This window comes from Vibrio sp. NFR, assembly GCF_027587095.1.
Taxonomy (GTDB): domain Bacteria; phylum Pseudomonadota; class Gammaproteobacteria; order Enterobacterales; family Vibrionaceae; genus Vibrio; species Vibrio harveyi.
The window spans coordinates 1-57,671 of record NZ_JAPPTN010000002.1 but is presented as its reverse complement, the minus strand read 5'-3'; the positions used below and the strand labels follow the sequence as shown (position 1 = coordinate 57,671).

Sequence of the window (57,671 nt, the reverse complement as noted above, 5' to 3'; positions counted from 1 at the left end):
GAAGATGCTTGTCAAGGCAGAAAATTGATTACTAAAACCGTACCGAAAGCGATTCGAATGGACAGTGAATCGGTCTATTTGTACTGGCATAAGCGCTATCATAACGACCCGATGTGTAATTGGGTTAAGTCATTATTTAAAGAAATATATGGCTCAACTGAGAGTGAATGGTAAAGAAATTCATTATTCACATTTGACATAATCGTAATAACTTCGGCAAATGCTCGGTTGCTTGTCTTCGTTAAATAAAGGCTATTTAATGCGAACCATTATCATTATAAGTTCCATTAAAGTTTATAGGTTTTTACCATGTCGAAGACGACTCCGTTTGCGCCAAAACCATTAGCAGTGGTGATCGGTGCGCTATGTACTTCTTTTTCTGTCTTTGCTGATACAACGCCAATCGAAGCTGATGAGCAGCTTGTTGTAACAGCAACTCGTACCCAGATGGAGCTGAAAGACGCACCAGCTTCTATGTCGGTGATCACCGCTGAAGATATCGAAAACGATCCGGGCATCACGCTGGCAGACATCGTGTCTAATGCAACCAGCGTGGAGTCAGACTTCGACAGCACACGTGCCGGTCGTCAGCAAATTTCTATCCGTGGTATGGATTCTAAGTACACATTGATCATGGTAAATGGTCGTCGCATGAGTTCAGCAAGTGCGATTGTACGTGGTAACGACTTTGATCTTTCTGCGATCCCAATGGATTCAATTGAGCGAGTAGAGATCATCCGTGGTCCTATGTCGGCGCTTTATGGTTCAGACGGCATGGGCGGTACGATTAACATTATCACCAAGTCGCCAGACAACGATTGGAGCTCACAGCTTAGCCTAGATAACACATCGCCGAATGATGGCAATGGCGGTCAAGAATACACCGTAGGTTTGACTACATCTGGCGCTCTGATTGACGACACACTATTTGCTCGTTTTTCGGTTTCTCAAACTAGCCGCAATGCATGGCAGCCGTACACAGGAATTAAGAGCGTGAAAGGTCAAGATTACGACCGTTCAGAAATTACTGCTCTTGAAGGTCGTGACAGTTTGGCGATGTTCGGTACACTTTCTTGGCATTTGGCTGATAACCAATTCATCGATTTAGATCTTGGTTACAGCGATGATGAACGTGATACGGCGGCTGAAAGCGCAACGACTGTGCTTTACTCTGAATCTCACGTTAAACGTAACAGCCAAGCGTTATCGCACACTGGGTTTTGGTCTTGGGGTGATACGCAAGTTCGTTACTCACGTGAAAACGTAGAGAACATTGAAGCGGCAAACGATGGTGCTGATTCAATTGAAGAGCTGACACAAATCTTTGAGGCGTCAGCAACGACTTATCTAGGTGAAAGCCACACAGTAACCTTTGGTGTGGATTACCAAACTAGCCAACTTACGAACCCTGAGCATATTAAGGGCAACAAAGCAGAGGCATACCAAGGTGCCGTATTCGTTCAAGACCAATGGGAAATGACCGATACGTTGACGGCAACGATTGGTGGTCGTTTGGATAAGCACGAACACTACGGTGAAGAGTTCAGTCCGCGTGTGTACCTAGTACATCAAACAACGGATGATTTGGTATTGAAAGGTGGTGTGGGTAAAGCGTTTAAAGCACCAACCATGACGCAAAACCATCCAGACTTCTCGATGAACAGCTGTAAGGGCAACTGTAATATCGTAGGTAACGAAGATCTGGAAGCAGAAACCAGCGTTAACTATGAGTTCTCGGCATTGTACAGCGGTCGTAACTGGAACCTAGAAGGTGCGGTATTCCGTAACGAAATCGAAAACCTGATCGAACAAACGGATATCTTCTGTGAAGTGGGTACATGGTCGAGTGCGGTGATGAGCTGTATCGATGACAATGGTGACCCTATCGATCGTGAGTTGTCTAACCCGTACAAATCTTACCAAAACGTATCAAAAGCGGTAATTCAAGGTGTGGAGCTGACCGGTAGCATTCAGTTTACCGAGCAATGGGCGATGTCAGGTAACTACACTTATCTGGATACTGAAGATAAGTCGACAGGTGAAGAGTTGAACGAGCGTTACAAGCACTCTGCGTTTGCACGATTAAACTGGTACCCAACTCAAGATTTGAATCTGTTTGCTAGCGCGCGCTACCGAGGTGATCGTAAGATTGATTCAGAGTTAACTCAAGATGCTTACACCACAATGGATCTAGGCACGGTTTATCATGTGAGCGATGCGCTGCGTATTCGTGCGGGTATCACTAACCTGACTGACGAACGTGTATCTAAAGAACTAGAGAACATCGGCTATGTAGAAGCGCCACGTACTTACTACGTTGGTATGACGGCAGACTTCTAAGCTCTGGTGAGACACTGATTCGAACACATGGCGTTGCAGTATACTCTGCAACGCCTTTTTTGCTTTTAGGGATGAATGGGGAAAGGCAATGCTACAAACTTCTTGGTTATTTTGGGCGCTTATGTCAGCTGTGTTCGCAGCGATGACCGCAGTATTGACCAAACTGGGTGTCGCCAATATTAACTCAGACTTGGCGACCTTTATTCGTACCTGCGTCATCCTTGTTTTAGTCGGTTTGATTGCTTACGCGACTAAGCAATTCAGTGCCATAGGTGAGATCTCGACCAAAGGTATGGTGTTTTTGGTGCTGTCGGGTTTAGCAACCGGCGCATCATGGCTGTGTTACTTTCGCGCTATGTCATTGGGGCAAGCTTCTCAAGTTGCACCTATCGACAAGTTGAGTGTGGTGTTAGTTGCGATCTTCAGTGTGGTTTTGCTGGGAGAGAAGCTCAGTATGGTTAACTGGATGGGGATTGGCTTGATCACCGCTGGCGTGATTTTGGTAAGCCTGCAAAGTTCTTAGTTGAAACCTCCAGCATGGTTTGAAAATAACAGCGCCTACTTTGTTTAAGTGGGCGTTTTATTTTGATTTTCCAAGTATAAAACTGTCCAACTCATCACCCAGCAGAGACACAGCGCGGACGGCATTGTATATACCCAAGTAACCTCGAGATGCTAGGTTCAGCGAGAATGACTTGGTTTGTAGACGCGGCGACGATTTAAAGATCTAGTCACTCTAAATCAAGAATCGGCAACAAAGTATACAAGCCAAGACAGCTCGCCCTTCGGGAGCGTGTCATTGCCCCGCTTTCTGCGTCAAACAACTTGGAAAGAGCTGGCTATTACGCTGTGTTGTTTTCCTTGAACTCGAATCAATGACAACGCTCTGAATCCTGCATCTTGAAGTCACTTGGGTATATAATTAATTAGGATTGTTGCGTATTTGCTCAAGCTAATGTTGAAAAGCGTGTGATTTACCATCAATGAAAGTGATGGAGTAAAAGTTATCTGTTTTCTTCTCTGTAGCATCTTAGTAAAATCTGCGGGCAACTTGGGAGTATTACATGAGTTATAAACACACCTATTTAGCTTGGCAGGCACACAACGTTAGTGCTGAAGAGAAGCTGGTTCTTCTAAAACTGTCGGACATCGCAAGCGCAGATGGACAAGCATCGTTTGTCTTGCGTGATATTACACAAGAGTGTCTGTGCGAAGATTTCAAGTTAAGTAGCATCTTGTTTGCTTTATCGCAAAAAGGTTTGCTCGCGATGGGGCGAACCACACGCGAAGGCAGTGTAGAGAGACATTCATGTCAGCTCACATTAGACTCCGATTCTCAATCTGCGCCTCAACCATCGGTACAACAAGCCGCGCCAATGACAGAGAAACCGTCGATCACGACGTTAGAAGGAGCTGGCTTGCCGCAATGGGCAAATAAAACATGTGATTTCTATAAGGTTCCGGCAAGCTATAGAGACGATGTTTGGCGTGAATTTATTCGCCAAAATGGTCGGGGTAATGTCAACATTTCAAGGTTGGAGCGCAATTTTGAAAACTGGCTTGAAGAAAGTAAACGAACTGGGCGTTTAGAAAAACTAACCAGTAACCACCAAGCCGAAGAACCAGCAGCGCCAAATAGTTATCGAAACGTTGAAAGTAGCAGTCGTCCAAATAATGGTTATCTCAACTCCTACGATCTCGATGAAAACACAATTCCAAGCTGGGCAGAAAGAGAGCTGCACCACTCTGCTTTAGATATGGATTTACGTGTGTTCTGGAAAGAGTTCGTGTTGTACCAAAAAACGCAGGCAAACTTCATTGGTCCTGTTACCCAATTCGTCAACAAGTTAAGATATTCGATTAACTTGAAGAAGCAGTGGATGGAAAAAGATCGCCAAAAACAAGCGAGATATCAACAGCACAGCAGTGCTCGAGATAAGCATGTCAGCCCTTCTGAAGAATTTAGACAATTTTTGAGAGAGCAAGGCAAGAAACCATCCTTCTAATTGACCCAAAGAGATAGAAGCTATGAGCTATTCTAAAAAACCAAAAAAAGTGGACTTTTCGTCATTCGAAAGTCGACTTCGTGAACTTGGTATTGAAGCTAACGTGGATCACTTGAACAAAGATAAAGTATCTACCAGTCAATCTCTTACTGTGAAAAATGAACCTAGCGTAAGCTGGGAGCAACCCATTGTCACTGAACCACAGCCGACGTTTTCTGAGCAAGCGCTTGTCGTTACTCAAGAAGCGAGCGATCGATGCAATGAGGTGTTTGGTACGCTCTTTAGTATCTATGAATCAACATGGGTGCAAAGCTACGGTAAACGTCCAACAGGTCGCTTTTTGGATTTCGCGGATTCGCTTACAGATAAAGAGTTAGTGCGAATTATCCAGCACTGTCGCGAGCGTCTGCAATCGGGGGACCGATGGCCGCCAATTATGGGTGAATTGGTGGTATTGAAAGATTTACCAACGGAATCTGAGTTGGAGGATGCGTTAAACCGAGTCGTGGCACGCACGCCAAATGACGATATTGAATTGTGGTTAATGCAAAGCAAGTTCTACGAGCTACGTCGACTGCCTGAGCATCTGATTTTAAAGAAATTCCGTGAATACTACCGTCAGGCGATGAAATTGCTTGAGAAAGGAAAGCTCACGACAGCACCTATTGCTTTACCGACTCACTCGGTGAAAAGCATGACGGACTTAAAGCGTGAAGAATACGAACATGAGCACGGTAATAAGCTGCATCCTCGTATTCAAGCTATCTTAGACGCAAAGAAAAATAACGATTAATTTGTTCCTGCTTTAAAAAACAAAAAGACAAGCTAAGCAAAATTAACTTGTCTTTTTGTTTATCTATCCTTGCTATTGCTCTGAAGGCTGCTCAGTTGCAAAGCCTCGCAAGATATTGGTCAATGTAATTGTCGCGAATACCACAATCACTAACGACAAGTGCCACGCTTGGCTCAAACCGAGCTGCACGAGCGCCATACTGACCAAGGATGACACCACCATTTGACCACCGCCCGACATGGCAGCCGCCGCTCCTGCTTGCTTCTTGTATGGCTGCATAACCATGGCTTGAGCACAAGGTAGAGCGATCGCATTGCCTAAGATCATCAGCAGTTGACCAAGCATCAAATATAGCGGTTCGACTGGGCAAAAGAACAGCCACACTGCGGAGCTTAGGTGCAGGATAGGCGTCGCCAGTAGCATCTTCTTCGTGCCGATGATTGGGCGCACACGGTTACAAATACTGGTGCCGCAAATCATGCCAAATGCAGGAATCAGTGCCCACATCGCGTATTGATCAGATGTCATGCCAATTTGGTTTTGCATGATAAAAGGCATTACCGAAACAGTGGTGATCATCAAGCTGAAGTTAAGCCAACCGATACTGGCAAAACTCATGAAGTAACGAGAAGTCAACAGATCACGATATTGCAGCAGCATTTTTTTCGGTGATGGCAGTGGGGAGGTTTGTGTGATGGTCTCTTTAAAGCGCACCAATATAACAATCCAAGCTAGTGAGACGTAACCGAGCAGTGAAATAAACACCATGGTCCAGCCGAAGTGGGCGTTAATGAAGCCACCAATAACGGGGGCAACTAATGGTGTGATAGACGCAGCCATTGCGATGTAGGAAAGGGCGACAGGCAGCTCTGGTCCACTAAAGCGGTCACGGGTGGATGCACGAGCTAATACGGCGCAACAACCTGTTCCCAGACCTTGCAGAAAACGCCCCATCACCATACCAGTGAAGGTATTGCTGAAGAAGATGATCATCAGCAGGCCGAGCATAGCAATCAACAAGCCGGTCAGTAGGACTTTTTTACGACCTAGTGCATCAGATACTGGGCCGTAGATAAACTGAGAGGGACCGAATCCAAGTAAGTAAACACTTACCAATAGCTGAGCTTGGTCGAGGGAGATATCAAAGTCTTTCGCAATCCAAGGCAATGATGGAAACACCAAGCCCATGCTGAGTTGACCAACGCTGATGATCAAACAAGCTAGCAAGATGGTTTTAAATTCGAATGCTCGACTCATGACTTTTCACCATCACCGCGGCGACGTAGGCTTCCTTCTTCATCGAACTGATTCAGCTTGGCTTTCACCCGTTTTACCGTCGATAGGCTCACATCACATTGCTCTGCGACACTTTGGAGCGTGTTTCCTTCCAACAATAGCGTCGCGATGTGTTGATGTTTTGCTTTATCTGCCGGACGGCCTCGGAATTTCTGCTTCCACATCTGTGGATTGTCTTTGAGCGCCTTGCGACCTTGTTCCGCGGCAAATAGACGGTGTTGAGTTTGGACTTGCCCATAGCCAGAAAGCAGTGAGATCAAGGTTTGTGTTTGTACCGAACCTGGTTCAAAGGTCAACGGCTCACAAACCGTTTTTAGGGTGACGCCTTGATCAAGTAGAGCTTGTATTGTGTTTAATGCTTGGTTGAAATCGCGCCCAAACGCGGTTAGCCACCAAAGTACGACAGTGTCACCGGATTGAACGGTGTTGATGAGTTGCTGAAAAGCGTGTCGTTCTGCTGGTGGTGTGCAGCCACGTACTTTGTCTTCAAAGTGAACGGCTTTAGGGGCAAAAGTTCGCAGAGTGTTAAGCTGCTCAGGGTAAGCCCGGTTTTTTGGCGAGTGCCGCGTATAGAGAAAGGTAGCCATGGGTGCAATGCGTCTCTTGAGATTGGTTCATATACTGTAATGGTCCATAAATATACAGAGGTTCATTAGTAACCACAACACCAAATGAGCCATTGGCTCGAAATCTTAGAAGTAGAAGTAAAAGATGAGGGGCAAGAGAAAGAAGAAATGAGGAAATAAAAAAGCCAACCGCTTGGGTTGGCTTCTCTGGGATTAAGCTTTGGTTGTGCTGCGCTCTATCAATTTGACTGGCACCATCATCTTCACCAAGCTGCTGTTTTTATTGTTGATTTGATCAACGATAATTTTCACACACTCACGCGCTAGACGACGGAAGTCTTGGCGGAAAGTGGTCAGTTGGTAGCTCAACCATTCTGTTTGTGGAATGTTGTCGAAGCCGATGACTTTCAGATCTTGAGGGATACGAATACCACACTCAATACGTGCAATGTCCATTACCGCCATTGCAAGGTTGTCGGTTGCACAGAACACGGCTTCTGGACGATTCTCATCGGCTAGCATCGCACGTACTTTATCCAGCGAACTTGCGTAGTCGTAGCTCGCTTCAATAATTCGCGGCGTTTTGCCCGTTAAGTCTTCAAACTCAGCGCTGAAGCCACTTTGACGCTCGTCGTTGGTAAAGGTTGGCACTTCACCCGTCAGGTAAACCGCGTTTTTCACCCCGCTTTCGTGCAGCAGTTGTGCCGCTTGTTGGCCAGCTTCGTAGTTGTCACTGATAACGTAACTGCTCTTAGTGCCTTCTACGACGCGTGCATACTGAACGATAGGGATATTGAACTCTTCACACTCTTCATACAGTGATTTGTTGAAAGTAGCGGAAGCGGCAATGACACCATCTACACGGTATTGGAAGATGTTCGGGATTGAGTGGTTGTCTTCATCATCCACTTGCCATGGAATCAACACCGCTGAGTAGCCTTGCTTCTGCAATTCACTTGAAATCAATTGAAGTGTTTTCATGTGGATAGGGTAGTCCGCATCTGGGAATACCAAACCGATCAACTTAGATTCGTTGGTGGTCAAGCTACGTGCAAAAGCATTTGGACGGTAGTTTAGGGCTTTCGCGGCTTCGAAGACCTTTTGCTTGGTCTTTTCAGATACTGAGCTGCCCGGAACAAACACACGCGATACAGTAGATTGAGAAACGCCAGCCAGTTTGGCAACGTCCTTCGATGTTACGGTTTGTTTTGCAGGATTCATGTGAGTTGATTCATAAGTCAGTTTAACTGTGACTAGGTTAACACAAATAGGTACGTAGTCATAAAGAGAAATAAGCAAGATTTAAGTAAATAAAGGGTTAGATTGTCTTTGGTGGCGCAATTTGGGTAGTACCCAAGTCACATTTCATGTTTTGCATACGAAAAAAGCCTTACCCAAAAAAGGTAAGGCTTGCTCTTATTTCCCATTTCCACTAAATCGAATAAGTTACGTAACCGGAATAACTTATCTCATGGTTATCAGAAGTAGTAGCGAATACCTGCCGCGAATTGATCATCACGGTTTTCGAATTTGCTGCCATCGTACTGATCTTTACCTAGGTCGAACTGGTATTCAGTCCAAACTAGGAATTTGTTCTTCTGGAAGTGGTATTCAAGACCAGGAATCAGCAAGTTACGCTCGTAACCTTGCGTCTCGTCACCACGATCTTCCATGTAGTTGTAGTTCAACGTTGGGCGTAGGCCGTTGTCGAAGTGGTAGTAAGTGTAGATTTCGCCACCTAGGGTATCGAACATTACGTCCGTACCGCCTTGGCTCACTGCTTCCCAGTTTTCGCCAACGTGGAAAGTCGCACCCGCGTAGAAGCCACCGTTGCTGTAGTTTGCGCCCAATAGCATGATGCGCATGTTGTCGCCGTTTTCTACGCCAACCACGCTTGCGTCTAGATCTGCAACTTCATTTTGATGGTAAGCTGCACCCAGTGTTACGCCATCAACCGGTTTGTAAGTGATAGACGCACCCATGCCGTTTTTCAGTGAGGCTGTCGCATTGTTTGCTAGAGCAACATCTTCACGCGTGGTTTGGTAAGTAAAGCCGTAGCTCACTTTTTCATTAATTGAATTACGGTACGTAATTGAGTTTTCTGCACGACCAGCACCGGATGCGATACCCCAGTCAGCTAGGTTGTAAACACCTGAGCCACGAGTACCAAATACACGACCTAAATCGGTGTACCATGCTACGTCGTAGAAGGTAGACCACTGCTTAGTACCCGCAGCAATTTTGCCGTATTTTTCGTGCTCAACACCTGCGTATAGCAAACGGTCGTATATGTTGTCGCCGTTCGCGCCAGAGTTGTAGCCCCATTCCGCGTGACCGAAACCAGTCCAGCCGTTATCCAGACCCATTTGGCCTTTCAAACCGAAACGTGAGCTGCCGCTGTTCCATTCGCCATTGTCATCACCGCCACGGTCTTGGTAGCGAAGATCGAAACGGCCATCGATGGTTAGGCTGTCGCCAGCGTCATTAACAAAAGTGTGTGCAGCAAAGGCTGAGCTAGAAGTAAGCGCTGCTAAAATCACTGCAGAAAGGGTCGACTTTTTCATCATCAATCTCATTATTCAGGGCGCAGAAAGCCACCGTGCGTTCATGCCCGTTTTGAATAAGGGTTCTATCTTGAGGTTGTGCCCCATCCTTGAGGCACGAGTTGGGAGCATGTCACCTGAACCGAGAGGGGATTCAGGCAACATAAAGGCGGGTTGACAATCCGCCCCTAGGACTTCTTATAGAGAAGGGTTTAGGATCTGTTGAGTACGCTCGAACACGTCTAGACCTTGCTGTTTTAGCCAGTAAGGAAGGTCGATCAGTACCCAGTTCTCAGATAGCTTGTCGCCGTCACGGTAGTAAACGTCAACCACTTGCATGTCTGCACGTACTTCACCACCTGTCATACCTAGGAAACCACCGATTGGCGTGTTAGATAGGTTTGGCCAGCCGAAGAAACAAGAGAAGTTACCTTCTGCGAAACGACATACGTGGCCGTTAAACTTCTTGTCTTTCAGGTTGTTACGGAACGGCAATTGGTGCTGCTGTTGGTAACGAGGAATTGTGTAAGACGCACCGATACCACATGGACCGTACCAGATCATGTCTTTAGACCAGCTCTTCTCAAGAACTTCTGGTGGGCAGCCCATAGCGCCGCTGTCGTTTAGTGCAGATAGGTCATCAACCATCTTGTTCACTAGTGCTAGTGTTGCTACGCCTTCTTCTGGTGCTGCGTCTTCGAACAGTAGACCGTCGTGGTTACGAGGACCAGGGTATACGAAGTGCTTACCTGTTGATGGTGGTAGTGGGTAACAACCTGCTTGGTCCATCGCGCCTAGAAGGTCTAGGAATATGCCAGTCTTAGTGATCTTGCCGTTTTCAACACAGTTAAATTCTGCGTAACGGATGTTCATGATTTTGCCAGTTGGGCGCATGCCTAGGTATTCAGCGTCGAATAGACCCATGAAGTGACCCATGCTCATTACCCAGATTTCACCTGATGTTACTTCGTTCTCACCACCGATGAAGATGTCTTGACGACGCTGCATGCGAGTCATTGATTTCATCAAAGGAGCCCAGAAAACGTCAGCTGCTGCTTGAGCGCCTTGTTGCTCACGGAATGGGTAAACACCACGCCATAGGTAATCTTCTGAAGTGTGTGCTTTTAGTACTTCTGCCACGTTCTCGTGAGTTGCGTTTTCCATTGCGCTGAAGTATTCACGTACAACGCGTTTCGCTTCTTGATATTTAGACATAATAAACTCTCTTATTTGCTGTCGAGTCGGCTTTGGGAACAGGACTCGAAATTAAGTTTTTTCATCCGGCCGGGGAGCCAGCCGGAGTTTTTGAAATTCAGTTACGCTTTTGCTGCTTCGGCTTTTTTGCTCTTATCGAACACGCCGCCTTTTAGTGTCTCTGGCAGTGATAGCCATAGAAGACCAGCAAGGATCCATACGATTGGTGAACCCCACATTGCGGTTTGTAGGTCGGTACGCTCTTGGATGAAGATAAGTACCATTGGTGCCCACATACCGAGGATACGACCACCGTGGAATAGCGCCGCGCCGTAGCTACGTAGGTGTGCTGGGAACAGTTCTGAGAAGTAACCACCCCATACCGCTGAAGAAGACAGGCCGAAGTTGTAAATCAGACCAAGTAGAGCCAGCATGTTTAGGCCGCCAATCACCATGTCGCCAGGTGCAACAAAGAAGATTGAAACCATGATGCCCGCTAGGATGAAGCCAAACGCGTTCACCTTACGACCGAATTTGTCAGCTACCCAACCCCAGAACCACGCACCAAACAGTGAACCAAATGCTGAGATAGAGAAGATGAGACCGATGGTTGCACCGTCGAACATACGTACATCACGTAGGTATGTGGTTACGAAGCCACCAAAGAATTGGAAACCGTAGAAGTTAAGGCCAGCCAGTAATAGACACGTTAGTGTGATCTTACGGTAAGGCTTGCTTAGCATTTCGCCCCAAGAGCCTTTTTTCGCTGGTGCATTTGATTCTTCTACTTTTGCTTGCTCTTCTTCACCGTAAGCGATCACTTTGCTGTCGCTAGGTAGTACAAAGATCATGACCACAGCGGCTGCCAATGGTGGGATACCACCTACAAGCATTAGGCTTTCCCATGGTGCATCAATGCTTGCAATAAACGCTGCATAGGCACCCATTACCATCAGTGCTACAGAGAACATAGAAGACGCGAATGCCGTCAACTTACCACGTACCGTTGGCGTAAATAGGCCGATCATTAGGCTTACTGCCACGGTGAAGTAACCACCCAGTGACAAACCAATGATGAAACGCATTGCTGCCCATGTTGCGTAGTCGGTGAACATCATATTGATGATCGTTGCGCCACCGTTTAGGGCTGTGATGGTAATAAGAGTGGATTTCTTACCAAATTTTGTTGCGAACCAAGCACAGCTCAATGCACCGATAAGTGCACCAACCGACTGCCATGTATAGAACTGGGCAGTGTCTGACAGGCTAATACCATCATACGCTTCAACAATGTATGGGCGTACGTAGTCAATAATTACAAAGTTATAACAATAGAAAAAGTAACCAACCAGTATCGCTAGATAGGCAGCTACCCTTTGAATCATAGGAACTTCGCTCATGTGTCTTTTGGCATTCATGACCGATAAACCTCTATTTCACTTAGGATTTGTTGCTATTCAAACTTAATGAACACGATCTTATTTGGATCATCTTCGATTTCGTGTCGGGGTGAATCATAGTTTTTTTAAGGTTATTAGATCCGTGATCAAAATCAATTTTAAAATGAATGCGTACCCATTTTGTGGGTTTTAGTGACAAGGATCTCACTAATCGGCGTTTTTGGCGATTTTGAATATATTTTCGCCTATATTGGTGATAATAATCACACTTACAGTGGGATTGTCGTTTAAAAATGCCTTTTTACAGTAATATCTGGGCATAATAATTAGCTACCCAGAATTAGGAAAACCTTAAAATGGTTGCGTACTCAAATTTTGTGGTGATTGCGTTATATGTAGCAATTACCATACTAATCAGCTATTTAGTGAATAAGCGCTACAGCAATGGTGGCGACTTTTCCACGGGTGGAAAGCAATTTGGCTGGTTTACGGCAGGTGTTTCGATACTTGCGACTTACATTAGTGCGATGACGTTTGTAGGGATGCCTGGTTGGGTTTATAGCTCTGGCATGGAAGCGATGAGTATTCACCTTAACTATCCCATCGTTATTTTTTTCACTGTCATTTTCTTTGTACCTGTCTTCTATAAGCTGGGTCTGACTTCGATTTATGAATACCTTGAGCACCGCTTTGGGGTGTATGCAAGAACCATCAACTCGATTGTGTTCATTGTGGTTCAATGTATCTCTGCGGGTGTGATTTTGTATGCCGTGGCGCTGATCTTAGTGCAAGTTCTGCCTATCAGTATTTCTGAAGCCATTATCTACATTAGTATTTTCACTGCTTGCTATACCTATGCGGGCGGGATTTCCACGGTTATCTGGACCGATATGTTGCAATCTGCAGTATTGGTTGCGGGCAGCATCGCTATCTTTGCCATTCTAATGACAGAGATTAATGCGGCAGATTACCTTTCTCGTGATCACCTGAATATCATCAATTTAGACTTTGATTTGGGCGTGGATACCACACTCTGGGCAGGCGTGGTTGCCGTGAGCTTTTTGCATTTGAGTGTATACGGCACCAACCAATTGATCATCCAACGCACGTTAGCGACGAGATGTGAAAAGACGGCGCAGAAGTCAATGCTGTTGTGTGGTTACGGTGCGTTTTTCGTGTACTTGTTCTTCGCTGTACTTGGTGTTCTCCTGAGTGTTTTCTATCAAGATCAATCGTTTGAAAACAGCAACGAAGTGATTTTGGATTTCGTTTTCAACCACACTAACCCAATTGTGGTTGGTTTGATCATTTCCGCATTGGCAGCGGCTGCAATGTCGACCTTGGATTCAACCTACAACTCGATGGCGACCGTCGCGACGTTCGATATCTACAAGCGTTTCGTTCGCAAAAGTGCCGATGATGAGCACTACGAAAAAGTCGCAAGGAAGATGAGTTTGCTCGCGGCAGCCATGGTGGTAGTGCCAGCTCTTCTCGCGGTATCAAATGAATCGGTACTCAAAACCATCGCTAGTCTGACTTCTATTTTTGTTGGTATCCGCTTGGGTTCATTCGTGCTTGGTTTATTCTGGGCGAAAGCCAATGAGAAAGGCGTGATCGTCGGTAGTATCATGAGTGTGATTGCGGTGTTTACTGCGATGTATCTCGACGTGGCTTGGCCGTGGTTCGCGCCAATTGGTACGTTTGTCTTCCTTTTGTTTGGTGTGTTAGTGAGCCGTCGTTGGGGCGCTGTGACTGCCGAGCAACAAATTTTTATCAATAATCAAAAACATCTTTTTGCAAAGCCAACCGCAAGCCATTACGGGCTGTTGGTGTTCGCTGTGGCGACCATTGCTGCTTGTATGGTTCTCCCTGATTGGCTTTATGCTGCATTGTCGTAATAGGTAAGTTTATGCTGTCCATCTTTGATATTTACAAGATTGGTGTGGGCCCTTCTAGCTCTCACACCAATGGTCCAATGATCGCGGGTTACCACTTCACTCGTTTGATTGAATCGAACTTGGCAAAAGTGGTTCGTATTCAAGTCGATTTATACGGCTCACTCTCGTTAACGGGGATTGGTCACCATACTGACCGTGCAACGATTTTAGGTCTATTGGGTAACAAACCAGATACCATCAAAATCGCTTCTGCGAACAAAGCGATGCGCAAGGCGATTGAAGAGGGCATGATGTCTGTCGATGGCCGTCATGAAATCGAATTCAGCTACAAAACGGACATGTTGTTCCACGAAGAGAACCTTCCTCTGCATGAGAATGGCATGACGATTACTGCGTTAGATGCGCATGGCAATCAGGTTGGGTTTGAAACTTACTACTCTATCGGTGGTGGTTTCATAGCAACGGCGGATGAACTGCAAAATGGCAGTGCGACTGCTCCCGTAGAAGTTGAGTTTCCATTCTCCAGTGCGGACGAAATGTTGGCACAAGCAGAGAAGAATGGCATGAGCCTCGGTGGCATGATTCTGAAAAACGAACAAGCGTTTCAGGATATGGAAGCCATTAATCAACGCGCAGAACAGATCTGGCGTGTGATGACGCGTTGCATGGAGCGTGGTTTCGAGACAGAAGGTATCTTGGACGGCGGCTTGAACGTGACCCGCCGTGCGCCAAACTTGCTGAAGAAACTTGAAGCAAATGCAGCAATCGAAAACGATCCAATGGAAATCATGGATTGGATTAACCTGTTTGCTTTTGCTGTGAGTGAAGAAAACGCCGCTGGTGGACAAGTCGTAACGTCTCCAACTAATGGTGCAGCAGGTGTGATTCCGGCGGTATTGATGTACTACCATCGCTTCATCAAAGAGCTTGATACCAAACAGCTTAAAGACTTCCTTGCTGTATCCGGTGCGATTGGCATTTTGTACAAAACTAATGCGTCTATCTCGGGCGCTGAAGTAGGTTGTCAGGGCGAAGTTGGCGTGTCTTCCTCTATGGCGGCAGCTGGCCTGACCGCGCTACGTGGTGGCAGCAATGAGCAGATTTGTATTGCGGCTGAGATTGCCATGGAGCACTCACTAGGCATGACTTGTGACCCAATCGGTGGCTTAGTGCAAGTACCGTGTATTGAGCGTAATGCAATGGGCGCAATGAAAGCGATCAATGCTTCTCGCATGGCATTAAAGCGTAATAGTAAATGTTTGATCTCGTTAGATAAGGTGATTGAAACCATGTATCAGACGGGCAAAGACATGAACAAGAAATACCGCGAAACGTCACTGGGTGGATTGGCTTTGATTCACCTAGCACCGCCTTGCGAATAATGAGTTAAGCAAGTCTAACCAACAAAAAAGCCGATGCACTGAGAAGCATCGGCTTTGTTTTTTGTCGTTGTGACCGTCATGGGTTTGGCGGGTTTATCGCAATAGGAAATAAGGCGTATTAACGTAAGCGTGTCCCGCTGATATCGCATAAGGCAGTACGGCTTTGCCAACGGAGACTGCGGTGTTAACCAGTGGTTGAACGTTGATATTGGCATTCATCAAAGTAGGACGAACGTTGGGTGCCAAGCGATAGTGACCGGGCGTTGAAACGCACCCAGAAAGTGTCGATGTAAACAGTAGTGCGATGATGATTGATTTGATGGCTTTCATAGTGGTGACTCTCAAAATGGTATCTTGGCTCTGGTTTTGTTTGTTGGGATGAGCCTTGGTTGAGAGGAAGATTGCCTGAGTCGAGCGAACGGCACCATCAATGCTCAACAAGTCATAGCGCACAAGACTAAAAGTAACACTAGACGTTACTAAGTATTAGTTTTTGCGAGGAGAGTCACTATAAAAGCCCCCTAAATGGGACTTTTCGGACTGTGGAAGTGAACTGTGAACTGTAAAAAAAGCCAGAATGAAACCGCCCATTCTGGCTTGGAGCCAAACTAAGGTGCTCAAAACACAATCTGGAGGCAGATTGCTTACATGGAACGTACGGTCAGTGGACGACGGCGACCAATCTTAGTTAGGGCGAGTTGCCATAGGCTCAAATCTCGTGAGCGAAAGGCGCCAGCACAGCTGAGTAAGTAGTATTTCCACATGCGGTAGAAATCTTCACTGTAATCGCCTTTGATTTGATTCCACGATTGTTGGAAGTTGGAGAACCAGCACATCAGGGTTTTGTCGTAGTCTTCACCGAAATTGTGCACATCTTCGATGTTGAATCGATCTTCCATCGCCTCTGCGAGGTTCTTCATCGATGGAATGACACCATTTGGAAAGATGTATTTCGAGATCCACGGGTCCGATGCGGTAGTGCTGTGGTGTGAACCAATGGTATGTAGCAAGAACACGCCATCATCTTTCATGAAGCGCTCTGCGCACTCGAAGTATTCCGCGTAGTTCTTCGGTCCCACGTGTTCAATCATACCGATAGAAACGATGCGATCGTATTGTACGGTGGGTTTGAACTCGCGGTAGTCCTTCAAAATGAAGTTCGCGACTACGCCATTTTCTATCGCCAGTTTGCTGCCGAGCTTCTTCTGTTCTTTGGATAGAGTGAGACCATCGCAGATAACGCCATACTTCTTCGCTGCGTAAATCATAAAGCTTCCCCAACCACAGCCAATATCGAGAATACGCATCCCTGGTTGCAGATCGAGCTTTCGACAAATCAAATCCATCTTGTGCTCTTGCGCCTCATCCAGTGTCGAAGCTCGATTCCAGTATCCGCAGGTGTAAGTCATGCGTGAATCGAGCATCTTTTGGTAAAGCTTATTGCCGATGTCATAATGGTGCGGTACATCGAATTTACAGCGCTCAATGCTCTGCGGGTTAACCCAGCTTTTCAATTTTAGTTTCGCAGCGGAAGAGGCAAACTTGAGTTTTTCAGCCAGTCCCAGTTTGCCTTCAATGTCGTTTAAAAGTACGCGTTCAAAGAACTGATCCAAGCGACTGCAATCCCACATCTTGGACATGTACGCTTCCCCTAAACCCAAGGAGCCTGACTGCATCACAAGCTCATACACTTTTGGGTTAAATACTTGGATATCCCACGGATTCGAGCCGTTAATGGTAATACCTGCCGGGGCTAACGCCTCTCTAAACATTTCTTCTAGTTTGTTCATATTATGCCTATTTCACGTGCATGTTCGCTACGTATTCATCTTCTGCCCAATACATACGTTCGGCGACTTTGGCTTCTGGATTTAGGCTAACGCCATCTAAGACACGCTCTCTAAAACGCAAGTAGCCACCTTTATCGATCAGATGTCCCATGTGGAGGTAAATCGGCTTACCGCCCAACATCTCTTTTTCAAATTCGAACAGATTGTCAATGACAGGGTGTAGGACGTCTTCCGTTACCCAATTGAGGAACATTTTGCCAACGCGAGGGGTCTTCTTCGAAGTTCGACCGCCCAGTTTGACCATATAGAATTGTTTTGGATCTCGACGCCAAGCCAGTGTCGGACAAGCAAGCACACATTCGCCGCAGCCAATGCATTTGCTTTCTTCCTTCACCGCTTTACCGTCTTTGAGTGACAAGCAATCTACTGCGTGGTGCGCACAAGCTTTGACGCAAGCACCACAACCAATACAGCGATGACTTTCGAAATTAATTTTGGCGATACCGAAGATGCCGAAATCTGCCATATTGGCTTTGGCACAATCGTTCGGACAGCCTGCCATGACCATTTTTAAATGGTATTTACTTGGGTAAACGTGACGCTCCATTCGCTGTGCCAAGCCAGTGGTATCGGTATTGGCTTTCTGGCAGATTCGACTGCCCTGACACGCGACGATATTACGCCCACCAATCGACTGATAACCTGCTTGTGTGTCTTCGACATCAATGCCGCACGTATCGACGGTGATGTCTTTGATGAAGGGCTCCAGCGCTTTGTTGACCTCTGGAATATCTTCATAGCGAATGCCGGGCATCGCCAGTTTTTGTCGCGTGGTGAGGTGAATAACACCATTGCCCCACTTCTCGGCGATCTCTTGCGCAGCGCCGAGCAGGTAAGCAGGCATAATGCCACCTGGAATGCGTACGCTGATCATGCACTCGCCACGTACTTTCGATAGGCGGTAATCGCCATTGGCGCGCATTTTGATGATATCTACGTCCATCGTCATTGTGATTCCCTCCTAATCGATCATGGTTCTGGCGTGGTCATAACGGAAAACCGGACCATCCAAGCACACGTATTTGTCGCCAATTCGGCAGTGGCCGCATTTGCCAACTGAGCAAGCCATTCTGCGTTCGTAGTCGACCCAAATCTGGTCCTCTTGAATGCCTCTGGATAAGAAGTCCTGCACGACGAACTTAATCATGATCGGTGGACCCACTACGATGACGCGGATGTTTTCCTTGTCAGAGAGATCAAGTTTGCTGATGTGTTCGGTAACTAAGCCGCTTTCATAGAAGTGTTCGTCGCCACCGTCATCCAAGGTGGTGATGACGTGATTGGAGTAAGACCAATTCAGCAAGTCGTTCTTGTACAACACGGCATCTTGGTTTTTGAATCCGAGGATCAAAGACATCTTCTTCACATCACTTGGGTTGTTGTGAAAGTAGTTAATCAGCCCTTTAACCGGAGCAACGCCAGTGCCGCCCGCGACCACAATGAGGTGTTTATCTTGGTACTCTTCCATCGGGTAGCCATTGCCCATTGCGCCGCGCATCATCACGCGGTCACTGGCGTTTAATTGGAACAGCTCGCTGGTTACCTTGCCGACATTACGTATCAGCAAGTCGACGTAACCTAAGCCGTAGTCGGAGACGGAAATAGGAGCTTCACCCACAAGGGATAAACCCACTTCGACAAATTGTCCGTAGTGCACCGGAAAATCGCACGCAACGCGAAAGTTCCATTCCAGTTCTGTGTGCTTTTCGATATGAATAATCGGGTAGCTTTGCGGCAGCATTTTGTTTTCACAATCGCACATTAGAGCGCCTCCTCTACAATCGATGTCATCTTGTTGATGATGTTGCTAAATGAGATGTAGTGAGGGCATCGGTCGTCGCAGCGCCCGCATCCGACACACATATGGTGTTCGCCTTGGCGAGACTTAAAGTCGTTGACCTTGTGTAAGGCGCGATAACGTAAGCGCTCTCCGGTTTTATGACGGAAGCTGTGACCGCCTGCCATATCCGAGAAACCATCAATCATGCAACTGGCGTGTTGGCGGCGACGTTCACCCACTTTGGCTTCTTGGTTATAAACCACATCAAACACGTTGAAGCAGGCGCAAGTCGGGCATGAGGAAGTGCAGCGACCGCAACCAATGCAGCGTGAATCGTATTCTGACCACACTGGATGACCGAGTAACACTTCGCGTACTTTAGCCGGATCATCGCAAACCGAATCTGGCGTACGCACTTTGACAGGATTGGACTTGACGAAGCTGACATTGTGCTCAACGTCTTTACCTTGTGAAAAATACGGTGTCAGTTCTGGATCTTTAATAGTGACAATTGCGCCATGCTCACTAAATTGAACTGAAGCCGCAAAGTTGTCAGTTTTATTGGTGCCCATAGAGACACAAAAGCAGTTTTCGAAACTTTCGCTGCATTCAATCAGTACGAGTTTGAGTTTTTGGCGCAGACGTTTGTAGTAGAAGTCTTCGTGACCGCCGTTTTCTAAAAACATGTAATCAAGGCTTTTGAGCGCATTGATGTCACAAGCTCTGAGAAACAGAAACACAGGTCGCGCATCGACGCTGGATTCTCGCAACTCGTCGGCGTTAAACCAAAACAGGGTTTCGGTAATTGGGAAGACGATTTCTTTGGGTGAGAAATGGCTTTTCTCTTTCCACTCCAGTTGATCGTAACGTTCGAGTTCTTGGTAATCCAAATTTGGGGTATGGGCAAAACGACCTGCGTATTCTTCATAGACGGGCGCCATCACCTTATAGCTCTGACGTAACGCCTCGATCGCCGAACCCATTTGCTGAGTAGTTAAAAACTTAGGCATTGTTCTATCTCGTTATTTTCAAAAACTAATGAATCGTGCGTTCTAAACAGGGCTCGGCGGTGGACTCAAACCATTCCAGTGACTGTGAAAGGGAAACCACGTCTCCCACCACTATGATTGCTGGCAGTGGTGGTTTTTGCGCTTTGCAGGTTTCATACAGTCCAGCTAAGGTAGTGACGATCTTGTTTTGATTTTCTCGTGTCCCATTGCTGACGATAGCGCAAGGTGTATCTGGCGCGAGACCGTGAGCAATCAGGTTGTCTGCGATCGCTTCTGCTTTGTGTAGCCCCATGTAGAAAATTAGGGTGTGGTCGATGGCGGCAAGTGCGCTCCAATTTGGTTCGCTAGCATCATTACAGTTTCGACCCGTTACCAAGGTGACACCCCTCGAAACTTGTCTATGAGTGACCGGTATCCCCGCATAAGCACAGCACCCGAGCGCTGCAGTTACACCCGGCACAACTTCATAGTTGATACCTTGTTGAGCTAAATAGGTCGCTTCCTCACCGCCTCGACCAAATACAAACGGGTCGCCCGCTTTTAAACGACATACCGTCAGACCTGTGATTGCGTAGCCCTTCATCATTTGGTTGATTTCTGCCTGAGTTTGCGAACACTTACCGTAGTGTTTGCCTACGCAGATTTTTAGGGTTTTTCGTGGAATTACATCCAAGACTTCTTCCGAAACCAGATGGTCATAAAGCACAACATCAACGCGATTGAGCAAACGAAATGCTTTAATGGTGAGCAGTGATGCATCGCCTGTGCCCGCCCCAACCAAATAAACCTGACCATAAGATGGATTGGATGCCTTCATTAAAAAATACCCCAAATCAATACAACGAATAGGATGGCGGCAATGAGCCAATAAAACACTTGATGAACGTTGTCGCTAATCCAACCTAGCTCCTCTAACATCTCGTTAGTCAGGTCTAAATTTATTTGCTCTATGTAATCGTCCAGTTCTTTCATTTTCAATTGGCTTCATGCAATCCCCTGATGCATTTAAGGTTATTGGTGAGAGCCGTTAAGTTAAATCAAAGAAAAATAAACACCTGTTCAGAACTGATTAACGAGAGGGTGTTTGGGGGCAGAACTTGAGTCGGTTAAAAGACGGGAAAGAGGAAAGGGGAGTGTCAGTTTTTTTGATTTAACTGACTGTAATAAAAATAAAAAAGCCAGAGCGATGTTTGCTCTGGCTTTGTCGTTTTTGGAAAAGAAAAGCGTTATGCTGCTTTTAGGTGGCAGACGCGATTCTTGCCCAATCTTTTTGCTTGATAAAGTGCTTTGTCAGCTTGCTCCACCACGTGATGGTAACTGGTTTCTAATGGTGTAAATCCAACACTTGCCGTAAATCGCACATCGCCACAACCCAAAGTGAGATGGCTTCTTTGCAGCACCGTTAGGAAGTTATCCAGTTGGTGTTTGGCATCGAATTCGTCATTGGCTTGGAACACGATTGCAAACTCTTCACCACCATAGCGCGCTAAACAAATCCCTTTTGGTTTAGGGAAACAGTCGCGCATCACTTCAGCTGTTTTTTGGATGACCAAATCGCCCACTGGATGACCGAATTTATCGTTGATGTATTTGAAGTTATCAATATCGACCATTGCGATAAAACGGTTCTCTGAATGAAGCTCTCTCGACACTTTTGCAGCTAAACACGCTTTATTTTCGAGTTGCGTCATTGGATCTTGATGGCGTAAACGGTCATGCAATTTGAGGTTTGCCAACGCTACTTGGGCGTAGTTCTGAATCAAACTGAGCACGCATTTGTAGGTTGGGAATCGGCAACTGACGTAAGTCACCCCAAGCAGTTCTCGTCCATCAAACAACGGAATGCAGTAGTGATTACTGTTGATCTTGAGCTTTTTCGTCAACTCGTCGCCGTACTTCTTGTTGCGGTAAGTCAACGCACTATGAGAAAAACGCGCCGCGAGTTCGGCATCGGTTAAGACGAGCTTTTTGTTACCGTGATAATCGAGGGTGTAAAAGCTGTAATTCAAGCTGTCGTATAAACAGAACTGTATACCTCGGTGATAGCAGAAACGATCCAAAACATGCCTGAGTTGGGTTTTGAACTCATCAACGCTCTCAGTGCCATTTAGGCGTGCGAGTGACAAATGCAGTTGGTAAGTGAGGTAATTGATACCAATCGCTAGAGCTAATAAAGAAGCAATGACACCTGCAGTAAGAGTAAATGGATAACTGTTGTTGAGGATGTCGGCGCGGTCTGTGCCCGCCACAAACACCCAGTTTAATCCGTTGTCTGCGTCGAAGACCGAAATCTTAAAGTTATCTTGGTAATAGTATTCATGTTTACCAAACAACAATCCTGCGGCTACTTTCTCGCTAATGCCACCGTGATAACTGACAGAGTTATCGCCAATTCGGCTTGGATCAGGATGGAACACCAAGCGTTCGGTGTCTCTGTCTACGACAAACACATAGCCTTTGTTCAAAGTTTTAAGACCGCGTAGCTGCTGAGTAGTATGGAGGAGATCGAACTCTAACCAAAGTTGGTATTTGAGGTCTGGGTTGTCATGTTTGATGGCAAATACCCAGCGTTGTTGCGGGTTTTGGTATAGCGAAGAGATGGAAAATTTATCACTGACGGTATTCAGCTTATGCCATAAGATCTTGCTGATATCCGCTTGTTTTACCTGACCAGAAAGACCATAGGCAATGTTACTATCTGTCGTGGTGTAGAGAATGTTGGAGTACTGTGGTGAGTAATCGATGATGCCTTGGCTTAGCTCATGAAAGTCAGGATCATTAAGGTCTTGCTTGCTTGTCTTTAGTGCGGTTTCTAGTAGATAGAATTTGCTGAAAGCCGCTTCGATTTGGGAGTGGATCAGCCGCTCGGCGGTGATGATATTGGTTTGAGATTGCCGATAAACCATCGACTCAGAATCAACTAACTGAGCATAAGCCAGATAGACCATAAATCCTGCGAGAAGTAGCAGGTAAGGCCGCAGAATACGGATTAAGAATTTAGGTAAAGCCATGGTGCCAAATTACGTTGTAGATATTATAAATGTGATTTGGCTAACGATATTAGATTAGTTTCATTATCGCATCAATGCGTATGGTGTGTTCTTTGACCTGATTGATGGATATCTGCTCGAAACGTCCATAAAACAAACCCAGCATGCAGCTGGGTTTGTAAGAACTTATAGGATTGGACGGCGAATCTGTTAGGCTTCTTGATTTGGGTTATAGTGCAAAATTGCCATCGAAGTTGGAGACAGCAGGACTTCTCCTTCCGCATGTCCTGGGTTTAGGTTACGTACGTTGGTATCGCACACCGTCACCCATTCTTGACCACGCTCACTTGGCAGCTTGAAGCGCGCTGGTGCATTGGTTTGGTTGATCAAGTAAACCAACTCTTGCCCTTCTTTACCAATGCCTAAATGCAGCGCTACTGAGCTTAAACGGTTCCAATCGTCATGTTCCATCAAGCTGCCATCAATACGACGCCAGAAGATGCGGTTGTTATTACGATTTTCACCACTAAAAGCACGAATGAATGGCACCATGTATTGATTACGGTTTGCCACCATTTGTGAAATCCATGCTTTGAAATCTTGCTTGCGCTCAGACGTCGCCCAGCTCAACCAGCTAGTCTCGTTATCCTGACAGTAGGCGTTGTTGTTGCCACCTTGCGTATGGGATAACACATCTGCAGTCAGGATATGAGGAATACCGAACGCAAACAGCAAGCTAGCAATCAGGTTGCGTTTTTGCTTTTCGCGTGTAGCGATGATCATTAGGTTTTCGGTTTCACCTTCAACGCCATAGTTTTCCGAGCGGTTATCACCATGACCGTCACGGTTCTCTTCGCCGTTGGCTTCGTTATGTTTTTGCTTGTAAGACACGAGATCTTGCAAGGTAAAGCCGTCGTGATATGTGATGTAGTTGACCGTGAGTTTGTAAGGCCAGTTCGCTGCGCTGTAGATATCACGAGAGCCCATCAAGCGCGTCGCAAACTCTTTTAGGTAACCTTGATCGCCGCGCCAGAAGCTGCGGGAGATGTCTCGTAGTTTGTCGTTACACTCGTTCCAACCAAATGGGAAGTTACCCACTTGGTAGCCATTAGGACCGATGTCCCAAGGTTCTGCAATCAGCTTTGTCTCGCGAAGAACTGGGTCTTGCGCGACCGATTTAAAGAATGCCGCTTCAGGGTTGTAATCGTCCCCTTGGCGACCGAGTGTTGCTGCCAAGTCAAAACGGAAACCATCAACTTTAAATTCGCTCACCCAGTAACGCAGCGTATCCATAACGAGGTTAAGTGCTGGCTGATAAGTCAGGTCCACCGTGTTGCCACAACCAGTGAAGTTCGCATAGTGAGGACCATGCTTGATGTAACAGCGAGGATCGAGTGCTTTTAGGTTGAAGATAGTCGGACCTTCACCGCCTTCCGCCGTGTGGTTGTACACGACATCAAGAATCACTTCGATGCCGTGCTTGTGCAGCTCTCGAATAGTAGTTTTGAGTTCTGTGACGGCATCTTTTTCGGCATAACGAGGATCTGGCACCATGAAAAGGTAAGGGTTGTAACCCCAATAGTTCACCTTATCCATCTTAAGCAAATGCGGCTCGTGCATACACGCAGCAACAGGTAGCAATTGCAACGTATTGATGTTTTGTTGTTTGTAAAACGCCAACATCTCAGGTGACGATAAACCTAGGTAACGTCCTCTGTCATCACTTGGGACCTCTGGGTGTTGTTGAGTTAACCCTTTTACGTGGGTTTCAAATAACACCATCTCTTCTCTTGGTATGCGAGGGTGATCGGTGTCTTGCCAATCGAAGTGATCCTCGATAACGACACATTTAGGCATATCAAAGCTTTTTGCAGGAGAGAAAGGAGGTTGGTAGTGGAGGGCTTTATCAATCGACTTTGCGTAAGGATCAGAAATCAGCAAAGGTTGGTCTTGATGCGTCACCACATAGCCATACTTTTGCCCAGATTTAATGTCTGGAATAAAAGTATGACGAATACCTGCATATTCATTTGGTAAGTCGTACAGTGCATAGCTGCCGTCTTCTGCAAAGAGCGCAAGTTGAATGTCTTTACTGCTTGGCGCATGAATAGCGAAGTTACAACCTTCTTTATTTAGGGTTGCACCAAGTGGGTAGGGGCGAGAGTGAAGTCGTGTCATCAGAGATACTTTTTTTAATATTTATTGCTACCTTTAAGAAACTATAAGTAAAAAACTTTGTCTTACTTAGGTCAACCACCTTAGAACGAAAATTATCACTGTAATTAAATTACTTTCTACGTCCTATTTTTGACGAAAATATGAAATGGCTATCACTTTGTAGCCACTATAAACCGAAGAAACTTACTAATTCCTCCCTAGATTGGTGATCTGACTCGAAAAAACACCATTCGGTAATTTTTCTCATCCTTTCTCATCCCCCCTAAATTAGTTTGGGGTGGAGGACGTCATCCTTGTACGCCTTGGGTAATCTTAAGACTGTTGAAACAAACGGGGACTTGTTCCCATCTTACCTCTCTTTCTTTAGGTGCATTTTTACTGCCTATATTCACCTAAAAGAGTGAGCAGGGAAGACAGAATTATAAATACCCTTAATGGAGTTAAGAATGAAAAAAGTAAGTGTAATTGCTGCTGCTGTTGCTGCAACTTTAGCTGCTGGTTCTGCTTTCGCAGTGGATTTCCACGGTTACATGCGTGCTGGTGTTGGTGTGAGCGCTGATGGTGGCCAACAAGTAACATTTGAGAAGAACAAAATCGGTCGTCTAGGTAACGAAGGCGATGTATACGGTGAAGTTCAACTAGGTAAAGAAGTTTACAACAACAACGGTAAAACGTTCTACGTTGACTCAATGTTCGCAATGACTTCTAACGGTTCAAACGACTGGGAAAGCACTTCGGCTAACTGTGGTCTAAATGCTAAGGGCGACAAAGTAGAGTGTGTTGACGATGCACAATTTGCTCTACGTCAGTTCAACGTTCAAGCTAAAGGCGTTCTAGACTTCGCTCCAGAAGCAACGCTATGGGCTGGTAAACGTTACTACCAACGTCACGATATCCATATCTCTGACTTCTACTACTGGAACATTTCTGGTGCTGGTGCTGGTATCGAAAACATCGAAGCGGGTCCAGGTAAACTATCTCTAGCATGGGTACGTAACGACCGTAGCGACATCACTGACCCAGGTAACGACGGTAAAGCTGCAAACGTAAACACACTTGATGCACGTTACGCAGGTCTTCAACTATGGAACAACGCTTCTCTAGAGCTAGGTCTTAACTACGCACTAGTTAACGAAACTGACGCTGCGCCAAACAGCACTAAAGATGCAAAAGATGGCGTAATGTTCACAGCTGAATTGACTCAAGGTCTAGATTCAGGCTTCAACAAAACTGTAGTTCAGTACGGTACTGAAGGTTACTCTAAAACAATGGCGTTTTACGGTGACGGTAGCTGGTACGGTGCAGAAGCGAAAGATGGCGCATCTGGTTACCGCCTAATCAACTGGGGTGTAATCGGCATGGGTGACAGCTGGGAAATGGGTCACCAGTTAGTATACGGTGTTGGTGAAGAAATGTGGGCTGGTCAAGACAAGTGGGAAACTATGTCTGTAGTCGTTCGTCCAATGTACAAATGGGACGACAACCACAAAACTATCTTCGAAGCGGGTTACGCGATTGATGATAACGACGGTGACGAAAACAAATACGGTAAGCTAACAGTTGCTCAAGCATGGTCTGCTGGTTCTAGCTTCTGGGCTCGTCCTGAAATCCGTCTATACGCTTCTTACCTAACAGCGGATAAAGCGGACAACTCAAACACATTCGACAACGGTCGTTCTGACGATACATTCCAGTTCGGTGTACAAGCGGAAGCTTGGTGGTAATCATCTAACCATTAAGTCCTAAATTGTCCTAGAATGATACAGCCAGAACCTATCTGGCTGTATTTATTTCAAAAACAATAACGAGTCGAGGTAGACGGTAATGAAAAAATGGCTTGCTCCCGTGCTGTTGGGAATGTTGGCTACGGGTTGTTCTTCTGTAGAACAAGTAGACATGAGCCCGAAAGGTCAGCAACAAGTGATCACGCAGTCGGGTGATATTCAATGGGTACCAATTGATGTACCTGCGGTTACTGAGTTCGCTTTGACTGATAAAAGCCAAATGCTATTAGATGGTAATAGCGCAGGCGCAATTGCAGCGTTCGCTCTACCGGGTAATCGCGGCAGTCTCGATATCAAACTAGAGACATTCGTAAACAAGAACCTAGAGTTCTATGCACCAAACGTCGTTGTAATGAATGCGGCGGGTGAACCTATTTACCAAGCAGATTTTTCAAAGTTTGAGTACGTGCCAGCAAAACTACTGGATAACGATAAGTTCGTACTTGAAATGAATGTAATTCCAGACATGACAGGTAACGATTTGCATGTGTTGGTTTACACCACTTCCGATGATCTAAAAGGAAGTTCAGAAGTTCTTCACCCTGCAAAAGCCTTCGCACTGGCAAATCACACTCAGCCGCCAGATATTGCAGATCCTCAAGCGAAACACAGCCCACTTGGTCAGTTCCGCTTCTCAGTATCCGCGAACGATATCGTGAATACTAAAATTGTCGCGAAAAACGACAATATCCCACAAGGTACGGATTTAACCAGCTACTACCACAGCTCGATTAAAGCAGCGGTCGCGGCTAATGATATTCCGAAAGCACTAACACTGCTTGATGAAGCGAAAGAATTGGGCATCGAAGGTGCACAAGAAGCATTTGTGAAAGCAGTAAATACAAAATAATTTAAAAAAGGTCAGCGATATGCTGACCTTTTTTATTACTCTATTTGAGTGTTTAAAACTCACCCCTACATATAGTTAGCTTATTCACAAATTTATTTGTTTTACTTTGTTTTTTATATTTAACAGATCAATAATTAAATTGTGTTCCTAACCTTACTCGTCATCGATTAGGAAATAATTAAACCTATCAAAGTAATCTGGCTCAGCAAGATATGGAATAATATTCTTTATCGGTAGTTCGATATTTTGTTCTTTTTAAATATTAAACTTTTACCAACTTGGTGAGTTTTTATTTACTTTGGAATATTAAAAAGGAATTAACGTGAAAATGAACATGATGAAAACATCACTTGCTGCTGCCTTACTTGTTGCTCTTGCTGGTTGTCAATCAACGGCAGAACCAGAAGCGGCGGCTGAGCCTATTGTTAATCTATCTCAAGATGAAGTCGTCGCTTTTATGGCGGCTTGTGATAACCCAGATAGTACGGCGAAAGGTCCAATTTCTAAGCCACTGTTTGTTGTTGGTACGTTTGCTGATTCAGATTGGAAGCATGTACCTCAACGCCAATACACTTATAAAGGTAATAACTTCTACCAAGTTGTGACGCAAGAAAAAGCAGGCTCTTACAAAATGCAGTACGCGACAGAGTTGTGGTTCCCACAATTTACTGCGAAAGGCAATCGAATGAACGTGGGTGAATTAACACCACTGACTTTCGGTGGCTACGGAACGGATACAGCGGTTGATATTAAAGAAGATGGTAAATATGTTTGGAGTCTTCAATTTGAAGGCGAAGGCAAACCACTTCATGTAATGGTTAATAAGTGCCAATAATATTCCATTTCGTTATTTAGATTTGCTTTTTTTATTAACCCCTACATGGAGAACGTGTCGGGGTTAATTTTATTTGGGAGAGTTTAATGCACAATATCCGATATAATAAACTGCTTGGTAAATCGCTTATTGCGTTGAGTGTTGTCGGTGTTTTATCGGCATGTAATTCCTCTGGTAGCAGTGATAGTGGCAGTACACCACTTCCAGATTCGAGTTATGCCTGCCAAACGAATGTGATGGAGCAGAGTAATCAGCTTCGCACGTATCAGATCATGGTTGAGAGCTTTGTCGATGGTGATTCAAACATAGGTCATGGGACCGGATATGGTACCAGTCATCACAATGGCGACTTACAAGGCATCATTGATTCCCTGGATTATATCCAAGACTTAGGCATGAATGCGATTTGGTTGACGCCAGTTTTTGAGTCTCAAGCGATTGCGGGACAAGATCACTGGGCAGATCGTTTGGATGCAACGGGTTATTTTGCTACGGATTATTTTAAGATTGATCCTCGCTTTGGCGATTTAGAAACGGCAAGAACCTTAGTTAATGAGGCACACAAGCGTGGTTTGTATGTCTTTTTTGATGGCGTATTCGGTCACCACAAAGAGGGATTGATCAAACCTTCTCCGTCTGGCTTGCTGCCTACTGGTGGTAGTAATCCTGTTGATTATCCTGCCAGCTTAGACTTCTACAAAGAAGTGGCGACCTATTGGGTGAAAGAGCTGAAGATCGACGGCTGGCGTTTGGATCAGGCGTATCAAGTACCAACGGATGCATGGACACAGATCCGCAAAGCCGTCGATGATGCTTCGCAAAGTGTGACTTACACCAATGCTGATGGCAAAGACGTTAACCCTCTTGGCTATATGGTTGCAGAGATTTGGAAGGGCGAATCTGATATCGCAAGTGAAGCGTATGGGTCTGCGGATGATCCCGCGTTGTGCTCGGCGTTCGACTTCCCAATGCGTTACCGCATCGTAGAAACGTTAGCGGTAAATGAAAGTGGCGTGGGTGGGCGAGGTGTTGATTGGTTGGATAATGGCTACCAAACGCACAATCAGTATCCATCCCATGCGCAGCCAAACTTAATGATTGGCAACCACGATTTAGTTCGTTTTGGTGACTTACTTCAACGCGGCGGTATGGCTGATATTAATGACGCCGAGTATTGGCAACGTCATAAGGCTGCGTTTGCTTTCCAAGCGGCTTATACCGGACCAATTACGCTCTACTACGGCGACGAAATTGGCGATCAAGTTGATGGGTTTGCTGCGAAAGAAGACAATAACACCTGCGCCGTGCGAGGCGTGTGCGATGACCATGTCGCCCGCAGCAGCGCTAAGATTGAGGGTGTGACAGCAACCTTGGATGCAAATCAAGTTGACCTAAAAAATTACGTTAAGTCTTTGATGGCGATGCGTGCTGCTCATCCTGCCCTGTATCAAGGTTCTCGCGTTAACTTAGCGGCAAGCAATGGTAGTTATGTCGATCTGAAAAAGTCTGGCAGTGATCAGGTGTTGTTTGCGCTTAATACATTAGAAAGCGCTCGAAACGTTATTTTGACTGAGACGCAAGTGGGTAGCTCTCAAGCGCTGGTGGACTTGCTAACGAACCAAACAATCACACCAAGTAATGGGCAATACCAGATCCCAATGTCCGCACTACAAGGGCGATTCTTTAAAGTAACGCCGAGTGTGCAATAGCATCTAAGGCTACTTGCTCATTAGTATTTTATTTCTATCCAAAGCCAAGTGCAGTCTTCTACCCCCATAGAGACTCACTTGGCTTTTTTTGTAGGTTTTAGAAATCATATACCCAGCTAATTCCGAGATGCTTGGCTCAGCGAGAGTGATTTAGTTTTGTAGACGTGGCGGCGATTTAAAGGTTTAGTTCTTCTAAATCAAGAGCCGACAGTAAAGTCTACAGGACAAGGTCTTACTGTTTGCAAAGAGTACCCTTCGGGGAAACAGGAAATCCATGACAACGCTCTGAATCCTGTATCTTGAAGTTAATTGGGTATGACAAGTTCTGTTGTTTCGATTCCTATCTCTATCTCTATCTCTATCTCTATCTCTATCTCTATACGCATGTTCTATCTTACTGTTTTATATCGAACAAACGGTGCTATCCAAATCGAGAAACAGTACGCAATTTGTGAGATGCTCTGCACGATAATGAGAATATTCACATTCGTGCAACGTAAAATTGTGAGTTAACGCTTATTTATATGTGATCATTATGTTTATCTTTTCTTGGATTTATATAACCAATGGAAAATTATAATGAAATCCATAGCGAAACCCCTCTTTATCCTACCTTTGCTTTGCTCTCCATTCGCCTACAGTGACGTCATCAACGGTGACTTCGAACAGTGGAATGGCAATTCGCCAACACAATGGGCTGTGATTGACTCTGGTATTGCGGTATCTCCCACTAGTAACCAAGTGCAGTCCGGTGGTTTAGCGGCGCAAGTAGTCGTGAATACGGGTACCCAAAGCAACACGGACTTTCTGCAAACCATTAATGTGGAGCAAGGGAAAACCTATCCATTTGCAGTGTCTGTTTATCACACTGAAGGCAATGTTAAAGCGCGTCTGATTGTTGATGGGTACCATGGTTATTCAAACCCTAAGCAAACCAATCAATGGCAACAGCTCACACACAGTTATACCGCATCATCAAATAAAACCATTAACGTTGGTCTGAGATTCTATGATGAATCGGGCTTTGATGGCTCTGAAGTAGTGTATGTCGATAACTTCCTACCTAACCAAGACGGTGGAGGTACTCAGCCTCCGGTTGAAAGCTGTAATGATAATGAAATCCGACTGACTTTGACGACTGATAGTTACGGCTCAGAAACCAGCTGGGAACTGAATGACAGTCAATCAAAAGTACTCTTCTCTGGTCAAGGTTTCGACTCTTCTAAAACCTATGAAAAGACCATGTGCTTAACCGATGGTGACTATCAATTTACCATCAATGATAGCTACGGTGACGGCATTTGTTGCAGCAGCGGTAACGGCTCGTACGCTTTGATGCTTGGTCAAAAAACGCTTGCTTCAGGTGGTGAATTTACTAAAACGCAAACCACCAGTTTCACGCTGGGTGAAACAACTACACCACCGGTCGTCGGGGAATATTACAAAGCGGCGGAAGGCAAAACAGGTTTTGCATTGAAAACGGCGTTGTTCAATATCATCAATAACCACACTGGTCGTGGCTACTCTGCGATTTGGACATTGGTGAAAGATGCCGATCTGGACAACTACTATGAAAAAGACGGCACAATCCTAGACATGTACTCAGAAAAACCATTGGGTAATGATGCTGTCAGCTTTACCAAAGTGACAGATCAGTGTGGTCAATACAAAGCTGAAGGGGATTGCTATAACCGCGAACACTCATTCCCGAAAAGCTGGTTTGGTGGCAAAGTTGAACCAATGAACTCAGACGGTCATCATTTGTTTGCGACCGATGGTTATGTGAATGCTAAGCGTAGCAACTGGCCATTTGGCGAGGTGGGTAGCAGCACTTATGTTTCTAATAATGGCTCAAAATTAGGTTCAGCCAGCGCATCTTTGGGCTACTCAGGCACAGTATTTGAGCCAATTGATGAGTTTAAAGGTGACTTCGCTCGTGCTTACTTCTACATGGCAACACGATACGAAAACGTGATTGGTAATTGGGAAAAGAACTCAAGCAGTTCAGACGCTGTACTCAATGGCACAAGCACGACGGTATTTGAACCATGGATGCTTAACATGCTTAAGCGTTGGCACAAAAACGATCCGGTGAGCGCGAAAGAAATCAATCGTAACCAACAGGTATTTGATTTCCAGGGTAACCGTAACCCGTACATCGATCATCCGGAATTTGTCGAAATGGTTTGGGGTAACTAATCTCGTCAACAGACCCTAATAAAGCCGTCCACTTGGGCGGCTTTGTTTTTATTGTGCAAACTTCGCGATGAGCTTGGCGAGGGTTTCCATAGCTGGCTGCCAGTTTTTTTCAGCTCCGAAGTTCGCCACACTGAGGCGGATACAGTTTTGGTACTGCCCCTGCGTGCCAAATACAGAGCCGGGTAGAATACTGATCTTGTGTTCATTACAGGCTTGATAGAGCGCGTAGCTGTCAGTTTTTGGTGGTAAGCGTAACCAAAGTAAGAATGAGCCTTGTACGGCATTGATTTGATAATTATTTTTTAATTCAAAGTGCACGTCTAAACATTGATTTAGCATTTGCAAATATCGACGGACGTTTGCTTGGTACACGCGACACATTCGCGCCGTATGCGCGCGATATTTCCCCGACGTCAAAAAGGTCGCTACCGCTGATTGCATCAAGTTCAAGCTGCCCATGTTTTCACACAATAAATACTGCTCGACCTGAGCGCGATAACGCCCTGCCAGCATCCAACCAATGCGAAGCCGTGAATCGAGCGTTTTCGATAAAGAATTCACATAGATCACTCGTTGTTTTTCATCCAATTTTCGTAGGCTTGGCAAAGTCTTATCGAAGCTCAACGCACCAAATACATCATCTTCAATGATGGGAACGTCTCTAGAGACCGCGAGTAGCTGCTTTCGTCTTTCAAGTGGCATCAGAGAGCCGGTTGGATTGGTAAAGTTCGGTGTGACGACAATGACTTTGATCTCCCATGTTGCCATTGCTTTTTCTAGTGCGTCTGGGTCCATACCATCTCGGGGGCAGCTTGGGATCTCAACCACTTGTAAACCAAGCGATTCAAGCATTAATAAGTTACCGAAATAGCACGGTGATTCGACAGCGACAATATCGCCGGCTTGTGTTGTTGCTCTTAATGCAAGGCTGATTGCTTGTTGGGCACCATGGGTTACCAGAAGATCGTCAACATTCGCAGGGGTTCCCAGATCTTGAGTGATCTTAGCCAACTGTTTGATCAACAAATCATCGCCTGGTGGCAATTGATAATGGCTGGATATATGGCTTTGCTGGCGACTATGGCGACCAATTTCGGCATACAGACTTTTGATTGCTGGGGCATCAATATTTGGGTGTGCAGAACCAGTCGGAAGCCGCTCTTGATACTCAGGGTAAGTGAGGATTTGCTTACACACGGAAAGTAAATCCACACGCGTAGGCTTGGCGATCTTGGCTTCACTTTGTTCCGTGGGTTTTACGCGATAACCGGATTTGGGCACAGAATAAACCATGCTTTGCGCTTCCAGCTCTTGGTAGGCACGGATCACCGTGTTTTTACTTACTTTAAGCTCGGTGCTTAATAGACGGATGGAAGGTAACTTATCGTCCGGTTGATAGACCCCATTACTGATCGCTTGTTTGAGGTGATGCTCGACGATCAAGTACTTATTCGCATCAAGCGTACTGATTAAATCTGTACCCATAAAAACACTTCCATCTGTCACTTTTTGAAAACACTGTACCTAACTACATTAGCAACATTCGAGATTGAAAAACATTCAAAATTTAAAAACAGGTAGAGTGAGGGCGCATCATGTTAATCAGAGCCATTCCTTTTGTATTCGTTATTCTTTGGGCTTCTGGGTTTGTCGGCGCGCGCTTTGGTTTGCAATACGCTGAACCAGCAACCTTATTGTCGATTCGCATGGCGTTTAATGTTTTGCTGTTCCTAGTGATAGTGGTCTTGCTGCGTCGTCGTATTCCAACGGGCAAGGACTTTTGGCACAGTTGTGTGGTTGGTGTATTGATTCACGGTTTTTATTTAGGTGGGACGTACTTTGCTATTAGTTTGGGTATGCCAGCAGGACTAAGCTCGTTATTGGTAGGTATACAGCCCATTTTAACTGCCGTGCTGCTGGTAGTGTTCGCTTCTGAGCAATTTAAGCCATCACAATGGATTGGTTTGTCATTGGGCTTTGTCGGCATTGCGATGGTGCTGATGGGTAAGATGGAATGGCAGTCGGATTTGCACAAAACTTTAGCGATTGGTGTGTGTTTGTCATCTCTGTTTGGTATTACCGTCGGCACGTTGTATCAAAAGAAATACTGTCAACAAGTGGACATGGTGGGAGGCGCAACGGTGCAATATTTGGCGGCATTGGTGATGTTTCTACCTGTTGCAATGCAGTTTGAAACCATGCAGGTGCAATGGACAGCGGAGTTTATTTTCACCTTGATTTGGTTAGTGGTTGTTCTGTCTTGCGTAGCAATTTTATTGTTGCTGTACATGGTCAAGAATGGTGCGGCATCAAGCGTTGCTTCTGTGTTTTACCTTGTGCCTCCAACCACGGCGCTTCAAGCTTGGTTTGCGTTCGGTGAGTCATTTGATTGGATGGGTATTATTGGCTTTGTGTTGGCAGCGACCGCAGTATATTTGGTGGCGAAAAAGCCTGAATTTCCAACGCTTAAATCAAAGTTTGCAAAGCAAAAACGTAAAATATACCTAAATTAGGTAGGGACATTTGCGTGCCAGAGAGTACAATCCGGCTCTCAATATTGTGTGGAGCCGGGTAATGACCGTCAAGCCAGATCGAATGACCGCAATGCGCGATATCATTGCACAAGTAAAAGCTGAACTGCCGATTTATGAACCAGAGACGTTTGTTTGTGGTCCTGAAGGACAATGCATTGGTTGTCCTAAAAAACTGTTGGAGATGGTCGATTCAGAATTGAGTTATTGGGAATCGGCGATGGAACGCGGTATCACTCCTCAATTTGATGAAATTCGTCGCTTTGGCAAAATGTGCACCAGCGTGCGTCGAGGTCTAGTACGTAATAACGTCCCTTTGTTGAACGCTTAATCAACACTTTTTCGACATCCCCTTCGTTACCTTGTCTTCATTGATTTAGCAAATGAAGACAAGGGGCACCCATGCGTAAATTCTTTTTCTCTGTTGTTTTCTTATTGCTTGTATCCAGCTCTGGATTTGCAGGCTATAAATGGTTTACCGATAACCAATACGGCGAAGCGGACCTAGTCGCAGGAAAGCAGCGTTTTGAGTCTTATTGTGTCTCTTGTCATGGTGATAAAGGGCATGGAGATGGTCTTGTTGCCAGAGCCATGGACATTAAACCCGATAATATATCTGCCGAGCTCTTAAACCCGTTTGGGACGAAAGTGGAGCTGATTGGTTCTGTCTTGGAAGGTGGTAATGGGCAGGGCGGTGCAATGCCACCATTCAAAACTGTGCTGAGTGAAAACGAAGTCAATGACATATTTGAATACATCAAAAGTATTAACTAAATAAGATTCTTATTTTAGAAACAAATACTTAACCTGATCGTTTGTGCCGTAGTAGTTTGAATTTAGTCGAGTTTTTTAGCTAATTGCTGAGTATGTTTCAGCACAACTTAGCGGCTGGTCTCAAGTTCTTAATTGGTTCGGTTTTTCTCTCAGTTAGTGCGTTTCTCTGCGTAATTTCAGCGATATATTGGCTCGGTTCTCACATGGAAGTGGGAGCGACGACCTTTACCCTCAGCCATTTCGCTGAATCAAGCATCAAGAGGCTACTTGGGTAACTATCATTTGTCTGTATGCCGAGAGATAAGAAGTGAAAGCAAAAGGATTTACGTTGATGGAAATCACCATTGTGCTCGCAACATTGGGATCCATTGCTCTCGCAGCTTTACCTGTCTTGCTCGATATCCACCGCCAAGCATACGCGTCTATGCTGCACAGTTCACAGTCCTCTCTGGGGACATCTCTTAAGTTTTTTCATGCCAAAGTTGTTATTGATGATGCACAGGATAGTCAACAAATCACTTATGTTGACCATCAAGTGAAGATGCTCAGTGGCATGCCGGAAGCAAGTGCGAACAGTATCCGTGCTTTATTGGAAATAGGATTACCCGCCAAGGGCAATTCACCCATCGATAAGCCGTGCCATGGCAGCGATTTTTGTATTATGGGCAATCAATTTCCTAACAGTGCACACTTTGTTGAGATCCCAAAATACCAATTTATTGATCACTCTGGTCTAGATCGTGTGGTGTACATCTGGCCGCAGGGCTATACCTTGGAAAGTGAGGCGTGTTATTTCTATTACGTTAATCAGGCATCAAATCGCTCAGTGGTAAGAGGGCATGTTACTGAAGGGTGTTAGGTACGGGCAAACTTGGCGTTCACCTAAAAACACAAAGCCCCAAGTTCAGAACTTAGGGCTTTGTTTATTCTTGGTTGGAAAACTCAGCGAAGCGCTAAATCTCTGCGACCAACTTTTTTAGTAGGCGTAACATCTCTTTCTGTTCAGCCGGCTCTAACGGGCTCATTAGTGCTTTATTGACGTTCAACGGAATTGGCAGCAAGGTTTCTTTGAGGTTTCGCCCTTCTTCCGTGAGGTAAATTCGGAATGATCGGCGGCTATTTGGATCAGGGTGGCGTTCCACTAAACCAAGCTTCTCAAGCTTGTCCAAAGTGCGAGTCGTGGTTGAGTTTTCTACCTTAGATTTCGCCGCAATATCGCGCTGTGTTACGCCCTCTTCTTCCCATAAACACATCATGGTTGGCCAAAGCGCTACTGTGAGACCATGCTTCTTGAGTTCGATCTCAAATCGCTTTGCCGCATCGTGTGCAACCACGTTGATCATCCAACCAAAACTGTCTTGTCTATCAAACTGTTCGCTCATTTTCTTTCTCTTATGATAAAGCAACGATTGTCATGGTAACCAATGTTGCGGCAACTAGCACCCCCAACGCACGGCTTTGCGGTGCGAGATAGACAATTTTTTGCTCAGCAACAGAGGTTTCTTTGATTGTTTTGGTCTGTTTACCAGTGATCATGGCTTTCACTAATGGTTTGCCTTTTAATTTATAAAGAAGGATCGCGCCAATATGTAAAGCGATCAATATTGGTAAAAGATCGGCCAAGGTTAGATGTAGCCACTCCATGCCAGCGAATACGTCATCGTTAAGCCAAACTTCCGAATAAGGCCATGTGTCGAATACGCCACCAAGAGCCATTCCAGAAATACATTGAAGCAAGAGTGCTGTCAGCATGGTTACTACCATCCAGCCGCCAGCAGGGTTGTGACCAGCAGTGGCTGCCGATTTTCCCTTTAAATAAGAAATGACGTCTTCAGGAGAGCGGAGAAACTGACGAAATAGGTTAGTCTCACTGCCGATGAATCCCCATACCATTCGCCATACTAGCAGTGTGAATAATGCCAATCCAAGTTGGATATGAGGACCGTTACCAGACAGCCCAGATGCCATCAATGTTATAAAAAGTAAAACTTGACTCCAGTGGTAGAGCCTTGTTGCTAAGTCCCAAATCTTCATCATTTACCTCGATCGTTTTGTTGTGTGATGATCTTCTTTATGGTAATTTACACAACAATAGTTGCGTATGCAATGATTGTTGTGTAAATTTAAATCCAACAACCCAACAATGAAGAACGATTAGGAGAAAGACATGAAAAAGACACTGGCACTGATTGCACTTTTACCGACCATTTTTGTACCAACAACGCTTTTTGCTCAAGACTTCAGCTCTCAAATCGACATGCGCCAGAATGCGTTTGAGCAAATTGAATCTCTATCGAAGCAAGCGGACAAGGCTCTGAATGGCAGTAATACCGATTGGCAAGCTTTAGCGCAGATCGGCAATGAACTCTCTCGTCATAGCGAACATTTGCTACAAGCGTTTCCGCAAGGTAGCCAAGCTGATAGCAAAGCGAAGAAAGAAGTGTGGAGCAAGCCAGAGAACTTCAATCGTTTGATGGTGCAAATGGATGAAGGGTTCGTTCAACTGTATCAAGCAGCGCAAGATCAACAAGTTTCAGCAGCCGAGGCTGGACTCAAACAAGCCCAGAGTACTTGTCGTAGTTGCCATCGCGCATATCGTAGCCGCTGGTAATAGAGTCAACCACATTGAATTTAACTTGAAGCAGATAAGAAAATCGTAAAATGAAAGGTAACCTTATGAACAGAATCATCCTATTGAGCACACTTGCTGTTGCGTCTTTCTCAAGTTTTGCTGCTGATTACGGCGTTGAACTAGCCTGGAATACTAACGATGTCGAGCAGGTTTTACAGACATTACCAAAACAGAAAGCCGCATTTAATCAACTTATCGAGCAAGGTGATGTGAAAGACATGTTCGTTTTACCAAGCAGTATTGATGGTAAAGTGGTACAAATTCTGCGTTTTGTTTTATCAGCAGAAAACGAAGCGGAAGTACAAGCAAAACTGCAAGACTTACCCATGTACCAACAAGATTTGGTGAAGATCGCGAGTATCCAACCTTTGGGTGCTAAATGGTTAGATAACACGCCTGAGAGTGATAACTACAGTGTGACATTGCGTTGGAAAGAGGGGGTTGAGGCTTTAGAAATGGACCGCGTATTGGGTGTCGATTTACAGCGTGTTATCAATCTGAACAACTCTGGTTTAATCACTTCGTCTTATATCAATACCCAAGTACTCGACAATGGCATTGAGCGTCCAATCTATTCAGTCGCTGTGTTAGCCAAGGATGCGCAGCAGGCACAAAACCTAATGTACTCTTTTGAAGCGGTTCAGCTTGGCTATGCGACATTTGAAATTGAATACTTGGGTAAAAAGTTAGATATGAAAAGTTAACCGAAAGTCTCTTTATTCAAAGCTCAAGATACAGGCGTAGCATATCTTTATGTTGAATGCCGTTTTCCCAAATTGGTTCTGGGTAGTGGAGTAAGAAATGATTTTTGTCCACGCTCTCTACCCTAAAACCTAATCGCTGATAATACGTCAGTTGATAACCAAAGGTACCCGTTCCCAATATCAGTTTTTGAAATGATTGACTTTTCATGGCTTCAATTGCAAAACGCAATAGATTTGAACCAATGCCGCGTTGTTGATGTATTGGCGCGACTGAAACGTTCATGATTTCAGCTTGTGTTTTCGAATGAGGTAATATCACACATGCACCAACAATTTGATTGTCTTCAATAGCGGCAAAGCCAATGGATGTATCAAGATATCGCTCAATGTTGTCTTGATTAGGGTCTGCCTCTAACAGCAAAGTCATTGGAATTTGGTTTGGTGGTAAAGGTTTAAATTCAATCATCACAATTACGTGTTAAGTCATTGGGCGAGCGAGTATATCGAAAGGTCGGCTTTGCACCCAAGTAGCCTTGGAATCTTAGCTTATCAAGAATGGCTTTTGCTGCTAGCGTTCATTTCGTCTTGCTTTAACACCATTTTTTGACTCATCAGATATTTGCCATTGGGTAGTAACACTTCTCCTAGCTCACCACCATGTTCGAAGCCAAATTGTTCATACAAAGCAATCGCTGCTTGGTTGGTCTTATAAACATTGAGAACAATGGTATCATAACCATACTTCCAACCACTTTGAATGGCGGTTGCTAGAAGTTTTGTTCCTAGTCCTTGGTTGCGATAATGACGATCAATGTGAATGCCAAGAATACCAGTTTTCGCAAACTCTCCACCTTCATAACCGCACATTTCGGCAGGGAAGATCTCAATACTTCCCACTAATTGCCTCCCATCAAAGGCGACAAACTGAGGGATGGATTCTTTTTCTACTCGCGTGATCACATCACTCAACATTGTTCGGTCAGGCGCAGGAGATCGTAAATACTCGCCTTCTTCATATACACGGTTCCAGAGCGCAATAAAATGGTCGATATCGTTGAGAGTAATCGGTCTGATCTGCATTCATCTTCCTTGATTAGTGCATTAAGTGTAGTTGGTTAAACGAGAGTTCCAGTAAAGCCTTGTTGGTTAGCCTAGTATCAGCTCCGATAAACAATGCACTTGAGACGGAATAGGCTTACTTGGAACAGGAAGGTTTTTAGGATTGAACCAAATGACGTTTAGCCCTGCATCCATTGCGGGATAAATGTCTTTTTCTGGTAAGTCTCCCACCATAGTGAGCTGGCTGGGTACTACGTTTAATTGCTCAGCGACCGCGAGATAGAAGCTAGGTTGATTTTTCGCAATACCAAGATTGGCAAAACAAAAGTAACCACTGATGTATTGGTCCAGTCCGACTCGCTGAAATGCCTTTTGCACGTCCTCCATTGCGGAGTCTGATGCACTGGTAGCGATATAAACGCTATGCTGCTGTGACAGTTTTTCTAGCGTTTCTCTGGCGAGAGGCATGGTCTCGACGTGTTCCCAATCGCACATTTTTCCTTGTGCGTGAGGGAAATCTACCATTAAGGTGTTCCCCCAATCGAAAAGATAAATCATGTTCGAATCTCCATTATACCCAAGTAACCTCGAGATGCTAGGTTCAGCGAGAATGACTTGGTTTGTAGACGCGGCGACGATTTAAAGATCTAGTCACTCTAAATCAAGAATCGACAACAAAGTATACAAGCCAAGACAGCTCGCCCTTTGGGAGCGTGTCATTGCCCCGATGTCTGCGTCAAACAACTTGGAAAGAGCTGGCTATTACGCTGCGTTGTTTTCCTTGACCTCGAATCAATGACAACGCTCTGAATCCTGCATCTTGAAGTCACTTGGGTATAATCAATATATTCGAACGGCGCACCAGAGCGAGATGCGGCAGAGGAGACATTAACGATGGCACTGCCAGATTCAAATCGTTTCGCCGCTTCTCGACAGCAGAGAAAGCAGCTAGTGACGTTAGCATTCATCACGCTTTGGAAACGCTCAAGACTCATGTCGGTAAGGCGAGATTGAGTGAATAAGATTCCAACATTGTTGACGAGGTGAGTGACTTTACCAAGTGCTTGTTCGGTTTGTTCAAACAATGAGAGCACCTGTTGCTCATTGGAAACATCCGCTTGAATAGCGATTGCGTTACCGCCATTTTCTTCTATTTCGTTGACAACTTGTGTGGCAGCGTCAGTCTGCGTACGATAGTTTACGCACACAGAATAACCTTGTGCTGCCAATCGCTTAGCAGTTGCTGCACCAATGCCTCGGCTGGCTCCGGTGATGATGACTACTTTCTGCATAACATATCCTTGTTTTTGTAGTGAATATTATTTTTGTAATGAATAGAGCCTATCAGCGTACTTTTTCCCACCGATTTCATAGGCTTCAGGGATGATTTCAGTAAGTTTAAATCCGCACTTTTCCAGTACTCGCTCGGAGCCAATGTTACCTTCCGTCACGGTGGCAGAAAACTCAGAGATATTGTGCTGGTTAAATGCCCAATCAATTACACCCGCAAGAGATTCGGTACCAAATTGTTTACCGTAAAACTCTGGCAACAACAAATACCCAACCTCAGCAATTCCATTTTGCAGTACAAAGCCAGTGATACCGATTGGCTGTGAGCTGCACTTTTCATAAATCACCAAACATAACCAATGTTCACTTTGGGGAGTCCATATTGGCAGACGCGATTCAAATTTCTGTCTCATGTCAGCTTCTGTTGGTGGATCAAAACAAAGAGCAATGATTTCTGGATCACTGGATAGACGTCGATAGAGATCCCAATTGTCCTGAGTGAGCGGTTTTAGCTCGGTTCTTGGGGTAGAAATAGATTGAGATAGCACGTGCGATTCGCCTCCATGTGATCGAGTTTTCATATTTCACACAAACATATCAAAAGTGCTTTGATAAACAACATCTATCGTTATGGCGAATACGTCTGGTCAAGAAAGATTTTTTTAAAAAATGGAATATGGTAAGGAGCCTCTCAATAACGAAAAATAAGTCACCACATAGAGAATAGGCATGACTCAGATCAAGTCGAAATTACTACTAAAGGGGTAAGTATGCGACAAAGCATGTAACTTTGTGAGTATTTATTTCTAATTATGTCAATTAAAAAACGTTATATCGCCGCAATGGTGGCAGTGGGTATTGGTGTGGGCTGGCTAACTTTAGGCGGCACCGCAGCAGTGATGCATTACACATCGGACACTGAGTTTTGTCTTTCTTGTCACTCTATGGAAATTCCATACAAAGAGTATCAAGGCTCAGTGCACTTCAGTAACGCTAAAGGTATTCGAGCTGAGTGTTCAGACTGTCATATTCCGAAAGAGCCAATGGATTACTTGATCACTAAGATCCGTGCCTCAAAAGACATTTATCACGAGTTTGTGACTGGCAAGATCGATACGCCTGAGAAGTACGAAGCACATCGTACTGAACTTGCTGAGATGGTTTGGGCGCAGTTCCGAGAAAATGATTCGGCAACCTGTCGCTCTTGTCACGATTTCGATGCAATGGAAGAGTTCGAGCAATCACGTGACGCGGCGAAGATGCACGCTTACGGTAAAGCGAATGACCAAACGTGTATCGACTGTCACAAAGGTGTAGCGCACTTTGCTCCAGAAGCGGAACTTGATAGCAAAGCGTTTGAAACACTGATGAGCTTCACAACCAAGACAGCAGCAGATGCGAAAGTGGTTTATCCAGTGACGTCTATCAGCATGGGCGACTTTGGTACTGTGAACCCAACAACCAAGCTGGACGTTGTGAAAGCTGAGGGAGACAACCGCACGGTTAAGATCAACGCATTCCAAATGAAAGGTGCAGAACAAGTGCTTTACATGGGTGAAGGTCAACGCGCGATTGTCGCAACACTATCTGAACAAGGCCAACAAGCAGTTGAAGCTGGTGAGTTCAAGGCAGATGTATATGGCAACGAGTGGCGCCCTGTCACTCTAACGGCAACGATTGATTCTCCAGTCGTTGATACGCTAGAGCCAGTTTGGTCATACGCGGAAGAGTTGGACAACGTTTACTGTGCAACTTGCCACGCGAAAATTCCTTCAAATCACTTTACTGTGAACGCATGGGGACCTGTAGCGAAGAGTATGGGTGATCGCACTGATATTTCAGCAGAAAACCTAGAAATTTTGACTAAGTTCTTCCAGCACCACGCGAAAGATGTGGTTGGTCACTAATAGATAAATAGAAGGATAAGATTATGACTAATTTAACTCGTCGCGGATTTCTAAAAGGCACTGGTCTAACTGCTGGTGCTCTAGCTTTCACTTCATTGACGCCAATGAGCGCGCTAGCGTCCGATAAGCGTGGTTCAGGTGTACTCACAGCGGGTCGCATGGGTCCAATGCTATGTGAAGTGAAAGACGGTAAGCTGATTTCTACCACGAACGCATTGCCACAAACGGTACCAAACAGTCTTCAAACTACGGGGCCTGACCAAGTTCATACTAAAGCTCGTGTTAAGTACCCAATGGTACGTAAAGGCTATTTGGCAAACCCATCTGTGCCAGAAGGCGTGCGCGGTAGTGATGAATTCGTTCGCGTGTCTTGGGATGAAGTTTACAAACTGATTCACGAACAACACATGCGCATTCGCAAAGAGCATGGTGCTGAATCGGTGTTTGCTGGTTCTTATGGTTGGCGTTCAAGTGGCGTACTGCACAAAGCTCAAACGCTTCTACAGCGCTATATGAGCATGGCAGGCGGCTATTCAGGTCACCTTGGTGACTACTCTACAGGTGCAGCGCAGGTGATCATGCCGCACGTGGTAGGTTCTATTGAAGTATACGAACAGCAAACCACTTACCCTGTGGTTCTTGAGCACAGTGACGTTGTGGTGCTTTGGGGTCTTAACCCAATCAATACCCTAAAAATCGCTTGGAGCTCAACAGACTGTGCCGGTCTTGAGTTCTTCCACCAGCTTAAGAAGTCAGGTAAGACGGTTATCGCTATCGACCCAATGCGTTCAGAAACCATCGAGTTCTTCGGCGAAAACGCAGAATGGGTCGCTCCGCATCCTATGACGGATGTGGCAATGATGATGGGTATCGCACATACACTTGTGAAACAAGGTAAGCACGACAAAGAATTTTTAGCGAAATACACCACAGGCTACGACGTATTCGAAGCTTACCTAATGGGTAAAGAAGACGGCGTTGAGAAATCTGCAGAGTGGGCATCTAAGATTTGTGGCGTGCCAGTTAAGCAACTTGAGCTACTTGCAGACATCTTCAGCAAAAACCGCACAATGCTGATGGCGGGCTGGGGTATGCAGCGCCAACAATACGGAGAGCAACGCCACTGGATGCTAGTGACGCTAGCAACTATGCTGGGTCAAATTGGTTTACCGGGTGGTGGTTTTGGCTTCTCTTACCATTACTCAAACGGTGGTAACCCTGCACGTGATGCGGGTGTGCTTCCTGCGATTTCAGCATCACTAGGTGGCGGATCTTCTGCGGGTAACGATTGGGCGGTTTCTGGCTCTGTTAATGCGTTCCCAGTAGCACGTATTGTTGAAGCGTTAGAAAACCCAGGAATGAGCTACCATCATAATGGTCATGACTTAACGTTCCCTGAGATCAAGATGATTTGGTGGGCAGGCGGTGCGAACTTTACTCACCACCAAGATACCAACCGTTTGATCAAAGCGTGGCAAAAACCAGAGCTTATCGTTATCTCTGAACCATACTGGACAGCGGCAGCGAAGCACGCGGATATTGTTCTACCTATCACCACATCGTTTGAGCGTAACGATATGACCATGACAGGTGACTACAGTAACCAACACCTAGTACCAATGAAGCAAGTGGTAGAGCCTCAAGGTGAAGCTCGTAACGACTTTGATGTATTTGCGGATATGGCAGAATTGCTTGCTCCGGGTGGACGTGATGTTTACACCGAAGGCAAAACGGAAATGGAATGGCTGTATGGCTTCTATAAAGCAGCGCAGCAAGGCGGTCGTGGTCAACGCATCGCAATGCCAAACTTCAGTAAATTCTGGGAAGATAATCAGTTGATCGAAATGAAGTGGAACGAGAAAAACTCGCAGTTTGTACGTTACGCTGAATTCCGTGAAAACCCAATTATGAGCCCACTAGGTACGCCAAGTGGTAAGTTCGAGATCTTCTCTAAGACAATTGAAGGCTACCAGTTAGAAGACTGTCCTCCGCACCCAACTTGGATGGAGCCAACAGAATACACGGGCAATGCCACTGATGGTGAGCTTCAGCTAATGACGGCGCACGCCGCGCATCGTCTGCACAGCCAGTTCAACTATGCGAAGATTCGTGAAGAGTACGCGATTGCTGATCGTGAGCCGATTTCTATCCACCCAGAAGATGCAAAAGCACGAGGTATTAAGACCGGTGATCTTGTTCGTGCCTTTAATGGTCGCGGTCAAGTTCTGGTGGGGGCATTGGTTACTGATGGCATCAAGCAAGGTTCTGTTTGTATTCACGAAGGTGGTTGGCCAGATCTAGATCCGAAAACAGGTATCTGTAAAAACGGTGGTTGTAATGTTCTAACGCTAGATATTCCAACTTCTCGTCTTGCGAACGGTTGTGCGGCAAACTCTGCGTTGGTTCGTATCGAGAAATACGAAGGACCAATCCTTGAGCTAACGGCATTTACACCACCTAAGAATGCTTAGTCTTAGTTTAGAGCTCAATGTTTAAAATGAACGAAGCCAGCAAGTTGCTGGCTTCTTTTTATCTATTTTTTAAGACTTTTACTTGGTTGCTAAGGCAACGAAAGGCGCTTTTTTTGTGATTTGAAATGTAGGCAGTAAGGTAAATACCACCGCGACAAACACCACTGAACCAATCAAATCCTCAATTCTGTGCATGCCTAGCCACAAACGGCTGTACGCTACGCCCATAGCCCACACCCATAAAGTTGCAGCAGAAAAATAGCACTTATTCTGCAAAAATAACCCACCGAAGAAGGCTAAACAGATTGAAACGAAAATCGTATGACCAGATGGGAAAGAGTAATCTTTTTCACCTTGCCAGTGGCGAGTGCGCCATTCGCTGACTTTCTCAGAAATCTGCCCAATCACATTCGCTTGCTGAGCGGTTTCTAGTTGATAAAACGCTTCTGGATGTTCAATTAATTGCTCTGCAGCAAGCAACTCGGTGTAGGGACGTGGGCTTTCTGTCATTAGCTTCAAGCCTGTTTTGCTGGCAAAACCAATCACCAGTAGCAACCCCAGCATCGACAGTTTTTGCATCCAGTCGGTGCGAGATGGTTTAAAGCGGTAAAGGGACAGCACCAACAACGTCAAGGTAATTAAAAAGCCTTTGCTGCCTGCAGAGTCTGTCAGCAAGGTGAATAGGATGCCAGTACCATCAGAAACGTGAGAAGTAAGATCGTGGAACGAGGCAAACAGCGAAAGCGGGATGATGCCAAGAATGAACAAGGCGAGCATCATCAAACCATATTTTTTTGTTTTCATGAAAAGTCATACAGCAGTCGAAAATAGGCGGCTATCTTACGACAATTGATGTGAAAAACTTATCAACGCTCTGTCAATTCGAGTGTGAAAGTGACATTGCAGGTCTTCGCTGTGAAAGTAGGGACTTTTGAAAGTTTTGAGAGGTGAACGCGCTCATCCATAAGCGCTTTGCTCTGGAGTGAGCAAGGTTAGCTCATCAAACCCCATAGGTACTCCGATGCGGCTTTTGGATCTTCAGCGTGGCAAATTGCCGAAACCAAAGCCAAGCCATGAACACCAGTGGCGCTAAGCTGCGGAATGTTACTTTCGTTAATGCCGCCAATGGCAACAATCGGCAGTGAAGTGGTCTCTAACGCCATCTTCAAGCCATCAATACCCCAGAACTTCTTGGTGTTGGTTTTGGTTGGCGTCGCGAATATCGCGCTCAAACCGATGTAATCAATCGGCAGAGAGTCGGCTTCTGCAAGCTGCTCTTCATTTTCGATAGATAAACCGAGAATTTTGTTTGGTCCAATCAACTCACGAGCAATGATTGCTGGCATGTCTGATTGCCCAAGGTGGACCCCATCAGCATCGACAGCCAGTGCGACATCTACGCGGTCATTGACGATCAAAGGCACATCGGTATCTTTAAGGATGTCTTTCACGGCTTGAGCTCGTTCGATAAACGCACGCACATCACCGTGTTTTTCGCGGACTTGTACCATAGTCACGCCACCTTCCACCGCTTTTCTCACAACACGCTTTAATGTGGCTAAATCTTGTTGGTCATCGGTGACCAAATATAAACGATAGGCGTTCATTGGGTTTCCTTTAAGCCTCTCATTGAAAGAGGATTGAGAGGCTAGTGTTAAAAGAGATAAAAGCTTATTGCACGTGCAGTTTGAGGCGCTTCGCCAATGTTTCTTCATCCAACTGGTAAAGCTCATCCAACAGGTTCATTTGCAGGCTACCTGGACCACGAGCTTGTTCCGCTGCAATCTCGCCAACAACACCTAGTACCGCTGCTGCTGCGAGACCAGTGTCATCACCAACGGCAGCAAAAGCGCCCGTTAGTGCCGTGAGCGTACAGCCCATTCCTGTTACGTATGGCATCATCTCGTGACCATTGTTTAGTTGCACGGTTTGCCCTTTCGTGACGATGTAATCGGTCTCGCCAGAAATCACCACGCTTGCATCATACTCTGTGACTAAGAAGTTGGCAGCGCCAAGTGCTGTGTCGCTGCTGTCTAACGCATCGACGCCTTTGCTTTGTGCTTGCTCGCCAGCGAGTGCAATGATTTCTGAGGCGTTACCTCGGATGATGAGTTTGTCTGCAAGGCGTGCGATCTCACGTGATGTCTCTGTACGTAGTGAGCTTGCTCCGCAACCGACTGGGTCGAGTATAACGATTTTACCATTGGCATTGGCTTGCTCTACGGCATAGCTCATACGAGGTGTCCAAACGCTGTCTAAGGTACCAATGTTGATAACCAGTGAGCCCGCGAACGACATCATCTCTGCCATTTCCTGCTTGGAGTGCGCCATGATTGGAGAAGCGCCGATAGCCAATAGCGCGTTTGCCGTGTTGTTCATCACCACGTAGTTAGTGATGTTGACGACTAATGGCTTTTGTTGGCGTACTGCGGTTAATGCTTGGGTGATTTGTTCAATTAACATGAGACTCTCCGATTAATCTTGCTGAGCATTCAGACCTTGTTGCCAGAATGCTACTTCCATACGCGTTGCAGTTTTGAATACCTGAATCAGGTTTTGACCACGCTGGCTATTGATGTCGATTTCCGCCAATAACTGGTTAAAGTGTTCTGCACCTTTTGCGACACCAGATTGGAACTCCTCACCACCGTAGAGATTAATCCAACTTGCGTATGGATTGCCTTCGATTACTGTCTTTTCATCTTCAATCAGCATCTTACCGATAACGGCATAACCGATAGAGCATGGCGCTAGTGCCGCGTATAGATCAACAAGATCGCCCGTCATGCCGGCATCCAATACGTAGCGGGTGTAAGCCACAGTGCCGAAATCTTCCGGCTCGTTTTCTAGGTCGGATTCCGTCAGCCCCCATTGCTCACAGTAAGTCACGTGGTGGGCGATTTCAGAATCGAGCAATGCATGTACGCTTGGGAGAGCGCGGCGCATGTCATCCAAAGTACGCGCTTTGTAGATCGCTAATGCGTAAGCTCGTGCGTACTGCTTTAGGAACAGAAAATCCTGCTTTAGATAGTGCAGAAAACAAGGCTGAGCCAGAGTGCCTTGCGCCAATTGCTGCACGAAAGCATGCTCAGTGTATTCTTGCCAATCTTGGTGGCAAGCGTCGATCAAGTCTTGGTATTTCATTATGGATATCTCGTTATCAAAAGACCTTAGGCTTTGAGCCTAAGGTCAGTAGAATTAGTCAAAGCTCGGTACGTAATCTTTCGCTTTTGGCAGTGTCTCGATGATTTTTTGTGAATACATGAATTCGGCATAATCATCGTAGCGTTTCAGATCTACTGCAGATGGACGAAGAGCGAAACGAGTTAGCGTGTCATTCCAAGCGCGTTGGTTAAGCTCGTTGTTGAGGGTGTCTGGTGAATAAGCCACAAACTCTTTCCAAGATTCTTTTGGATGGTTAACGATGTAAGTGGTCGCTTGCTCCAGTGCTTTGTTGAATGCCTTGATGGCTTCTTTGTCATAGGTTTTTGCATTGGCTACGAAGACTAACTCGTCATACGCTGGCACGCCGTGTTCTTCAGGGAAGAAGGCTTTAGCTTTATAACCTTCTAGTGCCAGTTGGTTGGTTTCGAAGTTACGTAGACCGCCCCAAATCGCATCCACCTTGCCAGACGCAAGAGACGAAGATAGCGCCCAACCTACGTTGATGATTTGTACGTCAGAAAACTTCACGCTCTCTTGAGCGAGCATGGTGCCGATTGTCGCTTCTTCGTTGCCTGCGATCGCAATACCGATCTTCTTGCCTTTCAAGTCGCCAAGGTTTTCATTCTTACCGTTATCCAACACCATCAGCGTGTTGAGTGGCGTAGCAATCAAAGTCGCAGAGCGGATTAGTGGCAAACCAGCTGCGACATCGATAGTTAGGCTCGGTTGGTATGAAATCGCCATGTCGACCTTGCCAGCAGCGACCAACTTAGGTGGTGTACTTGGATCTGCAGGCTCTTGAATGTTGACCTTCAAACCTTGTTCTTTGAAGTAACCGCGCTCTTTAGCAATCACGATAGGACCATGGTTTGGATTGACGAACCAATCCAGCATAAGTGTCATCTCTTTTTCAGCAGCGAGTACGTTGGTTGATACCACTGAAGCGAGTAGAGCAGCAGCGCTCATAAGTTTGTTTTTATTCACGGGGTTCTTCCTTTTCTTTCCCAATTTCCTTTGGTTATTTTCTGCAATTACTTGCTTTCCCAAGGGATGGCTTTTTTCAATAATTTATCGGTGATGAAGTAGAGTGCGATAGACAGTACGGCGAGGATAAACAGCGCCGCAAACATCTCATCAATGATCATGCGAGCGTTGGCTTGGAGCATCAGATAACCCAAGCCTTCACTTGAACCTACCCACTCACCGACCACTGCTCCAATTGGCGCAATAACGACGGCAACACGAATACCTGAGGCTAAAGTTGGTAGTGCGGCTGGCAATTGAATATGACGAAGTAGCTGCCATTTCGACGCGCCCATGGTCTTGGCAAGGTCGAGGTAACCTGTTGGTGTATTGCGTAAGCCGTCGTAGCAACATGTCGTGACGGGGAAAAAGATGATGATTGCCGCCATGACTACTTTCGACGCAATGCCGTAACCAAGCCAAAGCATGAGCACTGGCGCGATGGCGAACACAGGGATCGCTTGGCTAGCAATCAGAATTGGCAGTAACCAACGCTTCAGCGGTTCGAACATCAGCATTTGCAATGCGAACAGCAAACCCATCGATAATCCAAGCGCCAAACCAAGTAAAATCTCTTGCGCGGTAACCCAAGTATGTTTGAGCAAGACATCGTAACGAGTGACCAATCTATCCAGCACTTCAATCGGTGAAGGTAAGATGAAACTTGGCATGTCGAATACCACCACGACCAACTGCCACAATCCCAAGATCACCGCAGTGCTTATGACCAAGCGCAGAGCCGGATGGGTCACGCGTTCTTTTTTATTAATACGTGCCGAAACGGAGTTGTACTGAGTCATATCACTCATAGTCTTTTTCCAATTGATCCAAAATCGCTTGTTGTAGCGCTGCGCACTCTCCATCGAGAACTCGTGGCGGCTTGGAATCCGGAACAACCAAGTGCTGAGCTTGTGCAGGCGTGCCTTGCAGTACATAGAGTTGGTGAGCCAATCGCACCGCTTCTTGTGGGTCGTGGGTAATCAGAACAACCGTCTTATCTTTCAATAATTCGGCAGACAAGGTTTGCAACTTATGGCGAGTAACCGCGTCCAACGCAGAGAAAGGTTCATCCATCAGAACCAGAGGCTTGTCTTGCATCAGAGTACGAGCAAGGGCAACACGTTGTCTCATGCCGCCAGATAGTTGAGCTGGCTTAGCATCCGCGTAATCGGCGAGTCCCACTTGGCTGAGTAAAGTCAGTGCACGTTGTTTATTTTGTTCTGGTGCTTGATCTTGAGAAAATCGAGAACTTAGGCAGACGTTGTCTAACACATTTAACCACGGCAGCAACAAGTCTTGCTGCGCCATGTAGGCAATACGCTTGTGTAAGGTGATGCCATCCGTGGTCGTTAACTCGCCATGCCATTCGACTTTGTCGTCTAACAAACCCGCTAGATAACGAAGGATCGTCGTTTTTCCGCAACCACTGCGACCAAGTAACACCGTCCATTGATTGGCAGGGATGGTCATACTCAACCCAGCTAATGTTGGTGTTTGGCTGTCTTTGTATTGCAGACTTGCTTCGGTAAGCTGAATGCCGAGTGCATTAGCGCACATGCGTGTGACCTGCAAAAAAATGGTTCACAGGACCATGACCTTTACCGACATCCAATTCGTCAGCGTGTGCGATAGCTTGGCTGATGTACTGCTTACCAAGGTGCACCGCTTTGTGCAGGTTGTTGCCTTGACCAAGGTAAGACGCGATAGCAGAAGACAGTGTGCAGCCTGTGCCATGGGTGTTTTTGGTTGGAAAGCGTTTAGCGCTAATTAACTCGGCATTGTCTTGCATGATCAGCAGATCGTTGCTGTTTTTGTCTTTTTCCAGATGACCGCCTTTTAACAGCACCGCTTTTGCCCCTAATGCGCGCAAGTCAGCAATCATATCGTTCATTTCAGATTCTGATTGAGGAACTGGTTTACCTGTCAATGCAGCACCTTCAGGTAGGTTAGGGGTAATGATGTCTGCGAGCGGAATCAATTCTTCTTTTAAAGTGCTGATTGCCGACTGTTCCAGTAATAGATCGCCGCTGGTGGCCACCATAACAGGGTCAATCACGAGGTGTTTTGGCTGGTATTGTTTAATTTTGTCTGCAACGACTTTGATGATATTGGAATCGGCCAGCATGCCCACTTTAACTGCAACGATGTTGAGGTCGGTAAATACCGCATCAAGTTGGCTCTCTACATGGTCGAGAGGGATTGGGAAAATCGCAGAAACGCCTTGGGTATTTTGCGAAGTAATCGCCGTGATTACCGAGCAAGCAAAACTGCCGGTTGCGGACATCGCTTTTATGTCGGCTTGAATGCCTGCGCCGCCACCGCTATCAGAACCTGCAATCGTTAACACAATCGGTGTGTCTGTTGAAGTTGCTGCTTGTGGCTGTGTTGATGGTTTTTCTTGGCTTGACTGCTGCGCCATGGTCGCTCCTATTACAAGACGTACAGGAACTGACTTGGCCAAGCAAGGGAAGATCGGTGATCGGATCCATTGGGCTAGCTGCACTGGTAGAGACTCAAGGCAAGCTAGTGGCAAAGTGATGATAGTTCCCTACGTCAGTGCTAACTGAATCAGGTTCAACGGGTCTCGAATTTCGATCTCAGCCGATGCATTCACTGCATGGGCCCCCCGACTATTTCGTCAAGATAATAGCAGTTCACTCAGTTACGGTGCACGTGTTTTTTTATGGCTAGAGAGAGTCATCATTTAAATATGAGAACTGGATTCTCTTCGTAATTAGAGCCCCAGCGTTGTTAACTGCGCTCACTCGCCCAATCACATAGGCTAACTATGCTCATGGGACTCTTTCGCTTGTTGCCTAGCTGGAACCCTTATTATTTTGTGAATCCAACAGCAATGTGGTGGCAGAATTTAGTGTAAATAACGTGCTGCATTGAAACTGGCAGTTCAAGACACTATCTAATAGTGAGATGTCGACATAATACGTAACGATTCGTTCTTTGATTTAACAAGGATTAGCATAAAACAAGGTTAAAAAAGTGTTAATATTTAACGCGTTGCCAATATCCTTTTGAGTCATCCAATTTAGGTTATGACTGTTATAAACAGAGTCTAACTCAAAGGTGGGGAAGGCTAGGACGATCAACGAGCAAGGAGATTTCATGCTTAATTCTGTAACAGCGAAAGCGGTGATCGATCATGCCCTCTTTTTAGGGGCTGATTTCGCTGAGCTATTCGTTGAACACCATCAAACCAACACTGTCCAGATCGCATCTGGTGAGGTGGACAAGGTGAACTCGGGTATCGATTTTGGTATCGGTATTCGTCTCTTCTTCGGTCATAAAGTGCTTTACGGTTACACCAACAGCACCGATGAAGCCGAGCTTAAACGCGTAACCTCACTGCTTGCAGCAAAAGACAAGCGTGAGCAAATCGCCTCAGCAGGTTCTCTCAATCTGAACCGCTACCCAATTCAACATGGTTGTCGTATGCCACTTGGCAAAGACGCTAACCTAGATTCTAAAATTGCTTTCTTATTGCAAGTTGACCAAGCCGCACGCGCAGAGAGTGAACATATCAGCCAGTTCATCGGCAGCGTGCTTCAGCGCGAACAGCAAGTGTCTATCTTCAACTCAGAAGGTCTACACGTTGACGATACTCGCCACTACATCCGAGTTGCTGGTAATACCGTCGCTCAAAAAGGTAATGAGCAGTCTTCAGGTATGGAAGGTCCTGGCGCTCTTGCGGGTTGGGAATTCAGTGAACAGCTTGATGCCAAAGAGCTAGGTCAAACTATCGCGCAGCAAGCGTTGGTGAAACTTGGCGCCGATGCTTGTCCATCGGGTGAAATGCCGGTGGTGATTGGTAACGGCTTTGGTGGCGTTATCTTCCATGAAGCATGTGGTCACTTGTTAGAAACCACTTCAGTTGCGAAGAAAGCATCAGTCTTCCACGACAAGATGGGCGAAATGGTTGCTCACACCGCAGTGAATGCAGTCGATGATGGCACCATGACTAACGAATGGGGCTCGATTCATGTTGATGATGAAGGCATGAAGACTCAGCGCACTCAATTGATCAAAGACGGTAAGCTTACCAGCTTCATGGTCGATAAAATGGGGGGCATGAAGACAGGTTACGAACCTACGGGGTCTGGTCGTCGTCAAAACTACAAGTTCGCACCAACCTCGCGTATGCGTAACACCTTTATCGAAGAAGGCGAGCATTCACTTGATGACATGCTGACAGGCATCGAGCGTGGTATCTATGCGAAGAAGATGGGCGGCGGCTCGGTTCAACCGGGTACGGGAGAGTTCAACTTTGCCGTTCGTGAAGCTTACCTCATTGAAAATGGTAAAATCACCAAACCTCTGAAAACTGCAACGCTGATCAGCACGGGTCCAAAAGTGCTGAAAGAAATCAGCATGGTCGGCAAAGACATGGCGCTTGCGCCGGGCATGTGTGGTTCCGTGAGTGGTTCAGTGCCAACAACAGTCGGTCAGCCAACGCTGAAAGTAGATAACATTCTGGTAGGAGGCGGTAACTAATGAGCCAAGAACAACAACTTCTTAATGCGGTTGATTACGTCCTATCAGAAGCAAAACGCCAAGGTGCAGAAGCGGACGTCATTGTAAACCGCAACAGCAGCTTTTCTTTGAAAGCGAACCTAGGAAAGCTGGATGAGTACAAAGTAAGCTCAAGCCAAGTTCTGGGTGTTCGTGTTGTGAAAGATGCGCGTGTTGCAACAAGCTATTCTGAGTCGTTAGAGCAACCAAGCTTAGATTTGATGCTGACCAACGCACTGCAAAGCGCTCGCTTTTCCAAACAAGATGAACATCAGACGATTAGTTGCGTGAACAGCCAAATTGCGACTGATGTTGCTGAGATTTCACAAGAAGATACGACTTCTGTTGATGAAAAAATTGAACTGTCTCTCGCACTTGAGCAAGGCGTAGTCGCTCTACCTCACGCTTCTAGCGCACCTTACAATGGTTACAGCGATGGCGAAACGCAACTAATCATTGCCAATACTCAAGGTACATTGTGTCAACACTTCGAGCGCTCGTTCACTTGTTACGCGTATACCTTGTTTGAAAAAGACGGCAAACAGTCAATGGCGGGGAGAATGTCACTTGGTCGCCGTTTTGATGAGTTGAATCCAGCTTACTGTATAGAAGGCGGTTACAACCTTGCTCGAGATCTTCTTGAAGGTGCACCGGTTGCGACGGGTAACTACCCTGCTATCTTCCATATCAATGCGCTAGCAAGTTTATTCGGTGCTTTCGGCAGTGCTTTCTCTGGCGTAAGCGCGATGAAAGGCATTACGCCACTGGGTTATAAGCTTGGTCAACGTGTTGCGAGTGATTTAATTAGCTTTACTGATACGGCTTACATGCCAAATGGTATGGCAATCGCAAGTTTTGATAGTGAAGGCTTTGCTACTCAAGACAATGTGATGATTGCTAATGGTGAGTTGAAAACCTTGCTACACAACAGCCAGACCGCAAGTTACTTGGGTGCAGTCTCGACAGCAAGTGCCGCTCGCGGTGCAAAATCGAGCCTAGAAGTATCAGCGAATCACAAAGTGATTGCGACAGGCAACAGTAGTGCGTCAGAAGTGAAAGCGGGTGAGTACCTAGAGTTAGTCGAACTGCAGGGTGTTCACTCTGGCGCGGATGCGGTGAGTGGTGATTTCTCGTTTGGTGCGAGTGGCTTCTTGTGCCGTGATGGTGAGCGCGTTCAACCAGTGCGTGGTATCACTGTAGCGGGTAACTTCTACAAGATGCTGCAAGAAGTTGAGGCTGTGGGTGATACTCAGCTAATTAACGATAGCCGTACTTTCTTCTCGCCAGACGTTCGTTTTGCTCGTTTGAGCATTGGCGGTAAATAACTCCGGCATTCCTATAGAAACAAAAAGAGGACTCAATGGAGTCCTCTTTCTTTTATCGAATGATTAACTCGTGAGAATTAAAATTCGCGAATGTCTAACTCATTGTGGATCAATACCACACACTGAGAAGCGAACAGCATCTTAGGACCTAAGCTGATCTTCTCTGTGCCAAGGCGCTTTAAGCTGTTAAAAGACTTCTTCGGCATCGGAATATGGTCAGTTAGCAAGAAACATGGGTTTCCACCGATTTCTGCATCACGAACAAATTCGCCTTTTTTATCCAACATATATAGTTGGTGATCTTCTGCCAGTTCTTGCACTAGGCGTTCAAAGCTGACTGTACGAACGGTGATACCAGGTTCGACTTCACGAAGCTGCTCTTTACCCATACCAACCGAAGCGTCTAAAGCGCGAGCCACCGCTGCAATCAAAGTTGACTCATGGAAGCCGCCAATGTTGGTTATGTCGTTGGAGCGAATGGTAATGGTACGTGAGAAATCTTTTGTGCTTTCTAAAACCAAGTGCACAACCACATCTTCGCGGTGCGATTGAGCAACGAACATAGTGTTCATCATGGTATGAGCAAGAATCTCTGTATGCGCTTCATTACCAACACCTTCTAACAGTGCTTTGCTGGTGGTTGGCGCCGCGCGAGCTCGTAAAACAAAAGAGCGCATGAATTTAGCCTCTATATAGGAAGAGTGAATGCGCGGAAGTATATACCCAAGCAGGGAAGGGATGCGAGTTTAATAGCAAATGTGAACTTACTTACAAAGCTTCGATTGTCGTAAGGAGTGTGCTGGTTAGAATAGAGGCAACCTGTTAGGAGCGGTATATGGAAATCAAAAAAATAAACAAACAAGTCTATAGAAAGAAGGTCAACCTAGTGATTGGTGGCTTTGTTGCCTTGCTTGCGATCTCTTCTCTTGCTTTTAGTACTTTATTAATTATCTTGTTCGGTAATACAGATGTAGTACCTGAACAATCGACGGGGAACTTTCATTGGAACTTAATTGGTGTTGTGCTCGCCTTAGCCACTTCACTGTCTTTGTTGAACCAATTCAAAACACGCCCTTATATGGAAGAAGTGTTGTATGTCTGGAAACTCAAGCAACTGCACAACAAGATCTTTCGCAAACTGAAAAGCATTAAAGCCGCTTCTGTTGAGCACGATGTAAAAGCGTTGACGATACTTAAGTTCTACTATACGACTCAAAGTCAGGTGTTTGAGTTAGACAACAACACATTAACGATGAGCAGTGTAAATAAAGAATTAGAGGCAATTGAACAAATAGAAGCGGCGCAATCACTGGATCTGGATATCGCTAGCTTTGAAGAGTCTTGGATAGACACATATTGATTGCCTATTTGCTACTTGAAGTTAACAACTAAGTGCTAAAAATAAGCGTTTGAGTGAGATTTCATCACTCAACGCTTTTTTTTAAGTTTTTTTCTAAAAAAGGGTTGCCAAGAAAAATCATCTCCCTATAATGCGCCTCCGTTGTCAGGGCAAAGCGGAAACGCAAAAGCGGTTGGCAATGAGGCGAAAGAAAAAGCTTCTAAAAATTAATTTAAAAAAGTGTTTGACACTAAGAATTAATTCCTTAGAATACGCCTCCGCTTCGATAGCAAAGCTTACGAAGCAAGTTCTTTAACAATATAG

54 protein-coding genes, 1 pseudogene and 1 riboswitch (1 of these 56 running past the window's edge) are annotated in these 57,671 nt (G+C 45.7%); of the genes and pseudogenes, 23 read left to right on the top strand and 32 right to left on the bottom strand.

Annotated elements, in window-relative coordinates; all coding sequences use genetic code 11:
• The 5 genes from OH463_RS03835 to OH463_RS03815 form a co-directional block, all read left to right on the top strand.
• Nucleotides 1-174, top strand: the 3' portion of a protein-coding gene (locus OH463_RS03835; RefSeq protein WP_005429183.1) for a LysR family transcriptional regulator. The gene continues 768 nt to the left of window position 1, outside the view; only the last 174 of its 942 coding nucleotides appear in the window; its start codon lies off the left edge, out of view; the stop codon is at nt 172-174.
• A 135-nt stretch (nt 175-309) separates the two neighbouring features.
• Entirely contained in the window at nt 310-2,340 is a 2,031-nt protein-coding gene (locus OH463_RS03830; protein WP_269990577.1) for a TonB-dependent receptor domain-containing protein, read from the top strand.
• 88 nt (nt 2,341-2,428) lie between these two features.
• A complete protein-coding gene (locus OH463_RS03825; RefSeq protein WP_005449610.1) occupies nt 2,429-2,863 on the top strand; it encodes an EamA family transporter in 435 nt (144 codons plus the stop codon).
• A 541-nt stretch (nt 2,864-3,404) separates the two neighbouring features.
• Nucleotides 3,405-4,346, top strand: coding sequence for a hypothetical protein (locus OH463_RS03820; RefSeq protein WP_269990575.1), 942 nt, complete (start codon nt 3,405-3,407; stop codon nt 4,344-4,346).
• A 22-nt stretch (nt 4,347-4,368) separates the two neighbouring features.
• A complete protein-coding gene (locus OH463_RS03815; protein ID WP_005449606.1) occupies nt 4,369-5,139 on the top strand; it encodes a hypothetical protein in 771 nt (256 codons plus the stop codon).
• A gap of 72 nt (nt 5,140-5,211) precedes the next feature.
• Here the strand turns inward: OH463_RS03815 and OH463_RS03810 are convergent, their stop codons facing one another.
• The 6 genes from OH463_RS03810 to OH463_RS03785 form a co-directional block, all read right to left on the bottom strand.
• Entirely contained in the window at nt 5,212-6,396 is a 1,185-nt protein-coding gene (locus OH463_RS03810) for a multidrug effflux MFS transporter (RefSeq protein WP_005449604.1), read from the bottom strand.
• Nucleotides 6,393-7,022, bottom strand: coding sequence for a recombinase family protein (locus tag OH463_RS03805; RefSeq protein ID WP_045485812.1), 630 nt, complete (start codon nt 7,020-7,022; stop codon nt 6,393-6,395). Before OH463_RS03805 ends, OH463_RS03810 begins: the two co-directional genes overlap by 4 nt.
• A 192-nt stretch (nt 7,023-7,214) precedes the next feature.
• Nucleotides 7,215-8,222 (bottom strand): LacI family DNA-binding transcriptional regulator, encoded by a 1,008-nt coding sequence (locus OH463_RS03800; RefSeq protein ID WP_029788709.1) that lies wholly within the window; start codon nt 8,220-8,222, stop codon nt 7,215-7,217.
• 257 nt (nt 8,223-8,479) lie between these two features.
• Nucleotides 8,480-9,565, bottom strand: coding sequence for a porin (locus OH463_RS03795; protein ID WP_029788710.1), 1,086 nt, complete (start codon nt 9,563-9,565; stop codon nt 8,480-8,482).
• Between the two features lie 177 nt (nt 9,566-9,742).
• On the bottom strand, nt 9,743-10,759 hold the full coding sequence (locus tag OH463_RS03790; protein ID WP_009695897.1) for an ester cyclase: 1,017 nt from the start codon (nt 10,757-10,759) through the stop codon (nt 9,743-9,745).
• Between the two features lie 101 nt (nt 10,760-10,860).
• A complete protein-coding gene (locus OH463_RS03785; RefSeq protein WP_045390635.1) occupies nt 10,861-12,156 on the bottom strand; it encodes an MFS transporter in 1,296 nt (431 codons plus the stop codon).
• Between the two features lie 338 nt (nt 12,157-12,494).
• On the opposite strand from OH463_RS03785, the gene OH463_RS03780 reads away from it, so the two are divergent.
• Nucleotides 12,495-14,036: a sodium:solute symporter gene (locus tag OH463_RS03780; protein ID WP_269990572.1), complete on the top strand. Its 1,542-nt coding sequence runs from the start codon at nt 12,495-12,497 to the stop codon at nt 14,034-14,036.
• An 11-nt stretch (nt 14,037-14,047) separates the two neighbouring features.
• On the top strand, nt 14,048-15,418 hold the full coding sequence (locus OH463_RS03775) for an L-serine ammonia-lyase (RefSeq protein WP_085319697.1): 1,371 nt from the start codon (nt 14,048-14,050) through the stop codon (nt 15,416-15,418).
• A 93-nt stretch (nt 15,419-15,511) separates the two neighbouring features.
• Here the strand turns inward: OH463_RS03775 and OH463_RS03770 are convergent, their stop codons facing one another.
• From OH463_RS03770 to glgX, 9 genes are all read right to left on the bottom strand, one after another.
• On the bottom strand, nt 15,512-15,748 hold the full coding sequence (locus OH463_RS03770) for a hypothetical protein (protein WP_199479994.1): 237 nt from the start codon (nt 15,746-15,748) through the stop codon (nt 15,512-15,514).
• Nucleotides 15,749-16,062: 314 nt separating this feature from the next.
• The gene (cfa, locus tag OH463_RS03765; RefSeq protein WP_038898030.1) at nt 16,063-17,208 is read right to left on the bottom strand and encodes a cyclopropane fatty acyl phospholipid synthase; all 1,146 of its coding nucleotides are present in this window, start codon (nt 17,206-17,208) and stop codon (nt 16,063-16,065) included.
• Between the two features lie 7 nt (nt 17,209-17,215).
• Nucleotides 17,216-18,217, bottom strand: a complete 1,002-nt coding sequence (asrC, locus tag OH463_RS03760) for a sulfite reductase subunit C (protein WP_005449588.1) — start codon at nt 18,215-18,217, stop codon at nt 17,216-17,218.
• 12 nt (nt 18,218-18,229) lie between these two features.
• Nucleotides 18,230-19,030, bottom strand: a complete 801-nt coding sequence (gene asrB, locus OH463_RS03755) for an anaerobic sulfite reductase subunit AsrB (RefSeq protein WP_005449587.1) — start codon at nt 19,028-19,030, stop codon at nt 18,230-18,232.
• Complete coding sequence (gene asrA, locus OH463_RS03750) at nt 19,030-20,058, bottom strand: anaerobic sulfite reductase subunit AsrA (RefSeq protein WP_009695890.1); 1,029 nt, start codon at nt 20,056-20,058, stop codon at nt 19,030-19,032. Before asrA ends, asrB begins: the two co-directional genes overlap by 1 nt.
• A 25-nt stretch (nt 20,059-20,083) precedes the next feature.
• Nucleotides 20,084-20,875 (bottom strand): uroporphyrinogen-III C-methyltransferase, encoded by a 792-nt coding sequence (gene cobA, locus OH463_RS03745; RefSeq protein ID WP_005449578.1) that lies wholly within the window; start codon nt 20,873-20,875, stop codon nt 20,084-20,086.
• The gene (locus OH463_RS03740; RefSeq protein WP_009695888.1) at nt 20,875-21,030 is read right to left on the bottom strand and encodes a hypothetical protein; all 156 of its coding nucleotides are present in this window, start codon (nt 21,028-21,030) and stop codon (nt 20,875-20,877) included. Before OH463_RS03740 ends, cobA begins: the two co-directional genes overlap by 1 nt.
• Nucleotides 21,031-21,284: 254 nt before the next feature.
• On the bottom strand, nt 21,285-23,006 hold the full coding sequence (locus OH463_RS03735; RefSeq protein WP_269990914.1) for a sensor domain-containing diguanylate cyclase: 1,722 nt from the start codon (nt 23,004-23,006) through the stop codon (nt 21,285-21,287).
• Nucleotides 23,007-23,258: 252 nt separating this feature from the next.
• Nucleotides 23,259-25,226 carry a glycogen debranching protein GlgX gene (gene glgX / locus OH463_RS03730; protein WP_269990567.1) on the bottom strand — a complete coding sequence of 656 codons (1,968 nt, stop codon included), beginning with the start codon at nt 25,224-25,226 and terminating at the stop codon, nt 23,259-23,261.
• Nucleotides 25,227-25,672: 446 nt separating this feature from the next.
• Here glgX and OH463_RS03725 point away from each other — a divergent pair, with 446 nt between their 5' ends.
• The 5 genes from OH463_RS03725 to OH463_RS03705 all read left to right on the top strand — a co-directional run bounded on the left by OH463_RS03725 (nt 25,673) and on the right by OH463_RS03705 (nt 32,603).
• The gene (locus tag OH463_RS03725) at nt 25,673-26,950 is read left to right on the top strand and encodes a maltoporin (RefSeq protein ID WP_005449575.1); all 1,278 of its coding nucleotides are present in this window, start codon (nt 25,673-25,675) and stop codon (nt 26,948-26,950) included.
• A 100-nt stretch (nt 26,951-27,050) separates the two neighbouring features.
• A complete protein-coding gene (locus OH463_RS03720) occupies nt 27,051-27,860 on the top strand; it encodes a MalM family protein (RefSeq protein WP_049535344.1) in 810 nt (269 codons plus the stop codon).
• A gap of 328 nt (nt 27,861-28,188) precedes the next feature.
• Nucleotides 28,189-28,695, top strand: coding sequence for a glycosidase (locus tag OH463_RS03715; protein ID WP_029788722.1), 507 nt, complete (start codon nt 28,189-28,191; stop codon nt 28,693-28,695).
• An 86-nt stretch (nt 28,696-28,781) separates the two neighbouring features.
• The gene (locus OH463_RS03710) at nt 28,782-30,404 is read left to right on the top strand and encodes an alpha-amylase family glycosyl hydrolase (RefSeq protein WP_269990564.1); all 1,623 of its coding nucleotides are present in this window, start codon (nt 28,782-28,784) and stop codon (nt 30,402-30,404) included.
• A 579-nt stretch (nt 30,405-30,983) separates the two neighbouring features.
• On the top strand, nt 30,984-32,603 hold the full coding sequence (locus tag OH463_RS03705; protein WP_269990563.1) for an endonuclease: 1,620 nt from the start codon (nt 30,984-30,986) through the stop codon (nt 32,601-32,603).
• 48 nt (nt 32,604-32,651) lie between these two features.
• On the opposite strand, the gene OH463_RS03700 is transcribed toward OH463_RS03705, so the two are convergent.
• Entirely contained in the window at nt 32,652-34,088 is a 1,437-nt protein-coding gene (locus OH463_RS03700; RefSeq protein WP_269990561.1) for an aminotransferase-like domain-containing protein, read from the bottom strand.
• Between the two features lie 110 nt (nt 34,089-34,198).
• On the opposite strand from OH463_RS03700, the gene OH463_RS03695 reads away from it, so the two are divergent.
• The 4 genes from OH463_RS03695 (at nt 34,199) to OH463_RS03680 (ending at nt 36,767) form a co-directional block, all read left to right on the top strand.
• On the top strand, nt 34,199-35,116 hold the full coding sequence (locus OH463_RS03695) for a DMT family transporter (protein WP_005449569.1): 918 nt from the start codon (nt 34,199-34,201) through the stop codon (nt 35,114-35,116).
• Nucleotides 35,117-35,177: 61 nt separating this feature from the next.
• Entirely contained in the window at nt 35,178-35,465 is a 288-nt protein-coding gene (locus OH463_RS03690) for a hypothetical protein (protein ID WP_005449568.1), read from the top strand.
• Between the two features lie 71 nt (nt 35,466-35,536).
• On the top strand, nt 35,537-35,908 hold the full coding sequence (locus tag OH463_RS03685) for a c-type cytochrome (protein ID WP_253650093.1): 372 nt from the start codon (nt 35,537-35,539) through the stop codon (nt 35,906-35,908).
• A 331-nt stretch (nt 35,909-36,239) separates the two neighbouring features.
• Nucleotides 36,240-36,767 (top strand): hypothetical protein, encoded by a 528-nt coding sequence (locus OH463_RS03680; protein WP_005449560.1) that lies wholly within the window; start codon nt 36,240-36,242, stop codon nt 36,765-36,767.
• Between the two features lie 94 nt (nt 36,768-36,861).
• Here the strand turns inward: OH463_RS03680 and OH463_RS03675 are convergent, their stop codons facing one another.
• Both OH463_RS03675 and OH463_RS03670 read right to left on the bottom strand, forming a co-directional pair.
• Nucleotides 36,862-37,290 (bottom strand): MarR family winged helix-turn-helix transcriptional regulator, encoded by a 429-nt coding sequence (locus tag OH463_RS03675; protein WP_009695880.1) that lies wholly within the window; start codon nt 37,288-37,290, stop codon nt 36,862-36,864.
• Between the two features lie 10 nt (nt 37,291-37,300).
• Nucleotides 37,301-37,942: a cytochrome b/b6 domain-containing protein gene (locus tag OH463_RS03670; protein WP_269990913.1), complete on the bottom strand. Its 642-nt coding sequence runs from the start codon at nt 37,940-37,942 to the stop codon at nt 37,301-37,303.
• Nucleotides 37,943-38,075: 133 nt separating this feature from the next.
• Between OH463_RS03670 and OH463_RS03665 the strand changes: the two genes are divergently transcribed.
• Together OH463_RS03665 and OH463_RS03660 are read left to right on the top strand one after the other, a co-directional pair.
• Nucleotides 38,076-38,519 (top strand): c-type cytochrome, encoded by a 444-nt coding sequence (locus OH463_RS03665; protein ID WP_269990557.1) that lies wholly within the window; start codon nt 38,076-38,078, stop codon nt 38,517-38,519.
• A gap of 65 nt (nt 38,520-38,584) precedes the next feature.
• Nucleotides 38,585-39,244, top strand: coding sequence for a hypothetical protein (locus OH463_RS03660; RefSeq protein WP_029788729.1), 660 nt, complete (start codon nt 38,585-38,587; stop codon nt 39,242-39,244).
• Nucleotides 39,245-39,260: 16 nt separating this feature from the next.
• On the opposite strand, the gene OH463_RS03655 is transcribed toward OH463_RS03660, so the two are convergent.
• The 5 genes and pseudogenes from OH463_RS03655 to OH463_RS03635 all read right to left on the bottom strand — a co-directional run bounded on the left by OH463_RS03655 (nt 39,261) and on the right by OH463_RS03635 (nt 42,174).
• Nucleotides 39,261-39,710, bottom strand: a complete 450-nt coding sequence (locus tag OH463_RS03655; RefSeq protein WP_017818231.1) for a GNAT family N-acetyltransferase — start codon at nt 39,708-39,710, stop codon at nt 39,261-39,263.
• Nucleotides 39,711-39,793: 83 nt separating this feature from the next.
• Complete coding sequence (locus OH463_RS03650; protein ID WP_005449536.1) at nt 39,794-40,324, bottom strand: GNAT family N-acetyltransferase; 531 nt, start codon at nt 40,322-40,324, stop codon at nt 39,794-39,796.
• A gap of 66 nt (nt 40,325-40,390) precedes the next feature.
• The gene (locus tag OH463_RS03645) at nt 40,391-40,861 is read right to left on the bottom strand and encodes an HAD family hydrolase (RefSeq protein ID WP_009695874.1); all 471 of its coding nucleotides are present in this window, start codon (nt 40,859-40,861) and stop codon (nt 40,391-40,393) included.
• A 278-nt stretch (nt 40,862-41,139) separates the two neighbouring features.
• Nucleotides 41,140-41,595, bottom strand: a pseudogene (locus tag OH463_RS03640) (SDR family NAD(P)-dependent oxidoreductase); the annotation flags it as partial.
• A 27-nt stretch (nt 41,596-41,622) separates the two neighbouring features.
• Nucleotides 41,623-42,174, bottom strand: a complete 552-nt coding sequence (locus OH463_RS03635) for a GNAT family N-acetyltransferase (RefSeq protein WP_038898016.1) — start codon at nt 42,172-42,174, stop codon at nt 41,623-41,625.
• A 231-nt stretch (nt 42,175-42,405) separates the two neighbouring features.
• On the opposite strand from OH463_RS03635, the gene OH463_RS03630 reads away from it, so the two are divergent.
• Nucleotides 42,406-43,500, top strand: a complete 1,095-nt coding sequence (locus tag OH463_RS03630; protein ID WP_009697286.1) for a NapC/NirT family cytochrome c — start codon at nt 42,406-42,408, stop codon at nt 43,498-43,500.
• A gap of 23 nt (nt 43,501-43,523) precedes the next feature.
• A complete protein-coding gene (locus OH463_RS03625) occupies nt 43,524-45,971 on the top strand; it encodes a molybdopterin guanine dinucleotide-containing S/N-oxide reductase (RefSeq protein WP_269990555.1) in 2,448 nt (815 codons plus the stop codon).
• Nucleotides 45,972-46,049: 78 nt separating this feature from the next.
• Here the strand turns inward: OH463_RS03625 and OH463_RS03620 are convergent, their stop codons facing one another.
• The 8 genes from OH463_RS03620 to thiD all read right to left on the bottom strand — a co-directional run bounded on the left by OH463_RS03620 (nt 46,050) and on the right by thiD (nt 52,578).
• Nucleotides 46,050-46,775, bottom strand: a complete 726-nt coding sequence (locus tag OH463_RS03620) for a phosphatase PAP2 family protein (protein WP_009697284.1) — start codon at nt 46,773-46,775, stop codon at nt 46,050-46,052.
• A gap of 188 nt (nt 46,776-46,963) precedes the next feature.
• Nucleotides 46,964-47,578, bottom strand: a complete 615-nt coding sequence (thiE, locus tag OH463_RS03615) for a thiamine phosphate synthase (protein WP_188014402.1) — start codon at nt 47,576-47,578, stop codon at nt 46,964-46,966.
• A gap of 64 nt (nt 47,579-47,642) precedes the next feature.
• Entirely contained in the window at nt 47,643-48,434 is a 792-nt protein-coding gene (thiM, locus tag OH463_RS03610; protein WP_009697282.1) for a hydroxyethylthiazole kinase, read from the bottom strand.
• A gap of 12 nt (nt 48,435-48,446) precedes the next feature.
• The gene (gene tenA / locus OH463_RS03605; protein WP_017818225.1) at nt 48,447-49,115 is read right to left on the bottom strand and encodes a thiaminase II; all 669 of its coding nucleotides are present in this window, start codon (nt 49,113-49,115) and stop codon (nt 48,447-48,449) included.
• 54 nt (nt 49,116-49,169) lie between these two features.
• The gene (locus OH463_RS03600) at nt 49,170-50,120 is read right to left on the bottom strand and encodes an ABC transporter substrate-binding protein (RefSeq protein ID WP_009697280.1); all 951 of its coding nucleotides are present in this window, start codon (nt 50,118-50,120) and stop codon (nt 49,170-49,172) included.
• 47 nt (nt 50,121-50,167) lie between these two features.
• Nucleotides 50,168-50,968 (bottom strand): ABC transporter permease, encoded by an 801-nt coding sequence (locus OH463_RS03595; protein ID WP_269990552.1) that lies wholly within the window; start codon nt 50,966-50,968, stop codon nt 50,168-50,170.
• Nucleotides 50,961-51,716 (bottom strand): ABC transporter ATP-binding protein, encoded by a 756-nt coding sequence (locus OH463_RS03590; protein WP_017189900.1) that lies wholly within the window; start codon nt 51,714-51,716, stop codon nt 50,961-50,963. Before OH463_RS03590 ends, OH463_RS03595 begins: the two co-directional genes overlap by 8 nt.
• Entirely contained in the window at nt 51,706-52,578 is an 873-nt protein-coding gene (gene thiD, locus OH463_RS03585; protein WP_005449510.1) for a bifunctional hydroxymethylpyrimidine kinase/phosphomethylpyrimidine kinase, read from the bottom strand. The genes OH463_RS03590 and thiD overlap by 11 nt, the downstream gene beginning before the upstream one ends.
• A 109-nt stretch (nt 52,579-52,687) precedes the next feature.
• A riboswitch (TPP riboswitch) is annotated at nt 52,688-52,798 on the bottom strand.
• Nucleotides 52,799-53,279: 481 nt separating this feature from the next.
• On the opposite strand from thiD, the gene OH463_RS03580 reads away from it, so the two are divergent.
• The gene (locus tag OH463_RS03580; protein ID WP_009697276.1) at nt 53,280-54,665 is read left to right on the top strand and encodes a TldD/PmbA family protein; all 1,386 of its coding nucleotides are present in this window, start codon (nt 53,280-53,282) and stop codon (nt 54,663-54,665) included.
• Nucleotides 54,665-56,008, top strand: coding sequence for a TldD/PmbA family protein (locus OH463_RS03575; protein ID WP_269990551.1), 1,344 nt, complete (start codon nt 54,665-54,667; stop codon nt 56,006-56,008). Before OH463_RS03580 ends, OH463_RS03575 begins: the two co-directional genes overlap by 1 nt.
• 77 nt (nt 56,009-56,085) lie before the next feature.
• Here the strand turns inward: OH463_RS03575 and trmY are convergent, their stop codons facing one another.
• Entirely contained in the window at nt 56,086-56,685 is a 600-nt protein-coding gene (gene trmY / locus OH463_RS03570) for a tRNA (pseudouridine(54)-N(1))-methyltransferase TrmY (protein WP_005374282.1), read from the bottom strand.
• A gap of 158 nt (nt 56,686-56,843) precedes the next feature.
• Between trmY and OH463_RS03565 the strand changes: the two genes are divergently transcribed.
• Nucleotides 56,844-57,368, top strand: coding sequence for a DUF3087 domain-containing protein (locus OH463_RS03565; protein WP_005449505.1), 525 nt, complete (start codon nt 56,844-56,846; stop codon nt 57,366-57,368).
• The last annotated feature ends 303 nt before the right edge of the window (nt 57,369-57,671 follow it).

Excerpts from the sequence above, each read along its gene's own strand:
- OH463_RS03830 (WP_269990577.1), top strand. The coding sequence starts at position 310 with ATGTCGAAGACGACTCCGTTTGCGCCAAAACCATTAGCAGTGGTGATC.
- OH463_RS03825 (WP_005449610.1), top strand. The coding sequence starts at position 2,429 with ATGCTACAAACTTCTTGGTTATTTTGGGCGCTTATGTCAGCTGTGTTC.
- OH463_RS03820 (WP_269990575.1), top strand. The coding sequence starts at position 3,405 with ATGAGTTATAAACACACCTATTTAGCTTGGCAGGCACACAACGTTAGT.
- OH463_RS03815 (WP_005449606.1), top strand. The coding sequence starts at position 4,369 with ATGAGCTATTCTAAAAAACCAAAAAAAGTGGACTTTTCGTCATTCGAA.
- OH463_RS03810 (WP_005449604.1), bottom strand. The coding sequence starts at position 6,396 with ATGAGTCGAGCATTCGAATTTAAAACCATCTTGCTAGCTTGTTTGATC.
- OH463_RS03805 (WP_045485812.1), bottom strand. The coding sequence starts at position 7,022 with ATGGCTACCTTTCTCTATACGCGGCACTCGCCAAAAAACCGGGCTTAC.
- OH463_RS03800 (WP_029788709.1), bottom strand. The coding sequence starts at position 8,222 with ATGAATCCTGCAAAACAAACCGTAACATCGAAGGACGTTGCCAAACTG.
- OH463_RS03795 (WP_029788710.1), bottom strand. The coding sequence starts at position 9,565 with ATGAAAAAGTCGACCCTTTCTGCAGTGATTTTAGCAGCGCTTACTTCT.
- OH463_RS03790 (WP_009695897.1), bottom strand. The coding sequence starts at position 10,759 with ATGTCTAAATATCAAGAAGCGAAACGCGTTGTACGTGAATACTTCAGC.
- OH463_RS03785 (WP_045390635.1), bottom strand. The coding sequence starts at position 12,156 with ATGAATGCCAAAAGACACATGAGCGAAGTTCCTATGATTCAAAGGGTA.
- OH463_RS03780 (WP_269990572.1), top strand. The coding sequence starts at position 12,495 with ATGGTTGCGTACTCAAATTTTGTGGTGATTGCGTTATATGTAGCAATT.
- OH463_RS03775 (WP_085319697.1), top strand. The coding sequence starts at position 14,048 with ATGCTGTCCATCTTTGATATTTACAAGATTGGTGTGGGCCCTTCTAGC.
- OH463_RS03770 (WP_199479994.1), bottom strand. The coding sequence starts at position 15,748 with ATGAAAGCCATCAAATCAATCATCATCGCACTACTGTTTACATCGACA.
- cfa (WP_038898030.1), bottom strand. The coding sequence starts at position 17,208 with ATGAACAAACTAGAAGAAATGTTTAGAGAGGCGTTAGCCCCGGCAGGT.
- asrC (WP_005449588.1), bottom strand. The coding sequence starts at position 18,217 with ATGACGATGGACGTAGATATCATCAAAATGCGCGCCAATGGCGATTAC.
- asrB (WP_005449587.1), bottom strand. The coding sequence starts at position 19,030 with ATGTGCGATTGTGAAAACAAAATGCTGCCGCAAAGCTACCCGATTATT.
- asrA (WP_009695890.1), bottom strand. The coding sequence starts at position 20,058 with ATGCCTAAGTTTTTAACTACTCAGCAAATGGGTTCGGCGATCGAGGCG.
- cobA (WP_005449578.1), bottom strand. The coding sequence starts at position 20,875 with ATGAAGGCATCCAATCCATCTTATGGTCAGGTTTATTTGGTTGGGGCG.
- OH463_RS03740 (WP_009695888.1), bottom strand. The coding sequence starts at position 21,030 with ATGAAAGAACTGGACGATTACATAGAGCAAATAAATTTAGACCTGACT.
- OH463_RS03735 (WP_269990914.1), bottom strand. The coding sequence starts at position 23,006 with ATGGTCTATCTGGCTTATGCTCAGTTAGTTGATTCTGAGTCGATGGTT.
- glgX (WP_269990567.1), bottom strand. The coding sequence starts at position 25,226 with ATGACACGACTTCACTCTCGCCCCTACCCACTTGGTGCAACCCTAAAT.
- OH463_RS03725 (WP_005449575.1), top strand. The coding sequence starts at position 25,673 with ATGAAAAAAGTAAGTGTAATTGCTGCTGCTGTTGCTGCAACTTTAGCT.
- OH463_RS03720 (WP_049535344.1), top strand. The coding sequence starts at position 27,051 with ATGAAAAAATGGCTTGCTCCCGTGCTGTTGGGAATGTTGGCTACGGGT.
- OH463_RS03715 (WP_029788722.1), top strand. The coding sequence starts at position 28,189 with ATGAACATGATGAAAACATCACTTGCTGCTGCCTTACTTGTTGCTCTT.
- OH463_RS03710 (WP_269990564.1), top strand. The coding sequence starts at position 28,782 with ATGCACAATATCCGATATAATAAACTGCTTGGTAAATCGCTTATTGCG.
- OH463_RS03705 (WP_269990563.1), top strand. The coding sequence starts at position 30,984 with ATGAAATCCATAGCGAAACCCCTCTTTATCCTACCTTTGCTTTGCTCT.
- OH463_RS03700 (WP_269990561.1), bottom strand. The coding sequence starts at position 34,088 with ATGGGTACAGATTTAATCAGTACGCTTGATGCGAATAAGTACTTGATC.
- OH463_RS03695 (WP_005449569.1), top strand. The coding sequence starts at position 34,199 with ATGTTAATCAGAGCCATTCCTTTTGTATTCGTTATTCTTTGGGCTTCT.
- OH463_RS03690 (WP_005449568.1), top strand. The coding sequence starts at position 35,178 with ATGACCGTCAAGCCAGATCGAATGACCGCAATGCGCGATATCATTGCA.
- OH463_RS03685 (WP_253650093.1), top strand. The coding sequence starts at position 35,537 with ATGCGTAAATTCTTTTTCTCTGTTGTTTTCTTATTGCTTGTATCCAGC.
- OH463_RS03680 (WP_005449560.1), top strand. The coding sequence starts at position 36,240 with ATGGAAATCACCATTGTGCTCGCAACATTGGGATCCATTGCTCTCGCA.
- OH463_RS03675 (WP_009695880.1), bottom strand. The coding sequence starts at position 37,290 with ATGAGCGAACAGTTTGATAGACAAGACAGTTTTGGTTGGATGATCAAC.
- OH463_RS03670 (WP_269990913.1), bottom strand. The coding sequence starts at position 37,942 with ATGAAGATTTGGGACTTAGCAACAAGGCTCTACCACTGGAGTCAAGTT.
- OH463_RS03665 (WP_269990557.1), top strand. The coding sequence starts at position 38,076 with ATGAAAAAGACACTGGCACTGATTGCACTTTTACCGACCATTTTTGTA.
- OH463_RS03660 (WP_029788729.1), top strand. The coding sequence starts at position 38,585 with ATGAACAGAATCATCCTATTGAGCACACTTGCTGTTGCGTCTTTCTCA.
- OH463_RS03655 (WP_017818231.1), bottom strand. The coding sequence starts at position 39,710 with ATGATTGAATTTAAACCTTTACCACCAAACCAAATTCCAATGACTTTG.
- OH463_RS03650 (WP_005449536.1), bottom strand. The coding sequence starts at position 40,324 with ATGCAGATCAGACCGATTACTCTCAACGATATCGACCATTTTATTGCG.
- OH463_RS03645 (WP_009695874.1), bottom strand. The coding sequence starts at position 40,861 with ATGATTTATCTTTTCGATTGGGGGAACACCTTAATGGTAGATTTCCCT.
- OH463_RS03635 (WP_038898016.1), bottom strand. The coding sequence starts at position 42,174 with ATGAAAACTCGATCACATGGAGGCGAATCGCACGTGCTATCTCAATCT.
- OH463_RS03630 (WP_009697286.1), top strand. The coding sequence starts at position 42,406 with ATGTCAATTAAAAAACGTTATATCGCCGCAATGGTGGCAGTGGGTATT.
- OH463_RS03625 (WP_269990555.1), top strand. The coding sequence starts at position 43,524 with ATGACTAATTTAACTCGTCGCGGATTTCTAAAAGGCACTGGTCTAACT.
- OH463_RS03620 (WP_009697284.1), bottom strand. The coding sequence starts at position 46,775 with ATGAAAACAAAAAAATATGGTTTGATGATGCTCGCCTTGTTCATTCTT.
- thiE (WP_188014402.1), bottom strand. The coding sequence starts at position 47,578 with ATGAACGCCTATCGTTTATATTTGGTCACCGATGACCAACAAGATTTA.
- thiM (WP_009697282.1), bottom strand. The coding sequence starts at position 48,434 with ATGTTAATTGAACAAATCACCCAAGCATTAACCGCAGTACGCCAACAA.
- tenA (WP_017818225.1), bottom strand. The coding sequence starts at position 49,115 with ATGAAATACCAAGACTTGATCGACGCTTGCCACCAAGATTGGCAAGAA.
- OH463_RS03595 (WP_269990552.1), bottom strand. The coding sequence starts at position 50,968 with ATGAGTGATATGACTCAGTACAACTCCGTTTCGGCACGTATTAATAAA.
- OH463_RS03590 (WP_017189900.1), bottom strand. The coding sequence starts at position 51,716 with ATGTGCGCTAATGCACTCGGCATTCAGCTTACCGAAGCAAGTCTGCAA.
- thiD (WP_005449510.1), bottom strand. The coding sequence starts at position 52,578 with ATGGCGCAGCAGTCAAGCCAAGAAAAACCATCAACACAGCCACAAGCA.
- OH463_RS03580 (WP_009697276.1), top strand. The coding sequence starts at position 53,280 with ATGCTTAATTCTGTAACAGCGAAAGCGGTGATCGATCATGCCCTCTTT.
- OH463_RS03575 (WP_269990551.1), top strand. The coding sequence starts at position 54,665 with ATGAGCCAAGAACAACAACTTCTTAATGCGGTTGATTACGTCCTATCA.
- trmY (WP_005374282.1), bottom strand. The coding sequence starts at position 56,685 with ATGCGCTCTTTTGTTTTACGAGCTCGCGCGGCGCCAACCACCAGCAAA.
- OH463_RS03565 (WP_005449505.1), top strand. The coding sequence starts at position 56,844 with ATGGAAATCAAAAAAATAAACAAACAAGTCTATAGAAAGAAGGTCAAC.